Source organism: Pirellulaceae bacterium (assembly GCA_029243025.1).
In the GTDB taxonomy this organism is placed as follows: Bacteria; Planctomycetota; Planctomycetia; order Pirellulales; family Pirellulaceae.
Genome location: JAQWSU010000045.1, coordinates 57672 through 115342 on the forward strand (window position 1 = coordinate 57672; position 57671 = coordinate 115342).

Consider the following 57671-nt stretch of genomic DNA (forward strand, 5'->3'; position numbering starts at 1 on the left):
ATGCCTTCCTGACCATCCAGTCTCAGTTCTGCCTCACGGTGTTGCTCATCAGGCCCATGACACTGAAAGCAATTGTTGGACAATATGGGTCGCACATCACGGTTGAATTGGATCAGATCATTTCCGAGTGAAATCGAGCAGCCCAACGCTAACTTCAGGACAGCCAGAATGAACAGCGCTCGCATGCAGGGAAAGGTCTTCATCGTGCAGCTCGTAAGGGGGGGGGGGTAGGAACGGAGAGAGCTGAAACAAATAGTGCTTGCCAAAGTTTACTGCGAAATCATCACGAGGCGTGGCCTCGCGAAAGTCGGGGATCGGGTGGGTCCCGACAAACCATCACTGTCAGATTCTATCTCTAGCTGGACAAATCGCCAAATAATCTCTGGCCCCACTCAGAAATCCCCACCCGCCCCGATTGGTGGCAGGTTCAAATGATCAAACGCCATTGTCATCGCACACCGGCGTTTTTTCCTAATCAGGGGGAGTTCCGTGGTGCAACTATTTTTTTTCGAGCTTACCCAAGATATCAGCCCCCCCGGCTTCTACACGTCCGTTCAGGTGTGCGCCGAAAAACTGCTCCATCGCTCGGTACACTTCAAAGCGGTTTTCTTCATTGCGAAAACCATGACCTTCGTCGTCTTTGACCATGTAGGGCACCTCAATGCCACGTTCCCTGAGTGCAGCAACGATTTGATCCGCTTCCGATTTTTTGACTCGCGGATCATTCGCACCCTGTGCAATCATGAGTGGCGACTTGATTTTATCAGCATGAAAGACAGGCGAAAACTCGCGCATCATATCTTGATCCGTTTCGGGATTGCCCATCATTTCATACATCATTTCGCGCATCGGCTCCCAGTAGGGCGGAATTGTTTCCAGAATGGTGAAGAGGCTGGAGACACCGACGTAGTCGACTCCGCAGGCATATAAATCCGGCGTAAAGGCGAGCCCTGCGAGCACGACGTAGCCGCCATAAGAAGCGCCGAAAACACCAATCCGATCGGGATCAGCAATGCCCTGATCGATTAACCATTCGACGCCATCGGTGACGTCGTTCTGCATCGTCTGCCCCCACTGCTTGAAACTCATCTCCCAAAACTGTCGCCCAAAACCAGTGGAACCTCGAAAATTTATTTGCAGCACTGCATAGCCACGGTTTGCTAGGAATTGAACATCGGGTCGAAAGCCCCAGCTGTCGCGTGCCCAGGGACCGCCATGCGGAAGAATAACGGTCGGCAGGTTCTTGGCTTCGACACCAACGGGAAGCGTGAGATAGCCATAGATCATCAGTCCGTCACGTGATTGAAAAACAATCGGTCGCATCGGAGCCAACTGTTGCGGATTGAGCCAGGGACTGATATCGGCCAAATGCTTCAGCTCTTGTTTCGTTTGGTCGTAGAAATAGTAAGCTCCCCGCGAACGATCGCTGTAGGCCCTCACGAGATACTTGTCTTCGTCGAGATTAAAGCTAACAAGTGCAACTTCCTGATTGGGTAACTCCTTCTCTAGGAATTCCTGCATTTCTCGCCGAGTATCATCAAAGAATTGATATCCCCGCTTGGCAGCAGTGAAGGCAACTCCCGTAATTGTCTTTCGTTTGTCAGATCTCAGCAGAGTGTTTACATCAACCTGAGGATGCTCGTAGATCACTTCGAGTTCCTCGGCCTGCCGCGGGTCGAAGAGCACGATGGCCTCCTTATCCCGCCCGATGTTGGATGCTGCGTAGATATTTTTATTGTCGAAGGTGAAAAACAAAGGGCTGAGTGTTTCCCGAAAATTGGTGGTCAGAATCGTTTTGAACTCGTCCTCCTCCTGCTCCCGATATAACACGCTTGTATTGACTCCGTCAGTGCTGGTCGCCACGCGTAACTTGCCGTCATGATCGGCGAGGAATGAAACGAGATTGCCGGGATTTTTCACGAGCAACTCAGTCTCAGCTGTGTTGACGTTGACCCGAAAGACATCAAAAGTTCGCTTGTCTCGCTCGTTGTGTTTGATCAACATGTGATCCGGGTCGTCCCGCAAGTCGTCAATAACGCTGCCTCGAGTTTCCTTGAAAGGCGTAAGATCAAGCAAATTGGAGCCATCTCGATTGACCGCAAATACGTGGTAATTCTCATCCCCTCCTTCGTCGAGTGAATAAACAAGTCGATTGTCCGTGGCCCAAAAAAAGCCTGGAATGTCTCGTTCCGTGACGGACGTGACTCGCTGCGCCTCATCCTCGCCAATCTTTTGGACAAAGATGTTCATGCGAGATTTCCACGGTTTCAAAAACCCAATGAATTCACCATTGGGTGAGAGACTGTGGCCCGACTCAACCGGATTACGGAAAAAATCACGCAGTGGAATCAACTCAGCAAGTTCGGCAGCCGCATTGTGGGTCGTGATCGTCATGATTCCTAAGATCAGAATGATCCATGAAGCGAATAAGCGTTTCATCGAAGGTTGCTCCGTGACAGATGCGTCCGCAAGGACTCGGAGGATACGAACAGTAGAAGCCGACCAACTTGGAGAGCCGATCGACCGTCACAAACTACCGTAGCCGCTCTGTCTCGTCAACGAACCTTTACGACTCGTCCGCTGCTTCCTGAATCGCACGCACCTCTGCCAGACGACCGAATTGCATCGCGGTCACTGCGAAAGTGTCCACGCCCAGATACTCGCCTAGCTTGTGCGCTAGGTCGAGATCTTGCACTCCGTGGAACTGATTTGTTGGATTGTCTTCGAAATAGATGGTGTCCAATTCGGAATTGAAACCAGACTCAAAGCAGTCAGAGAATTGTTCGATCCAAGCCTCAGGAATCCCCTTCTCGCGACAGAGCTCAAGGGGCCAAATGTCTCGGCCCGTGCATTCGCTGAGCAACATGCGAGCTCTCAGTCGATCAAGCAAATTTGCACCTCTGTCGCTGCGTTGTTCCATCCGTTCAATTTTCAACCCTCTTGCTAAAGCGGTTATAGTCGCTCCGGTCGGAAGATCCAATCCGAACCCCCCAGCGTTCGATCCCACACCTCTCTTTCCCGCCATCGGCGCCGCGTCTGAAAGCGCCGACTGGACAGCACCTCTCCTAGGGGCTGCAGAGCCCGATCCCGACCTCAACTCTCAAAGCTGCCTGCGCCGGTCGCGGAACGGAGGGGCTGGAGCCTTATTTCCCGCGCCGAGCACCAGCCACAAAATGTCACCAAAATGTTTTGGGATCTGCACCGCCGGAAATGATGCATGCTCAACCGACTCCCAACCGACTCTTGGATCGCCCTTGGTGGCACACTGACCGTTCCGCCGGTCCGACCCCATCGAATCCGCAAAACGGTTCCGTCTATCCTGGCGCAAAACCATGAAAAAACGTTCCGGCTAAGGCCAAGAAAGTGACACCCCAATCGTTGGCGTCGCCCTGAAGGAAGCATCCGCGAATGGGGCGCGGAGAGAATCTTAACCACAAACGGTTGACTGTAAAATGGTTGATACATTCGCCGATCGGCAGTAAAGAGCCCCTCGCTTCGCTCTCTTCCCTCTGCCGCCGGCCACCTCGCAAGGAAAAAAACCTAAAATATCCAATTAAGCCCGTCTCTGGAAAATACAGCTCGTCAGCCGCTCCACTCTCACCTAAACTAGTGGTGCGAGTCACGTCGCCGAAAGGCTGCCTGGAAACGCTTCGCGGAGGAAAGCCGTCCCCTTCACGATGTAGAACGTCCGCCTGCGATCGCGTCAAGAATCCTACCTATCAACGCGTCTTGACCAGCTCCCGCCTCACGTCGATCGAATCGAAGAAAATCCTTACCTTGGCACGAATAACAGGCTGAGAAAATGAGTACGGTAACGGATCGTCCCCAGATCCCCCCCTCTTCCGAGTCGAATCACCCGACCCAAGCCAGTTCGTCTTTGAAAGAGCGGTTGGCAGACCGATCGGCGTCGAAGCGAGGCAACCTACGGCGATTGCGAGTCATCGTCGCAGGTATTGCGACTCTCTTGGCGGTGGCGACTCTGATCTCAATTGGTTGGTTTTTCCAACGCGCTTCGACCGATTCGGCCTTAGTTTTACACGCAGTGCAGGAGACCGATCTGGAAATCACCGTGACCGAGCGGGGCAACCTGGAGAGCCAGACTGATGTCCGTGTGTTGTGTGAAGTCGATGACATCGACGGTGACGGAATCCCAGGAACTCCCATTGTCTGGATTATTGAAAACGGTTCGTCGGTGGAAAAGGGAGAGCTGATCGTCGAGCTCAACTCCGCCATGCTGCGGAATCGACTCGATGAACAGGTACTCGACGTCGAAGAAGCGAAATCAGTTTATGTTCAGGCAAACGTTGCCTACGAAAATCAGATCACTCAGAACGCGACCACCTTGGCCGAGGCTCGTTTGAAAGTCGAGCTCGACAAGTTAGCGTTGAAGCAGTTTGAAGATGAAGAAGGCGGTACCTTCCAGATTGAACTGCAGAATGTGGAATTAATCATTCAGGAGGCAGAAGCAGGCGAACTCATCCAACAAACGAACTTGACTGGAGTTGAGCAACTTTACAAGTTGGGCTATCGGAGCAGTGGTGAATTGGCGCAAGCCCGTCTCGAGACATTGAAAGCCGAACGTGAGCTGGCCGCGGCTATTTCGAAGAAGAAAGAGCTTGTCGAGTATCAGTACAAGAGACAAAAGATGGAGCTGGCAGGTGCGTTGGCCTCGGCCGATCGTGCTTTGGAGCAGGTGGAGCGTGACAACATTGCGCAGCTGACTCAGGCCGAAGCGAAAAAGATCGCTGCCCAAGAGTCTCTAAAAAAGGAAAAGGAGCTGCTGGCTCGCTACGAAGACCAGATCAAAAAGTGTGAAATCAAGGCACCAATCGACGGCATGGTTGCTTACGCGACTGGGCGTAGCCGGTACTACCGCGAAGAGATTCGACCAGGCGCAGCGGTTCGTCCGCGTCAACCGATCCTGACGCTGCCAAACCTCCGGAGCATGCAGGTTCGCACAACCATTCACGAGTCTGTCCTTGATCAAATCACTAAGGGGCTCAAGGTATCGATCCGTGTGGACGCATTCCCGGACCGAAGCTATCAGGGGAGCGTTCAATCGGTCGCCGTGCTGCCCGATCAAGGAGGTTGGATGAGTTCGGACACAAAAGTCTACGCGACCATCATCACGATTGACGAAGAAGTCCAACAGCTAAAACCAGGCATGACTGCGGTTGTCGATATTCACGTGGATCACTTGCGGGACATCGTCGCTGTCCCCATTCAGGCGATTTTGCAGGTGAAGGATGAAACGTGGTGTTACGTTCACTCCCAGGGAGTTTCCGAACGACGCTTCGTCGATCTTGGACGCACCAACGACAAGTTCGTCGAAATCAAGTCTGGGCTGCGAGTCGGGGAACGTGTGGTGTTAAATCCGAACGCAATCACGGATCTCGACAGCTCGGGTGACGATGCGAATCAGGAAATCCAGACGAACAGTACCGAACTGGCTTCTTCCTGACCGCAAACGGTCAGTCAATTGATTTTGCAAGGCGGTCGACCGTGGCTGGACGGTTACCGGTTCGCTGAAACGGTATGGTGCTTGTCCCATGTGGCTCAGAACTCTGCAACTCGGCATTCGCAATCTCATGCTGCACAAGCTGCGCAGTTTACTTACGATGTTGGGCACAATCCTAGGCGTCGGTTCGGTCATCTCCATGCTGGCGATCGGCGAGGGATCAAAGCAACACGCGGTGGAACAAATCCGCAAATTAGGAGCAGCGAACGTCATTGTGCGGAGTGTCAAACCCGAAGAGACCGATGAGCCGATCGGTAATAGTTCTGGACAACGTGTCAGTCGAGTATTGGACTACGGGTTAAAACATCGCGACTTTGATCAATTGACGACTGCCATCCCGAACATCGTGGAAGCCGTTCCGATCTCGCTTGTTCGCAAGAATGCTCAGTTTAATCGTCACCGCATATCAAATGCCCGTTTGTTGGGAACGACACCCGCCTATTTACGAGTCAAGAATTTGGAGATTAAGCGAGGCCGTTTCCTTTCCGACTCAGACCTGAATACGACAGCAAACGTGGCGGTCTTGGGTGCTGGAGCTGCCAACAAGTTGTTTGGCTACGAGGATCCATTAGGCAAGTCACTCTTGTTGGGGCAAGGCGCATACCAAGTCGTGGGTGTATTGAGAACGCAGGACCCCGGTGGCGCGGCTCCTGCGGCAATTGGCTTACAAGACTTCAACAACGACATCTACATTCCACTGACTGCCGCTCAACGACGGTTTGGCGAATTGCAGATGATTGTTCGTTCCGGTAGCGAAGAGTTTGAACGGAATCAGTTGAGCGAAATCACCCTGACCTTGAGTCACGAGAAACTAGTAAGTGCCACTGCCAGCATGGTGCGTACTTTGTTGGAGAAATCTCACCGGGATAGCAATGATTTCGAAATCCAAGTTCCGCTCGAACTATTACAGCAAGCCGAACGAGAGAAGCAAATTTGGAATCTAGTGCTCGGTTCCATTGCCGGAATCTCGCTGCTGGTCGGCGGCATCGGAATCATGAATATCATGCTGGCCACGGTGACGGAGAGAACTCGTGAAATTGGTATCCGCCGTGCACTGGGAGCCAAACGCCGCGACATTATCTCCCAATTCCTAGTGGAGACCATGGTCCTGTCGACCTTCGGTGGATTGCTGGGCATCGCCCTGGGAATTGCGATTCCCACCGTCGTGTCGATTTCGTCCGAGATCCAAACCATGATCAGCTTTCGTGCGATCGGACTCGCTTTTGGGATCTCGGTTCTGATCGGCATTGTGTTTGGTGTTTACCCAGCACGTCGGGCCGCCATGCTTGACCCGATTGAGGCCTTGCGGCACGAGTAATTTTCGCATCACTCCGATGTGGGCGAGAGCTCCAACTTGGGGACTGGAGGCTCGGGCAGTTCCTGTTCAAAAGCAGGCTGATCGGAAAACGGCTCGACAACTTGCGTCTCAGGAAGGGTTTCCACCGCGTCCTCTTGAACCGGGACGCCGCGGATCATTACCGTCTCTTCTCCCGGCAGAGGATGCCGGTAGATTTGATAGATAAGCTTCGAAGGTTTGACCCATGGCGTAATTCCACCATACGTCGGGCCCGCATTCCGCGGATAAATAGTTCGCGGTTCGGGTTGATAATTTGGATCATTAATCTCGGGCCAAAACCCATTCGAGTCAAGCTGCATGAGTTCGAGATTCAAGACGAATTGAGCTCGATCCACTAAGTATTTAAGTCGATCGTTGGCGACGCTTTGCAGTGATTCTCGCGACGTCTGCAAGGCGAGCAGCAAGTCGGTTCCTCGAACGCCCTCGATTCCCAACGACAGCTGCAATTGCACACTGATCACTTGCTCGGCAGCGAGTGCCGCTCGAGTGACACTGATCGGATACTGAACTCGCAATCGCTCGAGTTGACGCAGATCATTGCGAATTTCGAATTTGATCGTATCCTCCAATTCCATCAGACTCCGTCGACCCTGTTGATAGTTAATTAAGGTTCGCCTGTAGGTATTACGTTGGAGTCGTCGATTCAGTGGCAAGTCAAGCGAGAGCCTCAAATCAGTGCTGCTGGAGTCAAAGTCAAAATCAAAAGGTTCATTTTTTTCATTGCGTAGTGTGTGAGTCGCATTGAAATTGAGGACAGACCTCAGGTCATCGGCGGCGTATTTGATTTGGCGCCAGTCATCGGCCAGGAAACCTCGTCGGTTCATCAAATCTAATCTCTGGATCAACGCTGTCAGCATCGCATCATTCTCGGTAATGTTGACGGCAGGCAAACCACCTTGTGACTCTTGTAACAGTTCCGTCGTCAACAGAAGCAGCCGGTCAGTAATCTCAAATGTTGCCCGTCTACGATCGGCTCTCGTGACATTCGGAGCCCAACCAGCCAACACTCGCAGCGCCTGATCCATGCGATTTACTTTGCCCCGTAAAGCCCGTGTGTCTTCAAGCAAGGCATCGAGTCGTGCTTGTTCTGGGTTCTCAAGAACATCCGCCACCCTTTCTTTGAGCAGGTTAAATGCGGAAATCGCCTGTTTGATTTGCAAACTCCAGTTCGCCAAGTCGGCACTGTGAATTGCGCTGATCGCACGCAAACGTTTGAGCTGGCGTTGGGCCAATTCCAATCTCGCCTGAATGACATCGGAAGTTCGCTGGTACAGCAAGATTGTCGGTTGAGGCACGCCAGGATCTTCAGATCTTGCCAATTCGAGTTCAGCCCGTTCAACTTCGACCAGTGCGATGTCGACATTGATATCGAACAACAATCGGGGCAATTCCGGCGGGACCCTACTGATCTCGTTGCCCTGTTTTCGCAAACCCATCCACTGGATCAGACGTTCCAGCAGAAAATAACTTGGATTCAACAAGTCACCCCGATTAAGAAGCGGCTGAGCTCTCTGAGCTTCAACTCGCCGCCGCCAACGACGGACTCGCTCGGCAGCAACTTCCATTTCATCCAACAAGGTCAAGCGATCAAGTTCCGCCAAATTGACGTTGATCTCAGCCTCTGTCGGTAGTCCGATTACCAGCTTCAAGGTATCGAGTTTCAATTCAAGCCCATTACAAGCATTGATCAGATCCCGACGTCCGCTGAGCATCTCTTGCTCGTACTGGTCAACAGCCACTTGGTTGGGCGCTTTCTGAACTTCGGCGCGAATTTCCGCTTGAGCCTGTTCGACCGTCCGAACTAGGGAAAAATAGTTCTGGGAAGCAATTTCGATTTCTCGATAGGTTCTCAAGATTTCATAGTACTGCCTTGCCAACTCAAGGAAGAATTGCTTACGGTAACGGGTAAAGTCCCGAGCTGCGTACACCAATTGGCGTTCCGACTGAATGAGGGGCTCCAGGAGCACATCCCGTTGCAAGATATCTTGGGTGAAGTCAAACAGGAGTTCGGATGCGATGTCTGAAGTAAACCCATCCGGTCCGTTAAACGTCAGCAACACATCATTCGCAAACCTCGCCAGAATGGTTCCGCCAGTGGCCAACATCCGATCGACCTGAAACACACTTGGAATCAATAAACGGCTGCGGTCATCACCATTCGTACGCGTGTGGCGATAGTTGACGTCAGAACCGTTTCCAGCTCGCGAAAATTTCAAGTAATAGTCGTAGCGATCAAGTGACACTCCCAACGCGGCAACGTACAACGTCTCTTTTTCAGTTTGATAGGCACGGCTATTCAGACGTCCCAGGTCGACGATTTCAGACAGATTTAACTTCGGTCCATGACTGGCTGATTCCGGGGAAGTGTTAAATTCCTGCCGGTACTCCGCGCGGACACTTTTAAACTCATTCATTCGCTGCAAGCAATTCGTCGGCAAGGCGTCCCAATACTCCGCAGGAATGGGTTGCACATCCGTCGTTTCTTGCTGTTGTTCAAGTTCAACTTCGTCGACCACCGTCAATGGCAGGGGCTCGGGCGGCTGCACCAGTTCCAGGGCGGATGCCAAACGCACCTCCCCAACAACCGGCTCAGGCCATGCCTCTGTCCTTGGCAATCGTCTCAGCGACGCGAGCGATTTCGTCGCTTGAATACTGCGACCAAGTAAGCGTGGGATATCACCTGGGCCAAGCGCGTCAGGCGAAATCGAGTCGTCCGCAGAAATCGGCCGACTTTGGTAGAGCACCGGCCCTGGCGGCGGCAACACCGGACGATCGGGATTCGTGGGATCAGCCAGTCGTGAACCGGGGCTCGGATAGACACTGTATGCGGCCGGAAGTTGCCAAGGAGTCCCCCCAGACTTTTCATCCAGCAACGTGGTCGCGTCGGCATCCGCGCGCAAGCGATACTGGCGGCGCGTGCAACCGCTCTCAGTCATTACCACTAGCAGTGAAATCACTATCAGCCAGCGAAGCTGCATTCTGACGATCTCTTGTGTGGAGCTTGAGTCTTGCGGACAGTGGTTAGTGTCGGCAGTTTCGACAAGCTTATGAGAAGAAATCCCACGGTTCGCAAAACACGTTCTCAATTAAAGAGATCACGCTGCCCCGACAGAACAGCGAAACCCCATGAACGACTGCTGCAAGGCAAGTCCGGGGGCTTTGGAGGACATGCAAGAGATACAGGCAAGTGGGGAAAAAAGGCCAGAAAGTGAAAGAGCGAATATCAGACTGATAGCGTTTCCAGCAGTTCGACGTATTCGACAGGGATCGCCTTGTGCCTCGCGTAAGTCTCTTGGAACGGTGTCAATTGACATTGGTTAGCGATGACACCTGCCATGACTCCATTGGCTCCATCCTGAATGGATCGGACCGCAAAGTCTCCCAAACGACTCGCCAAGATTCGATCTTCGGGTGTTGGTGAGCCACCACGCTGGAGATGCCCCAAGATTACACAGCGAGTTCCAAAGGGACAGTCGGCGTCAACAAGTCGCTGTTGCAGTTGCAAGGCACCACCGGTTTCGTCACCTTCTGCGACAATCATCAGCACGGATGTCTTACCACGACCTTTCAAGATCTTGATGTTCTTCACCAGTTGTTCGACATCCGTTGGAGTTTCCGGAATACAGACGCATTCGGCGGCACCTGCGAGTGCCGAATGGATGGCAATGTAACCGCTATGTCGCCCCATCACTTCGATCAAGAACATACGAACGTGGCTATCCGCCGTATCGCGGATTTTATCTACTGCATCCACGGCCGTTTGGACGGCGGTGGAAAAACCGATCGTATAGTCGGTACCAATCAAATCGTTGTCAATCGTGCCTGGACAGCCCACGATCTGCCCATCCCAATACTGGGCAAGTGCAACAGCACCTTGCAAGGTGCCATCACCACCAATCGGGATCAGTGCATCAATGTTGTTTTTGCGAAGAATTGCCGCTGCCTTCTGCTGCCCTGCTGGAGTGCGGAATTCATCGCTCCGACTGGAGTGAAGCATAGCACCACCCAACTTGCCAAGATCAGACACCGAACGCAGCGTCATGGTAGAGGATTCCGTATTGCTCCAGAAGTTTTCCTCCAATAAGCCTTCGTAACCCCGTCGAATACCGATCACCTCATGCTTTCGGGACAGTGCCGAGCGGACGACGGCTCGGATACAGGCATTCATGCCTGGCGCGTCGCCTCCGCTACAGAAAACTCCGATTCGCATCGCCATGTCCCCAACTGGAGCGGCTGTGGGTCGTTTCATTCCAAAACTCTGGAAGGACACACGCGTTAGAAGGGTGCCCTCAGACAGCCTAGCACGGCCGCGGCAGTCACGGCAATGGGACAGCGGGCGTTCAGCGGACTTCACCCGTTTGACGAAGTCTAAACCGCATGATAGCTTCCAACCTTTGCGAGGATGCGGATTTTTCGATCTGCCGCAATGTAGAGCCGTTTGAAAAACTGGTGCAAGTGATGATTAACTGTCGAGGGGTTCGTGGCGCGACAACCGCTGACGAAAATTCGCCGGATGCGATTTTGACAGCGACTCGCCAGTTATTGGCACTCATGATCCGCCAAAACGAGATCAAAGCCGAAGACGTTGCCAGCATTATCTTCACGACAACAGCGGGTCTGAATGCTGAATTCCCCGCTTTAGCCGCCAGGCAACTCGGCTGGCTTGATGTGCCGTTGTTGTGCACAACGGAAATCGATGTCCCCGGATCTCTTCGCGACTGCATTCGGATCCTGGTCCACTGGAACACGACAAAGTCACAAACTGAGATTTCGCACGTCTATGTCAAAGGGGCCGCACAGCTTCGCCCCGACCTTTCTGATTTGCCGCCTGTCGACATGGACGATTTGCAGGATTGGATCGAACAACATCTGGTGAGTCCTGATCGGGATTCCTAATCAATCGCCAAGCGATGGGTACGCTTTGCGGTCAACACTCGTTGCGAAATGTTTCTCACAACGGTGATTCTGCTCGGATCGCCTGGAATCGATTAAATCGTTGACCTAACCGATCCTCCCGACGATGATATACCGGAGAGTGGACTGATGAATTGCTCGCTAATACCAAAGGCTTCGAGGAGTATTGCGATGGTGTTTCCTATTTTGCGGCTGCTGGTCCTACTGGCGGCTTTTGTCATAGTAGATCTCCAACAAGTTCGAGCCGATGAACGTCCCAATATCATCATCATGATGGCAGATGACATGGGATTCTCCGACATTGGTTGCTACGGGGGAGAAATCGAGACGCCGCACCTGAATCAACTGGCGACAAACGGTCTTCGATTCACCCAGTTTTACAACACGGGTCGTTGTTGCCCGACACGCGCATCGCTGCTGTCAGGCTTATATCCACATCAGGCTGGCATCGGCCACATGATGGAAGACCGCGGACTGATTGGCTATCAGGGTGACCTGAACCGAAACTGTCGAACCATCGCCCAAGTGATGCAACCGGCTGGCTACGCGACTTACATGTCGGGCAAATGGCATGTAACAAAAAAGATTGGCCCACAGCTTGATCCGGGAGATCAGAAGAACTGGCCGCGTCAGCGCGGTTTCGACCGTTTTTTTGGCACCATTCATGGTGCAGGAAGTTTCTTCGACCCGAATTCGCTTACGCGCAATAACCGTCTGATTGTCCCGGCCAACGATGACTTTTATTACACCGACGCGATCAGTGATCACGCAGTCCAGTTCATCGCAGAGCATGACAGTCGATCACCTTTTTTCATGTATGTGGCTTATACCTCTCCCCACTGGCCGATGCACGCAAAACCGGCAGACATCGCCAAATACAAGGGGCGCTATTCCCAAGGCTGGGATAAAATGAGAAGGGCCAGACATCAGCGAATGATCGAGATGGGATTGGTCAATCCAGACTGGAAAATGACTCCACGCGACGCCCGAGCAAAAGCTTGGAAAGATGCAGAGATGAAAGCTTGGTCGCAAAGCCGCATGGAAGTTTACGCGGCGATGATCGACAGCATGGATCAAGGAATTGGCCGTATCATTCAACAGCTAAAGGCTTCCGATTATTTAGACAATACTCTAATTCTCTTTTTGGCTGACAACGGAGGTTGTGCCGAGGAATATGGGAGTAACCGGGCAGCCAAGCCCGAAGATCTTACCCCCCGCAAAGCTGACAGTGGCCCGATGCGTGCTGGTGAATTGCAAACGGCCATGATTCCCCGCAAGACCCGGGACGGATTCGTTGTACGCACGGGACGAGGAGTTAAACCGGGCAACGCGGACACCTACATCGCCTATGGCAAAGAGTGGGCGAATGCCTCCAATACTCCCTTTCGCCTCTACAAACACTGGGTCCATGAAGGTGGCATCAGCTCGCCTTTGATCGTTCATTGGCCCAAAACGATTGCCTCAGAAAACCGGAACTCCTTTGTCCATGATCCGGCACACTTGATCGATCTAATGGCAACCTGCGTGGACGTCGGACAAGCCAGCTATCCCACTCAAGTTGATGGTGAAACGATCACTCCGATGCAAGGCATCAGCCTACACCCAACAATGAAAGGCGAGCGACTCGAACGAAAGCAGCCGATTTTCTGGGAACATGAAGGAAATCGCGCTATCCGAGAGGGCCAGTGGAAACTGGTTGCCAAAGGATCGCGAGGAAAGTGGGAACTCTACGACCTGCAAGCAGACCGAACGGAACTCCATGACTTGAGTGAACAGCACCCCGAGCGAGCAAAGGCGATGGCAGAGCGATGGGAATCCTGGGCTGTTGACGCGAAGGCAAAACCCTGGCCTTGGAATCCCAAGAAAACTAAATCTTAAAGTCGGGAATGATTTCTTGTCCTCGAATCATTCCAACACCTTCGTCGCTCTCCCTGACAAACTACCTTCGGAGCTACTAAATTGATGTTCCGCTTTTTTCTCTTTGTGTCTCTCCTGCTTACTGTCCAAGCAAGCATCTGCTTCACCGCAGAACCCTGCGTCGCTGACAGGCGACCACCGAATATTCTATTCGCCATTTCCGACGATCAATCCTATCCCTACGCGTCAGCCTACGGCACTTCAGGTGTGACCACGCCCGCCTTTGATCGAATTGCCAGGGAAGGAGTTCTATTCACCAATGCGTTTGTTCCCTCACCGGGCTGCAGTCCGACCCGCGCCGCAATTTTGACAGGTCGTTATCCGTGGCAGAATCAGCATGCAGGCACCCATGCAAGCTCATTCTCCAATCAGCTGACCGTCTATCCGGCCCTGTTCGAACAGGCCGGATATCATGTCGGCTATACCGGCAAAGGTTGGGGGCCCGGCAATTATCGTGACGGCGGATTCACCCGCAATCCAGCCGGCCGAGAATACACCAAACGCCTCCAACAAGCACCGCCCGGCATCCGAGCCACCGATTATGCCGGAGCGTTCGAAGCCTTTCTACAAGATCGTCAGTCGGGTCAACCGTTTTGCTTTTGGTATGGCAGTTCTGAGCCTCATCGCACCTTTGGAGCAGGAATTGGCCTCGCTCACGGCAAGCAATTGGACAACGCAGAGGTGCCTTCGTTCTTACCTGACGTTCCAGAAGTCCGCCAAGATATTCTCGACTACTGCTTTGAAATTGAATGGTCTGACCAACACTTAGCTCGCATGATTGATTTACTCGAACAAGCCGGTGAATTGGAAAATACTCTGATTGTCGCGACCAGCGACAATGGAATGGCTTTTCCTCGCGCTAAGGCAAACGCCTTCGAATACGGAGTGCATGTCCCCTTGGCCATTCGCTGGGGAAATCGAGTGCCGAGCGGACGGGTGGTTGATGATCTTGTCAATCTGGTCGATATCATGCCCACTTTTCTGGCGGCCGCCGAATTGCAGCACCCGGGCGATCGTCCGATGTCTGGCAAGAGCTTGCTTCCAATCCTCGAATCCCAAGCGGAGGGAACGGTGGATCCTGAACGCTCGGTGACTTACGCCGGTCGAGAACGACATTCTTCTTCCCGTTGGCAGAATCTTTCCTATCCTCAGCGATGCATTCGCAGCGATAAGTTCCTCTACATTAGAAACTTTCGTCCGGAGCGCTGGCCCGCGGGAGCACCTCAAAAAATGGGGGTTGGGAATTACCCGCAGGACCGATCCAAAGTGGGGCCCATGCATGCGGCCTACCATGACATCGACGCTTCACCGACACTCGATTTCTTAATCGCCTCCGCCAACCATGCAGAGCTTGGCAAGTATCTCGGCTGGGCCGTTGATTTGCGGCCGGCCGACGAACTCTATCAGATCAAGCAGGATCCCGGCTGCCTGCATAACTTGGCGGATGACGAGCGATACCAGTCGATCAAACTGAAAATGTCGAAAAACCTTGAGCAGTTCCTCCGCCAAACCGATGATCCACGGATCGTGGATGGAGGCGATGTATTCGAGACCTATCGGCGTTACAGTCGCATTCGCGATTTTCCGCGACCTGCTTGGGTAAAGGAAGCATCCAAGTGAGAATACGACGCTCACTTTAGCGTCCCTGCAACCACCTTCGCCCAACCTGCTGGGCGGTAGATCGATTAGGAAAAGCTTTGATCTGAAACTGCTTGCCCTTCGCCTGCTGTCGTTTGTAGAGCTGAAGTTGTTGCGGGGATGACGTGATCATGAGTTGACGCTTTTTCCCAAAGATCAACAACGCGTAATGCGTTTGATTTGCAATCGGATCGACATAGGGCAGCGTGCGCAAGTGCTTGAACACCTCGTTTTCCAACTTCAGGTAATCCGAACCGAAAAATTCAGTAAACAGGCTCCCTGGCTGTGCTGTTTCGAGCGGACCGATCTTGCTGACTCGTCGCAGGTAGGCGTAAAAGTTGGCCCGCTCATGCTTTGCCAAGTAGTTGACCAACGCCCAAGAAGTGGCGTAGCCCAACGAATCCAGACTTGTGGCTTCTACCGTCTTTCGAATCAGCTGTCCCGAGGTAGGTTTTCCTCGGTTCGCCTTGAAGTGCTCGCTGAGCTCATGCAGACGTAAGTCATTGACTAAACCAACCCCTTTCCATCGCACTCGCTTCCTCAGATCGGTCGGTGCAAAGTATTCGGCCAAGCCTTCGCTAAACCAGAGCGGCCAGCGGGACAATCGCTGTTGCACGCCAATGTTGTGAAGAATCTGATGGACACCTTCGTGCGCAATCGTTGAGATAGATTGCTTGAATGCCAATTCGGGTGCAATTTCCGTCAGTCGTGATTGCTCGTACATCACAACGTGGTTGGACAATCCATTATAATAAGCGACTAACCCTGGAGGCATCGAACGGTACTTCTCGAACTCATCTTGTGTACGAAACATGACGACGACAAGCGGAAAACGCGGATCCTCGACAGGAATACGTTGGCGTCGAAAATAGTTAAAAAGCCCAGGATACATCGTTTCCATGATGCGACTCGTTGCAGTTGCAAACGCGTCACTGGTGTTGTAGACATAAATGTACCGCTTGGTCGTTCGTGTGCGAAAACCCTGGAAGCGCCCCGTCGTTAATTCGTGAGCGATTTCGGCTTTGGTTGCCGCCACAAAGGGGCGTTCGGTAGGCGTCACTTCATCGGACTTGGCAGAGATTAATTGGCCGTTGGGCAGCAGCACGACAAACCGATTACCAACCTCAACATGCACGATGCCAACCACTAGCGCGTCTTTGTGGTTGACAATCACACGACGCCCATCGCCGGGGCGAGCGGGTGCGGACGGCAACAACAGCCCTAATTCCTCTGGCGTTGCCTGAGGAAATTGCCGTTCTTCAGCCGGGACGCTGGAAATCGCAACCCCACCGAACAACAGCAAAAAGCTGCCAAACCGAAAGACCGTCAGAATGGATCGTCGGAAAATCATCAGTGATTATTGAAAATGGCCCGAAAAGAAACCCTAGCCAAGAAATGCTCCATTCCCCGATTCTGAACCGTTAAGAGGTTCAGGTCAACGCATCTGTCGGAAGAGTGTGGCAAACTCCCACTTTTCCTCGATTTCTCTCAAACTTATAATTCTTGCCAATCTACAAAAAAACAGAAACATTTCAGGGCGCCGGGTTCCAGTCCTCAAGATCGGGACAGGATCGGTTCCAACCCTCAAATTCCGGGACGACTGCTATGGGCTTCAGAAAATCAAATCATCGTGGATCGAGCCCCGTTCGCTGTCCAACCTGCGGCAGGATGATCGATCCGTTGATCACGGCCGTGATGCCGTTTTGCAGTGAACGCTGCCAGCAAATCGACTTGGGCCGTTGGTTTGATGAAGAGATTGGCCTGCCGGTTGAACCCGAGATCGAGTTCAATGAAGAACGAAGTTCCGAAGACTAACTCCCATTGTTGATGTGAAAGTATCGTGCCATGGCCAATAACGACGGATCAGTACGGTCAATTTCATGGCCAGCTGTTTGCCCCTGGACAATGCTGTTCGGCTTGTTTCGATTGTCTGTTTCCATGCAGGTGTTGCTGCTGGCACTTCTCGGGAGCTTTGCCTCGACGGCAGGTTGGAGAATCGCCGATCGGATCTTATTGAACGAAGTATCTGCTCAACAGCCGCAGGTACGCGTCTTTGTTGACCAAGTCACAACTTGGCCGGGAAGCACGCCTCAAACAAACACGATCACTCTTGACACTGCGCCCTCCGCCCTCACAGAACCTGCGTCAACCATTGACCCACGATTTGGTCGTCGACATCGTGGAACAACTGATCGGGGCTTCATTGATGGTCGCGCCCCGATGCTACAACTGCCCGACCTGTCCATCGTCGCAGCCGTTTTTCAACGTACGCCAGCCTACGTGCTTACAGAACCTTTCCGTCGCCTATTCGTGCAAGAGATTGGTTGGGATCAATGCCTCTTTTATTCAGTCGGGGGCTTTTGGACGCTATTGGTTTGGTGTTTATTCGGTGGAGCGATAACACGAATTACCGCTCTGAGATTAGGACGTCAAGAGCGAGTCGGACTTCGTGACGCATTGGCTTTTGCTCGACAAAAATGGTGCTCCTATTTCGCCGCACCCGTTTTACCGCTGTTGGCGATAATATTTCTCGGTTTACCACTCATGGCAATCGGCATCGTCATGCGACTCGACATCGGTGTGGCAATTGCTGGCTTGCTTTGGATAATTGTTGGCTTGACCGGACTGGGCATGGCAATCTTTGCGATCGGTTTACTTTTTGGCTGGCCTTTAATGTGGTCCACGGTCAGCACGGAAGGAACGGATGCATTCGATGCCATTAGTCGTTCCTATGCGTACACCTATCAGCGTCCGCTGCAGTATCTGTTGTATGTCGCCTTGGCGACGACGCTGGGCGTTGCCGGCTGGTTTTTAGTCGCCTTTTTCTGCGATACGATGATCGGATTGACGAGTTGGGCAATTGCCTGGGGTGCCGGCGCCTCGACGTTGGAATCGGTGAGAACGGTGCTCGCGGACAGCGATTCGCAATCCGGTCGATTTTTCTTACCGTTCGGCGCTAATCTGATCGGTTTGTTCACCAATTGCATTCGCAGTTTTGTGACTGCCTACAGTTATGGATTTTTCTGGGTAGCCGCCGCTGGCATCTATCTGTTGTTACGGCACGACACCGATCAAACTCCCATCGACGACGTTTACATGACGGAGGACGATGAATTATCGCTTGGCTTGCCCAACCTGGCGGTTGATGAGGCAGGAGTCCCCGGCGTGGCACCGGCAGACGAAGTCACTGCAGACGAAGCAAAGGCTGCTCGTCCTGAGCCTTAAAACCCAAGCTGCCTGGGCAAAAAAATTGAAGAGGAACGTCAGCTGCCCGCCCGAAACCAATCCTGCATTGTCGAGTGAAATTGCCCTTTAGTCAGCACTTCGTCACAACCAGATTCCCGAGCGTTCTTGATCTTCTCTGTGTGGACATGGGGTGCAATTGCAATCACTCTTACGGTAGAAACCGCCTCTCGGATGGATCTCACAATTGTCCCGACCTCGTTCGCAGACGAATTTAAATCCAGAATCACCTGCTGCACCTCCATCGACTGGCAGTCGGCGATCAGTTGCTCCGCATTCGAAACCACTTTGCAGACTGCGTTGGCTTGCTGAGCAACCTGGGTCACTTGCGAGCTGAGCATCAGATCACTCGATAGCAGGAGTGTGTTCATTGGATTGGGACGGTCGCTAAACCGCTTCTTTGCCTCGTACTGTTTCGCCAATGCGAATTACTTCCTCAACGGGTAATTGAAAAATCTTACCATCGCCGATATTTCCTTCCGCACCTGCTCGTCCGGTCTGCTCAATCACCTCCATCGTGCGATCTACGAAATCATCGTTGACGACGATTTCCAGCACGATTTTCCGAATGAGTGTCATACTATACTCCATCCCTCGGTAAGTCTCAGTGTGCCCTCTCTGTCGCCCATATCCATGAGCATCACAGACAGTGAGACGCTCGACACCAATGCCCTTGAGAGCTTCTCGTACGGCCTCCAATTTGGTCGGACGAATGATCGCATATAGAAGTTTCAACGGTAACGCTCCCAAGATGGCAAGGCGAGTAATTCGGGAGCGGAATCCCGAACGCGTAGCAACCCAAGTTTAATCGAGCAGCGATGACTCGAAAAGACGAACCGGCAGCGGAAATGACACCACTGCCGGTCGAGCCTCTGGGGGCGAACGTCGATTGTCAGATGAGGGGGGTACCGAATTACGGTGAATAGAGCGTCAACGAGGCATCCTTCGCTTTGAGCGCACGATCGGCGGCTGCCTGCAGGTGTGCTTTCGTGTAGCTATCTAACCCCTCTAGCTTCGCCGCCTCGTTCATCTTGGAGATCAGCTCACCAAGCTGAGCGTAGGCAATGGCTTGGCAATCTTGCGGTGCGTTTGTCTCTCCCATCGCAAGTGACGACAGCGATGCCAGATAGTTTCGTTGCAAATTGCGTCGCAAACTACTGATGGCCGGTTTGCGATTGGAGTACTCACCGGGCTTCAAATCCTTGAGCTCGGAAAAAATCACGTTGGTAAGTTCCTGAATCAATTCGGCCGCAGTGAATGCATCCTTGTCGTTCGCAATTTTCAGTTCCGCATCATGCAACCGTTCTAGCGTCAAGGACGAAAGTAGTTGCGACAGAATTCGGGCCTGCCACATCGAGATCACATCATGAACCGGGTAGTCGGCGCGTGACTTGTTGGGGGTACCCCAGTGGGACCAATTCAGCGGAGCCAGCAGGTTGTACTGTCCCGGATCGATTTGGTAAGGCTCATCACTCAACACGTACTCAGACAACAGCTTGAGAGCTTCTCGCTGTTGATTAGCTTCGATTACTTGGAAGGGAGGTGGAGCATCCTTGTCGCCCTTATGACTGCGGCTGACATCAAGACCACCAATGTATCGCGAGGCAAAAAACATCGATTGACCGTGGGTCGCGAGCAGCACATTGAAAGAGCGTCGGGCGTCGTTGTAATCATCCCCATCCTTCGTGATCCTATCGACGATACCGGGCATCAGACTTGCCACGAGCTTGGCCTGTTTCTGAGCGTAAACAAGCGGATCATCTCCCAGATCAAACCGATTTGAGAAGGGGTCGGGATCAATTCCTCGCGTGTCTTCGTCGGTGGCATACGCATGGCCCGGTTCGCCACTCCGCGCAGCAATCTTCTTGAGTTCAGCAACTTCGCCTTTGGTACCGCCCGACAATTGTTTGTAGCCGTATTCAATCGCCCAATAATCGTAAGGGCCGATCGTTGTGGAGTAAAAATCTCCCTGCTTGATTCCGTCCTGAACGATGTTAACGGGTATGTAATCCATCACTGACGCAGTGAGTCCCGTTTCTTTGGTCTTTTCAGGATCATTCAAATCCTGCAGCGACAAGAACGTACTGGACTTGAAGTTATGTCGTAATCCGAGTGTGTGACCGACTTCATGCATGGTGACTTCCTTCAACCCTTGCATGATCAGTTTTTCCTGCATCTTGGCCGATTGTTTCGGATCTGCCTGAGCCAACAAGGCCGTCCGTCCAAAGGCAAACTGCATCGCCATGCCTTGGCTTAACATGCACTCGCGTTGAGTTTGCGACATGCCCATCAGAGGCTTCTTCAGACTTTCCTGATAGGTTTCTAAATCGAGCGGACCGCCCGTCAGCGAAGCAACCGTCGCAGGCGTAAGTGTTTCAAATTTCGACCTCCAGGACTCCAGGAAATCCGAGTCGAAAATAATGTCCGCGTCGAGAATTTCACCCGTGTAGGGGTTCACGCGAGATGGTCCCATCGCGAATCCAGCGCTAGCCGTGATCCATCGGAAAGTGTTGTAGTTGATATCTTCCGGGTCCCACGTGGCGTTGTCGGGTTGCTGGCGAACTTCAATCGCATTGATAAAGCCCGCTTTCTCAAATGCCTTGTTCCACTCGCTAATACCATCGTAAATCGGCTTGCGATATTTAAAAGGAACAGTCTTTTCGATCCAAAAAATAATCGGTTCCTTGGGAACCGACTTCGCCGCGGACGAATCCGCCTTCTTCAAATTCCAGCGATTGATATAGCGGAGGAAGCGGTCATCCGTTTGCCGCGAGTAATCCTTCACCACCGTCACGAAATAACCCACACGGTCATCAGCCACGCGCGGCTGGTAACTCGTTTGCGGTACCTTACTAATAGAATAATGAACGTTGATCGTCACACCGCGCGTGTCCGCAACCGACTCAATCGTCGAACGACCACTCGATGCATAGGTCGCCGCCACTTGCAGCTCAATGTTGTCTTTAAAGCCCTTGACCGAAGCCCAAGATGACTTGGTTGGCGAAAATGAAAATCCAGGAAGCACTTGGGAAATCTGTGGAAGGTCACTCATGAAAATGGGAGTGAAATCAACCAAGTCGCCACCTCGTGGACCTTTGCTTAAAATCGGCAGGCTGAACAACACACTATCGGTGTACGCGTTCTTGACCGCCGTCGCCTCGGGGGTATTCTTCGCTGCTCGAAATCGCACATTCTTGCGGATTACATGAACCCGATCGTCCACCTTGCGAAACGACCAAACCCAGTTGTCATCACCAATGTTCCAAGACATGCCCCCATACAACGGCTCTCGCCCAATCCCTTTGGCAATCGAGATCAGCACGATGTACCGGTTGACGTAGTCGGCACTACTCAATTCGCAATACAGCCGGTTGCCTTTGCGATAAGTGCGCAGCAAACCATCGACGGGCTTGGCATCCTTCAGAATTATCGCATGCTTCGGTGGACTGGCTTTCGCAGCAGTCGCAGACGATCCGGTCGGACTGCTAGGTTTTCCAGCAGTGGAGGTGGCTGAGACCGTTTCAGGTTTGGCAGTCGCAGAAGAGTCCGTTTCTTGCGATCGGGCCGGCATCGCACACATCAAAACGGCGAGCGTCGCCGTGAAACACCGAAAGTACATACTCACCTCGCTCTGTTAAAAGCAGATTCAAATCAAAGGAGTGACGGGAACGTGCAGCCAAGGGTGTTTTGACGCGCGTGCGGGATTTCTGCTGCGGAGGTCAAATATACCCTATATCCTATGTGTTGCAGAACGATCGCATCTTGCACACATTCTCAAAAAACTTCAGGATTTTGGCCTTAGCAGGCGACTTCATCGAGAATTATAGGCAGCTTGTAGTGGTGACAATGAAAGAAAGCCGTTTCCCCAGCCTCGACCTCCCTTTCCCGGCCCAGATCGGGCGTGTTTGTCCGCCACGCAACGCTTCTCATCGTCACCAATCCGTCAATTTCTTCCGTAAAAGACGCTTTTTCAACGACTCCGTCGCTCCCTATTCGTCGACTGGCGGCCAATTTCGCACCGCCTGCTCCCGATGGAACGTCTGCTGAGCGACACTTCGGCACAGCCTGTGATCTCCTGCAGAGCCAACTGACCAACGCGCCCGAGCTACCGCGATAAAATCTGACTGCCGTCTGAGCACCGAGCTGAGTCGATTACTGCTGGCTGGACGCCACCTGGAAGACGAGTCTGCCGTCGGCTTGGTAGAATCCAGCTCGGAATCCCTCACACAGTGCCGAAACTCAATTTCCCATGCAATCCATCTCCGCATCAACTCAACGTGCGTTGTCTCATTTTGTCCCCCAAGATGGAATTACATCGATCGCCGCGTTGGGAAACGCTGGCGGCTTCAGCGGAGCGCAACTCTGGCGCTTGACAATCGGTGGAGAAGAGTGGTGCCTCAGACGCTGGCCGCAGGAACATCCTTCGGAGAAACAACTCGACTGGATTCACCGGGTGCTGTTTCACGCGGCGGAAAACGGAATCAGCTTCTTACCACTTCCCTACCGAATCGAAAATAAAAAATCCCACTGCAAAGTCGATGATTTTTTTTGGGAACTTTCTCCCTGGATGGTAGGTAAAGCCGACTTTTGGGATGACCCCTCTGAAGATCGACTGACCGCAGCCCTCAAGGCCTTGGCAACGTTCCATCAAGCTACGACCCGATTCACTCCGCAACAAGTGAAGCCAGCTCCCGGAATCATTGCCCGTGAAAAACAATTGCAACAGTGGAAGCGGCTTCTCCTGAACCCAAATCTTGCAAGCCAAGTCAGTCCTGATAGCCGCTTCGCCTCGCAGGCGTCTGAGATCATCTCGTTGATGCCATCAGTCGTGCCGAGATGCGAAAAATGGCTGTACGAAATCCCCAAATCGTCGAATCTACAACCCTGCTTACGCGATATTTGGCATGATCATGTGCTGTTTCATGATTCGCAAGTATCGGCCTTCGTTGATTTCGGTGCCCTGCGAATTGACTCGGTCGCCGTTGATCTCGCCAGATTGCTTGGAAGCTTGGTCGGTGACGCCCCCGATCGCTGGCAACTCGGGTTGCAAGCTTACCAAGAGGTGCACCCCATCGCCGAGGAAGATCAAGCCAAGCTAGCGGCAATTGACTTGGCGAATTCGGTACTTTCAGCAGCCAATTGGATCCGTTGGATCTACGTCGAGCATCGCCAATTTGAAAATGGGCAGGCTGTTCAAGCAAGATTGGACCAGATTCTGCGGAGGCTGCGATTCCAGTCGAAATCCCCCTTCGCGATCTAGGTGGCAAGCATTCTCGAAATCCAAGAAGTTCCCCCAATCAAATTGCGTCCGGTTTTAGCTGGCATTTTTGATGATTTGCGAGCATGAAGGAGCGCAAATCCGGCAAATTGATCCAGCGAATCGAAATCGGCGTTCCCCCAGAACACAACCTTCGTATCATACATACTGGCTACAGGCGGCTGGACCGAGCAGCCGCCTATCGAATTCGAAAAGTTACGACGGAGGCGGTCGGCGATCGTTGACCGCAGAATACGGCTATCGCTAAAATTCACAGCGAAAGCAGCCGTCCGACCCCGGTTAAAAATACTCCTATCGAGAATGACCCTAGGAATTGCCAAGATGCTATTTCGTTTGCTCGTCTGCGTGGCGGTCTTCCCAAGTGTTGCTGTCGCCCAAACGGCTCCATTGATTCCGGAGTTGAGTGGACTGCTTCCACCGTCTTCTGGCAAACAAGAGATCCACATTACATCGAGTTACAAGCTCACGGCCGACGGTCAGTTGGGGGAGCTTTCGGTAACGGCCGATTTAGAGCCTGGCTGGCATGTCTATTCTGTCACGCAAAAATCCGGCGGGCCGATGCGTACGCGAATCGTGCTCGATTCAAAAGGAATCGAACTGCTGGGACCTTTTCAGCCGGACCGGCAGCCTACGAGCAAGAAAACCGATTTCTTCAAAGTGCCTGTCGAGGAGCATGACGAACAGGTTGTCTGGACCGCACCCTTTCGCGTATTGGGGGCTAGCGCCGAAGGCCTGGTCATTCAAGGCGATGTGAAAGGTCAGGTCTGCAACGAACAGGGTGGATGCATCCCACTATCGACCATGGACACAAAGTTCACCGCGCAGCGGAGCGGTGAACTGGCCAAACCACCGGCGGTGACAACGGCCCCACGACGCACACCGCCTGTAAGCCCCACAAATCAAAATCCACCGGTGAACGATGCATTAGCATTCGCAAACTTCACCGTTCCATCGGGAAAAGGATTTCGAAAAGGAGCCGTTCATGCCTCGATTCAAGGATCCACTTCTGCGTCCGCCAAGCCAGGGGACACGATCGAAGTCAAGCTCACCATCAATCCGGATCCTGGTTGGCACGTCTACGCTTACGCACCGAAGGAAGATCGCAAAAGCATCTCAAAAGCGACACTGATTGCGATTATGCAGCCTACCGGATGGCAGGCGGCTAAACCCAAAACAACGGGCAAGATCATTGTTCATGAAACGGGTTTGAGCATCGAGCCGGTTCAACGTTATTACGAGTCGAGCGTGAGCTGGACGGTGCCGGTTACAGTGCCGCAAACGGCGAAATCCGGCAAGCATGAATTACGTGGCATGGTTGGCTATCAGACGTGTACCGAATCCCGGTGTGATCGACCAACAGCTGTTGCGTTTTCTGCGATCGTCCAAGTGGGAGATCAAACATCGAGCGCGACAGTCCCGTTGGGATTCCTAAAGGGAAACTACGGATCGGTTGCCAAATTCTTAGACACCCGCGAATTACCTGAGCTCATGTCGACTCCTTCGCCTCCTGCCACTTCGGGCACAGGGAGTGGTTTCGATCTATCGAAAATCGTGGTTGCTAAAGGCGAGGAAAGCTCAATCGGCTACGTTTTGGTCCTAGCTCTCGTGGGCGGATTCATCTTGAATTTCATGCCCTGTGTCTTGCCCGTAATCGGCTTGAAAGTCATGGCTTTTGTTCAACAGGCAGGAGAAAATCGCGGCCGCGTCTTCATGCTGAATGTCTGGTATTCGCTCGGTATGATTTCCATTTTCATGCTGCTCGCGACCTTGGCTTCCGCAGCTTCGCTGGGACTTAGTGACCGCGGTTTGGGATGGGGTGAACAGTTCAATTACGACGGATTTACGATTCCGCTACTCTCCGTTGTCTTTGTCATGGGATTAAGCTTCCTAGGGGTATGGGAAATCCCCATTCCAGGTTTCGTTGGCGGGAATGCTGCCAATCAGCTGGCCACCAAGGAAGGCGTTGCTGGCGCCTTCTTCAAGGGAGTCATCACAACCATCTTGGCCACACCCTGTAGTGGGCCGGGCATCGCCACGGCGTTGACTTGGTCTGCGACCAAACCCCCTGCTCTGGTTTATCTCGTCTTTGCGGCGATGGGGATTGGCATGGCCTTCCCCTACTTGTTGATTGGAGCATTTCCTAATTTGGTTCGATTTATCCCGAAGCCGGGTGCATGGATGGACACATTCAAGCAGCTGATGGGCTTCGTTCTCCTGGGCACCGTGGTTTATATGTTCACGCTGGTGACGCCGGCCAAAGTGGTGCCGACGATCGCCTTGATTTTCGCACTTTGGGCAGCTTGTTGGTGGATTGGTCGGACTCCGGTTGGATCAGGTTTTCTGATCCGATTGCGAGCCTGGTTTTTCGCTGGCGGTTTTGCAGCCATCATTGGCTGGTTTGCATTCGGTTATGAGAGCAATAATGAACACGAACTGCCGTGGCAACCCTACTCGCTGGCGACACTCGACGAAAACCTCAGAGCAAATCGCACCGTCATGATCGATTTCACCGCGGATTGGTGACCGACCTGCAAAGTCTTAGAACGGTCTGTTCTAAACACGCAAGCAGTTCGAAAAGTGGTAGACGACAATGAAATCGTGACTCTCATCGCGGACTGGTCGAATGAAGAGGAAGACGTCACCGCTTTGCTGGATGCGCTCGGAGATAAGCAGTTGCCGGTGATTGCAGTCTTTCCAGCTGGAGAGCCCTACCACCCCCGCAAACTAACCGGCATTTACACCAAGAATGAATTGATTCGTGAACTCAAGGATGCTGGCCCCTCAGCATCGTCCGAACAAGTCGCGGCGAGGCCTCAGCAATAGTTATAAGCTCCGACTTCGTGCAGCGCGCCTCCAAGGGAACGTCGGTTGGCCAATTAGCCGACGGCATCAACAACCTTTCCGCTGCCAGCACCGACTTTTCCAATCTCGTGGCATTCAAAGTCGGCGGATTCCACAATCTGTTGAATCCGTTTGGCGTAGAAAGGACTGACCACCAAGACGAGCCCAATTCCCATGTTAAACACTCGCTGCATCTCAGCCGGCTCAATTTCACCCAAGCTCTGCAGCCAACGAAAAACAGCCGGGACGGGCCAACTCTTCATATCGATCTGTATGTCCACGTGCTTCGGCGTGATTCGCTCAAGATTTTCCTGGAGGCCGCCTCCCGTGATATGGGAAATGCCATGCACCACATTCTTCACCTTGTAGTGATTCAGAATCTCCTTCACTGCCGGGGCATAAATCCGAGTTGGTTCGAGTAGGGCATCCTGAACCGTCTGACCAAGTTCGCTCACATGATCCGTCGCTTGGAGAGCTGCCACCTCGAAGACAATTTTACGAACGAGGCTAAATCCGTTGGAATGCAGTCCGTTGGACGAGAGCCCCAACACAATGTCACCCGAGTCGATTGTCTCCCCCGTGATCAGATGCTTGCGTTCTACGACGGCAACGCAAAACCCGGCTAAGTCATATTCGCCCGGAGCATACAAATCGGGCATAATCGCCGTTTCACCACCGAGCAAGGCACAGTCGGATGTCATACACCCTTCGCTAATCCCCTCTACGATTTGCTCAAGCAAGTCGGGACTGTCGTGAGACATTGCGACGTAATCGAGAAAGAACAGCGGTTCGGCCCCACAACAAATCGCGTCGTTGACGCTCATCGCGACTAAATCGATTCCAACGGTGTTGTGTACCTGGGCCAGCGTGGCAACTTTGAGTTTGGTGCCAACCCCGTCAGCACAGGAAACGAGCACAGGATCTTCATAAGTTCTACGAAATAAGGGGCTCTGGAAATCCAGCTGAAACAGGCCCGCAAACCCGCCGTCCAGCTTCATGACTCGCGGTGAGAAGGTGCGATGCATCAATCGCGGCAGCTTTGCCATCGATTGCTGGTAGACGTCCAGGTCTACGCCGGCACTTTTGTAGGTCGCCTTGGACATTCGCTCCACATTTCTTCAAATCTTCAAACTTCAAAGATGCAAACCGGAATTTTACGGAGCATTATCATAAACTGTCAACGCTGGGGGCAGGAGGCGTCGTCTGTGAAATAGTCGCCAGCGGCCGTGGACTATCGGATGCACCGGTTATCGGGGGCATAGCGGCAAATGCAAGGATTTCGCCCTCTCCGACGTCGCCGATCCCTGACTCCCCCCCTCTCCTTATCGGCGGAAGACGCGACCCACCCCTGCTGTATGGCTCGAGACCGTCCTTCTTCACCCCGTTGTGGGCTTCGCAAAGCATCCGATCCGCCTATCATGCCGGTCGGGCTATTTAGCGGTTGTTCTCACCATGAAAAAGATTTGGTGAGTTAGCCCGTTCCCGAGGTTCTAACCAAAGTAGCACCTACAACGAAAAGTAAGGGGTAATGAGCAGAGGCTGATTGCTTCCCACCGTTGACGATTATTAGCGAAGGAGGAATCAAGCAAGATCGTCGGACGTTGATTTATCTCCACGCGCCACAGATCTTTGAAGCGGAAAATCTTCACCCGATGAAATTCTTTACCCAGGGCGTGCAACGTGGTTTGTGTTCGTGGTTTTTCGAGCAAAAACATTCGAGGAATGATCGTCCGGTTAACTACTAGTGGTATCCTTCCTCTGTTGTTTAGTACGACTTCGAACCACCTGTGAATATTGATGGATCTTGCAAGATGCTGATGGCTCACCCTCACCCGGAACTACAATTCACGCACCTTCTACCGTACGGAGCGCTCATACACGATCGTGGCGTTCAGTTCGTCGTATTCAGTCGCTCGGCGACTGCGATGCGATTGTTGTTTTATGACAACGTCTCCGATACGGAACCAAGCGAAATCATCAAATTCGATCCTGACACCGATCGCTGGGGAGACATTTGGAGCGTTTTTGTTCCAGAGGTCGGCGCGGGGCAGCTTTATCATTTTCAGGCAGAGGGGCCATTTGATCCGGCCAATGGCCACCGATTTAACGGCCACGCTCGACTAATCGACCCCTACGCCAAGGCGCTCGCGGGTGAATTCCAGCCGTCGGCTGACGGTATCATTCGTCCCCCAAAGTGCGTGGTCATGGACGATTACTTCGACTGGGAAGGCGACCGCCATCTTCGTCGTGATCTGTCGGAAAGTGTCATCTACGAGATGCATGTCCGTGGATTCACGATGGACGAAACGAGTAAAGTCGAACACCCTGGTTCGTACTTAGGTGTCATCGAAAAAATCCCTTATCTGAAATCACTCGGTGTCACTGCCGTCGAGTTAATGCCGGTCCATGAGTTCCCGATTCAAGGCACTGATGGCCAAAAGTTAGACCGGCCGAACTATTGGGGATACGATCCACTCGCCTTTTTCGCCCCGCACCGCGGTTATGCGGCCGGATCCACGCCAGGCAGCCAAGTGATCGAATTTAAACAGATGGTGAAGGCGTTACACCAAGCTGGAATCGAAGTGATCTTGGACGTGGTTTTTAACCACACTTGTGAAGGAAACGAACTAGGGCCGACTCTCAGCTTTAAAGGACTTGAAAATAACGTCTATTACATGCTCGAAAGCGGTTCTTATTACAAGAACTTCTCGGGATGCGGAAACACCATCAATGGAAATCACCCAATCGTTCGTGAAATGATTTTCCATTGCTTACGGCATTGGGTTCACAACTATCACATTGACGGGTTTCGTTTTGACCTCGCTTCGATTCTTAGTCGAGATCGCCAGGGGCATTTGGTGCCCAACCCGCCACTCGTCGAAGCGATTGCTGAGGATCCGCTGCTGGCCGACACCAAGATCATTGCGGAAGCATGGGATGCGGCAGGCGCTTATCAAGTGGGCTCATTCGGAAATCTTCGATGGGCTGAGTGGAACGGACGATACCGAGATGACATGCGCAGATTCTGGCGTGGCGACTCGGGAATGCTGGGCCACTTGGCGACTCGCCTGGCCGGGTCGAGCGATCTCTACGAACCGGGAGGTCGAAGACCGTACCACAGTATCAATTTCGTCACATCGCACGACGGTTTTCCGCTCAACGACTTGGTGACTTACAACGACAAACACAACGAAGTCAACAGCGAAGGCAATCGTGATGGTGACAACAACAACTTGAGTTACAATTACGGTATCGAGGGACCAACTCGTCATCAGGGCATCGAACGCATCCGTGAGAGACAGCTAAAAAACATGTTAGCGACGCTCTTGCTGAGCCAGGGTGTGCCGATGATTCTGTCGGGTGATGAATGTCGACGAACGCAACACGGCAATAACAACGCATATTGCCAAGACAATGAAATCAGCTGGTTCAATTGGAATCACATCCAGCAGAACCAAGAGCTGGTACGGTTCGTTCGATCGGTGATCGCTTTCCGAAGACGTCAGCCGACCGTTCGTCGCAAGTACTTTCTCAGCGGACAACCCACTCGCTCCGGGCTGTCAGATGTGAATTGGTACAGCTCGCTTGGAACCGCGATTGACTGGACCAAGGATGACCGATGCCTAATCTGCTTGCTGGCCTCTCCAGGATTAGCGGAAGACCCCGAGCAGCAGGGACGTGATGTTCTGATCATGATCAACAATGCTCATGATCCACAACAATTCATCCTACCGCCGATTGCAAAGGGAGCCCGCTGGCGCACCGTGCTCGACACGGCTGCGCCTTCGCCGCGAGATGTCTTCCCGGATTCTAATGGTCCGTCATTGCCAAGAACCGGATGCCTTACACTCGAGGAACACTCGTTACGGTGCTACGTCGCCGTCAACGAGGAGTCTTAACGATATTGAGAACGTGCCCCGCCAACGGGCATGGCTCGCGTCGCTGACACGGTCAAAGCAAACTGAGACCGTGCGGCACGGTAACGAGACGTCCATCTGCGTTGACGGAGAAGATTCATGCTTCACTGCTCTTTCCGCGGCCGTTCAATCATCAAAGAACTCAAAGGGAATACAACGAAACATCTCTTCGGTTGTCGTTGAACCGACTGCGATTTCAAGCAAAGCCGATCGTCGCAGCTCGAGCATTCCATTTCTGACAGCCGCCTCGTGCAGGCTCTTCATCGATTCTCCCTGCACCATCATCTTACGAATTTCATCGTTCATCCCTAGCACTTCGCAAACACCAAGCAATCCGTCATAGCCTTGCTCGTAACATTGCTCGCATTTACCGGGAGCATACATGGTCTTACCCGTATCAGGCGGCAACAAAGACCGCACATCTTGAAACAGTGTGGGATGATCCGAGACATCAATAGGAACTTTGCAGTTCGCACAGAGGCGGCGCAGCAAGCGTTGGGAAATAATGCCCAACAAACTGCTGGCGAGAAAGTGAGGGTTCACGCCATAGGACAGCAAGTTGTAAGCCGCTGAAGCGGCGACAGGCGCATGAAGGGTGGCCAACACGAGATGTCCGCTATTCGCCGCTCGGACGGCTATTTTCGCCGTTTTTGCATCTCGAATTTCGCCAATCATGATTACGTCCGGAGCTTGCCGCAAACAGGCCGCTAACAGCTCGGGAAAATCAACGCCAACCCTGATGTTTACTTGAGATTGACGGATGCCGTCCAAGACATACTCGATCGGATCCTCCAAGGTATTAATCTTGCGTTCACCATTATTCAATTCCTGCAGGCAACTGTAGAGCGTTGTTGTCTTTCCACTTCCAGTGGGGCCGCTGACCAAAATCAAACCACTCGGGTTTTTCATCAACGACATCAATTCGTGATAAGCTTGCTGGCTCACGCTCAGCTCGTCTAATCGAATCAGTCCCCGTTGGCGATCCAGAATCCGGCAGGTGATATCTTCCCCATGGAGAGTTGGCATACAATTCAAACGCAAATCAACGGCACCTTCCTCACGATTGAAAACCCAACGGCCTTCGAGAGGACGGAAGCGTTCGGTGATGTCGATGTTCGACATCGCCTTGAAATGAGACATCAGCTTTCGACCATATTCTAGCGAGTAGCTGCGGACAGTACGCATGATCCCCATCTGTCGTAATCGCACCTCGACCTGATCTTGATTCGTCAAAAAGAACAGATCGCTAGCCTTCATCTGAATCGCTAACTGTATCAGGGCAGCTGCGGTACGATCGACGGGTTCGTTTTCAGCATCAATCCGATTATCAGGCTCGATCTGGTTACTCATCAATTCGTACTCGTTACGTGGTTCCGTGCTTCGTCGAGTCCCTCGACAACTGGGATGACTTCTCCGAGACGCATCATGGTAAAAACCCGGTGGATCAGCGGAGGTACCGAATGGACCACAACGCCGAATCCCTGTTCTTTTGCCGCTCGGTTGATGCTCAACAACCAGCCGATTCCGCTGGAGTCCAGGAAGGTGGCGTCATTCAAGTCGAGCAGAATGTGTTTATCCAGCCCTTGCTCTGGCAAATTGAGCAAACTCAGCGGCGTCTTGTTGGCGCCCGACACGGCATCGCCGGAGATATCGCCGACCAGTTGAAACTGGGTCCAGTCGTTCTCTGAATTCACCAACCGGACATCCATAATGCAATCTCCTCAATTTGCTTGAATTCAATCCTGCCCGCAGCCAATCTCACCTAATCTGCCCGATGGATACGGCCTCCCGAGCTCGCCAATCAACCGCCAGAACGGCGCGCTCCCCCTGCGTTTCTCTGTACTCGACAAAGAATCCTCGACAAAGAATCCTCGACCGCAGTGAATGGCAGAAACCCCGAGAGCTGCTTTCCGTCCAGCGTGCGAAGCCCTGATTGTAGCCGTTGGCGGGGGTTCTGCCGAGGCAACCCCAACAGGTCGTCGGCAAAAACGATTCGAGCCAGCAGGCGTGTTTTTCGTGAACGGACCCACCGGAAATGAGCGAATCTGGCCCGCCGGAAGCGCCGGTTAATCGATTTGGTGCAGGGGGCCCCTTTCCTTGCCGTTTCGAGTTCCGATGGCACGCCAAATCTCTAAGTCAATTGTGTCATCGATCGAAGCAACGTGACCGTCTCCAAAACTCACGTTGACCGTCCTCCGATGGTGACTTCGTGCACTGATAATGGCGTGTTCACCCGGCGTATCCGGAATTGCGCTCCAATTTCCGCAATCCTGCCCTGTCCAGTTGGGAGGCGCGACATGGTTGTACATCGTGCCCGCGTAGCCCGCAAATGGCCAGCCATTCGAATAGTTCGAGCCTGACAGCCAACGGCCGGCGGACGTAAAGTTATATCTTGATGGCCGGGGTCGGTAGTTCTTGCAACGACGAAAAATGATCTCGCGCCGAATTGGGCGATCTTCTCGGCCAGGCATCGTCACGATGTCACTCGCTGTCGGTAACTTGATTGCCGCATTGATTCCGCTGCCCTTGGTACGTTCTGAAAAGAAGGCTGTTTTCGATAGTCCATCCAGGATTTTCCCAGAAGTCATCCCCCGCTTGCCAGCTGAAAAAGCACCATTTCCCAGCACCGACTGACCGCCCACCGTCGCGTCGTGAGTGGCTTGCCGCGACGTCGAGTACGCGCCGCCGTAAGGCGTAGAACCGCCGAAGTTGTATCGATAGTTGTTCTCTGAAATAATCCGAACAGTATTCGGATCACTAGGACAAATAAACATGTCCTCTGCTGTCGCGTAAGCATCGTAATTGATGTTGTAAGGTTGACCAGCTTGACTCATACGCCGTGCCGACGGTCGTTTGAGGTCGATCATTTGATACACCGAATCGCTTTCCAGGTGGGGCAAGATCCAGATGTGAACCGATCGAAATCCCGTGGATTCCCCCTGGCCTGCCCGTTGGTTAACTCGGTTGTAATTCGTGTAGGCTCGTTGAACACGCCCCCCATGAACCCAATCTGGCAGCAAGCGTCCAGGAGGAAATCTGGCATGGGTCGATTCATAATTGGCAACTGCCATACCAATCTGGCGAAGACGATTCATGCAACGTGTCCTGCGCGCGGCTTCACGAGCAGAATTGATTGCCGGCAATAACAAGACGATCAAGATTCCCATCAGACTGATCACGACCAGTAGTTCGATGAACGTAAACGCGGGCGATGGTTTGTTGCGGCAATCGAAGGTCATGGATCCAGTCAACGATCAGTTTCAGTGCCCATGAGCCATCCGTTTCAGTGCCCATGAGATGGGGAACGCTGATCACTTTAAGAACGTTTCTCGACCATTGAAAATTTGCACGAGTGGATGAAAAGTACTCCCTTCACAGATCGCAGGTAAAAACGGCCAAAACGAACTCGATCCGCCCTCATGGTGAAGAATCACGAAGTTCAAAGTCGCAAACAAACGACGCCTTATTGCCCAGGTCGTTCACCTCAGAGCAAAATCAGGAAGCCAGTCGAATCGGAAGGGGCAACGGTTTTGACACCGGAAAACGAAGCTGGCGGATCATCCCAATCAAGCCGATTCTTTTTCGCTCCGATCGCGATCAAGGCTCAATCTTTTTTTCGCAGGCGAATGTGCAATCTATCCGACGAGTCGGTTCCAAACCAACGAGCGATCGCTGCTCAAGCGAAAAACGAAAAAAATCATTGGCCGGTCGCAAGAGCATCGGATCCGCTCTTTGCTCAAGCAAGTTTTTTATTTTTTTGGTGAAGCTAAAGAATCGTTTGACTGTAAAGAATACGTTACGGAAAATCCCTTCGTCACCGTTGCCGCAGCGAGATGAAGGAAGCGCGATTTCGGAGGCCAAAGTGGAAGTTCGAAGTTAAGCAAGCTGATCAATTGGTTTGAATCATTAAGCTGCTGCCATTTCCGGATGCACAGAACGGGAAGATTTCGTTTCATTCCTTGAACATTGCCAAGCGTTCTCAACACGGGAAGCTTGGCGGTTTCCCACAACTCCAACTATTTTTGTCGAGCGGCCGTACGGGAGAAGAAACGAATCGTTTCGGATCAATCGTTTCGCGTTGAGATTTTCCGAGCCGAGATTTTGATTTCGTAACCGCTCCCAAAAAGATTAGCGCGCAAAATCATTAAAAACAGACTACAATGAGCGACGAAACGGCAATCGCCGTCGATGCATTTCGCAATGAGGTAGTGGCGTTACGTGTATTTGACACCGAAAAGGTGCTACATCTGCGTCGCAACGAGATAGTGGTACGAACTGATCCAGAGAACTCCAAATCGCTCAGGGCTCGCTTTGTCAAATAAGCGGTTATTTCTGTATCAGGCGTTACCCGTTCAGACGAGGAAGACGATTTCCGAAACGAAGTTCGTGGCTGAGGTGTGAGATCAACAAAGTGTCGTAAGGACAAATGATCTTTGAGGGGAACTGGTGATTCAGTCCAGCTGGGGTTCTCGACAAGCGTTTATTTTTAATCACATTCATTCCAGGTCTTTGGTATCGACCGAGACTTGCGCGTTCATTGGTTAACATGAAGGTTGTTAGGAGTTATTTGATATGGGTCGTAAGAAAAGCCGATCGGTCTCCCGTCGTTTGCTGAAGCAATCCGAAGCCATTGATAAGCGACGTGTGTCTGCAGTGGAACCGCTTGAACCTCGAGCAATGTTGGCCGCCGACCCTGTCCTATCTGAATTCCAAGCATCGAATGTTAATACCATCCTTGATGGCAATGGCCGATCTTCTGACTGGATTGAGATCCGCAATCCGGACGTCGAAGCAATTAATGTTGGTGGTTGGTATTTGTCGAATGACGAGCTGGATCTGAAGCAATGGCAATTCCCCGGAAATACGACGCTTGAACCGGGCGAGATCATCGTTGTGTTCGCGTCGGGTGACAATGAGGCCGACCCGGCCGGCAACTTACACACGAACTTTAAACTTGACCGTGACGGCGAGTTCTTGGCGTTGGTCAAGCCGGATGGAACGACGGTCACTCAATCGTTCAATCCCTATCCTGCACAACTCGAGGACCAATCTTTCGGGTTGGCTGTCAGTCGAGATGTCAAAGAATTGATTCCCGACGATGCGGCGATTAATGTCCACGTCCCAGCCAACAATGATCTCGGAACCGGTTGGACAGCAACGGAATTTGACGATTCCAGCTGGACCTCTGGCACAACGGGCGTTGGTTTCGAAGATCTTTACTCGGCCTTCACAGAAGCGGACGAGTTCGACGCACCGTTAGGCCCGGAATGGACCACCGATATCCCCGACGGCGGTACATCAACGGTGGAGATCACCGGTGGCAACTTGGTCATGAACGTTCCCGAGGGACAAGACACACGACACAGCAGTCGTGGTCTCGCGCCGATTGTTTACCGTGAAATCCCGGGGGATGGCCCGATTGACTGGGAATTCACCACGCACGTCACGCAGGGCGAGGACGACGAGGGTCGAGCTGGAATCGGCATCTACGACGCCAATAATGGCAAGCTGGCGATCAGTCTTGAATACTCCATCGATGACGACAAGATCATTTTCACATCTGGCGGTGTGGAAGTTGACACGGACCGCGAGCGAAACAAAGAGAACTATGCCCTCAAAATAGTCCGCGACAACATCGCAAAGACTTGGAGCGCATTCTTCAAGACCAATCTCGCTGGGGATTGGAAAGCTGTTGGCGTCGCAACTGACGGCATCGACAGCTCGCCTTACATCAGCCAGCCACGAGCGGCGTTGTTTGCTCGCACCCCCACCAGCACGATCACGGCCACCTTTGATCGCGTTGAATTCTCGATTGCCGATCAACGTCCGATTTATCCAATTAGCCTGGACGTCAAAGATTCGATGATGAATCAGAATTCATCGATTTACATGCGAATCCCCTTCGAACTCAACGAAAGCCCCACTCGTTTTGACGAGTTAGATTTAACGACCATGTCAGACGATGGCTATCGAGCGTTTTTGAACGGTGTCGAAATCACGGCACAAAATGTACCAATCGATAGCACTTGGAATTCCGAAGCTTCGTCGACCCGAGGTGCGGTGAACGGCGTGATCCCGGTCGACAGCGTTTTCGCAGCCGCGTCGCTGGGCGCTTTGCGTGAAGGCACGAACGTGTTAGCCGTTCAAGGAATGAACGTCAACGCAAGCGATCCCGACTTCTTCTTCCACGCGACGCTTTCAACTGCGGAGATTCTATCAGAATCATTGCAACCGTTTATTCAACCCACTCCGGGTGAATTGAATCTGCTCCCGGCTGCTCCAACGCCCGTAATCACAGGTGACTCGGGGCTATTCTTTGGCAGTCAAACGATCGAATTGGGTATCGACAATCCAAACCCCAACCTCGAGATTCGTTACACGCTGGACGGTTCCAATCCAACCGCCAGATCCAGTCTGTACGGCGGACCGATCGTGCTCAACGAAAGTGCCCGACTCGAAGCAAAAACGTTCGACAACTCGGCGAACCCCAACTTTGTTGCGAGCAACGCCGCAAGTGGTACCTTCTTCGCCCTGGCGGACGATCTTCGGGAAACGGATTCAAATCTGCCAATCATCATTCTCGATACGCTCGGAAAGGGCGTTCCCAGCACAGGCTCTACCAGCCTGGTTGGCATGAACGTCGCAGTATTGGAAGTGAGCAAAGCGACGGGACGAGCGTCCATTGATGGTGCAATCGTCGACTACCTAGGAAGAGGCGGTGCACGTTCTCGTGGATCGAGTACGGGCGGCCAACCTAAACACAACATGTCCTTCGAAACCTGGGGCACCAGCGGCACCACGGCAGATGACGACACCAATGTCGCCTTGTTGGGAATGTCAGCTGAGAGTGATTGGGTATTGCACGCTCCCTATGATTTCGACCGTGCCTTAATCCGCAACCAATTGGCATTCGATGTGAGTAATCAAATGGGACAATGGGCTCCCGACTACCGACCCGCAGAAGTCTACCTCAACAAAGGTGACGGAGTGGTCTCGGCGGACGATTACTTTGGTGTGTATGCCGTCTTGGAAAAAATCAAGCAAGGTGGCGATCGGGTTGATATCGCAGCGATTGATCCATCCGTGACAAAAGCTCCCGATGATCCAAACTTAGAAGAAGGCGAGCCGAATATTTCCGGTGGCTACATGTTCAAGGTTGACCGAGCCGATCCGGATGCACCGGCCTTTTCCGCTGGTCGGCAATCGCTGAACTGGGTGACCCCCAAGAGCCCCGGCAGTCGAACTGCAAGACCGGATCAGAAGGCTACTTCGACTCAGCAACAATGGATCACCGATTACCTGAATGAGTTTGCTGATACACTTAGGAATCCGGACATCAATGATCCCGAAGGATATTCCAAGTACATTAACCCGATCTCTTGGGTTGACACTCATCTGGTCAATGTTTGGATGATGAATGTCGATGCCTTGCGTCTCAGTGCTTACATGCACAAGGACCGTGATGCTCCAATGGATTACGGTCCGATCTGGGATTTTGATCGATCGGCGGAATCGACGGATGGTCGTGATGATGACCCTTACGTTTGGCGTTCCGAAGTACCCGACTTTGGTACCGATTTCTTCGGGAACGGAACACAGCGTTGGTGGGGCGATTTATTCAGCGATCCTGGATTCTGGCAGTTATATGTTGACCGTTGGCAAATGTACCGCAACACGATGCTCAGCGATGACGGAATTAATGAAACGATCAATCGGCTCGCCGATCCTTTGACGGAAGCTCAGGCTCGCAATTTCACCAAATGGCGTGGCACTAGGCCTCGTAACAACAGTAATTTCGGCTCCGGTAAATTGAATGGAACCTGGCAAGGCGAAGTAGAAAACATGCGTCAGTGGCTCCTTGAGCGCGCTGGATTCATGGACGCTAACTTCGTTGGCCAACCTCTCTTCGATATCGGTGGCGAACAGTTGTCAGCCAATGCGGACGGGGATTTATTGAGCCCGGGCACCGAAGTCAATGTGTCTGCCGCACCGTTAACTTTCTACAACGACACGGTCGTCCTGTCGGGTGACGTGGGCGCGTCAACTGCCAGCTACCTCATCCCCACGGACAACTCGCTGGGCGCCGATTGGGCAGCACCCAATTTCGACGACGGGCAATGGACATCCGGACCATTGGGACTCGGATTTGACAGTGGCGATGATTTCCTCGACCTGATCGGTACCGTCATTCCCAAGCCCGATGACGTGAAAGATGGTGGAACCACCGTACTGGCTCGAATGGAATTCAACCTGGCTGATGCATCCTCCGCCAAATCCGAGGATCTCATCCTGCGAATGAAGTATGACGACGGCTTCGTTGCCTATCTAAACGGCACAGAAGTCTGGCGACAAAACATTCGCGACAACGATCTTGCTTGGGACTCGCGTGGCACTTCGCACCGTGATTCCGAAGCCGTCGTTTTTGAAGACTTTGACATCTCAGAGTTCAGCAATCTGCTCGTGGACGGCCGCAACGTGCTGGCCATTCGAGGTGTCAACTCAACCTCTGGCAGTAACGACATGCTCATGCTGCCCGAACTGGTATCTCGAGAAGTCAATTTCGGCGTGAATCCAAACGCCAAGGTCTACTACACCACCGATGGAACCGATCCTCGTGGACTTGATGGCACGCCAACGGCATCCTCTCAGCTCATGCCACAAGGCGGAGCTCTGACCATCAATGAAGATGTTCGAATTGTGGCTCGAGCGTTTGACGACGCCACCGACCGCGGTCCGGAAGCGAGAATCGTTAAGACCGACTGGAGTGGCCCGCTGCAATACGACTTCTTTGTTGCGGACTCTCCGCTCGTAATCAGTGAGCTCAACTACAACCCAGCTGGCGACGACGCGGACAACTCACCCTACAACAATGACGATTTCGAGTTCATTGAAATCCACAATCCCAGTGCAGCGGCTGCGAGCTTGCTCGGCGTCAAACTGGCAGATGGCGTTGAATTCGATTTCTTCGACGCCAGCACGAGCTCAATTGCTCCGGGTGGTTATGCGATTGTCGCCAGTAACACGGCAGCATTCGCAGCACGCTATGGTAACAGCGATGCCGTCATCGGCGTCTTCGACGGCTCTCTGGACAACACGGGTGAGGACGTTGACCTGGTCGATGGAACGGGAGCAACAATCTTCTCGTTGAATTACAACGACAGCGATCCCTGGACAATTCGGGCTGACGGTTTTGGTGCGACCCTCGAATTGATCGATCCCAACAACACACCCGCCGAACGCCAGAACAAGTGGTACAGCTGGCGTGGCAGCAGTGAAAACGGTGGCTCGCCCGGAACCGCCGGAGTCGGCGCTGCCGGAGTCGTCGTCAACGAGGTGCTTGCTGGAACGCGAGATCCAGTGAATCTGTCCGATTCGATCGAACTACACAACGTGACGGATGCCGCAATCGACATCAGTGGATGGCGACTCAGTGATGCCGCGGGTTCTCTGGATAAATTCACCATTCCGAACGGAACCTTACTTCCCGCCGGTGGCTATGTCGTCTTCGATGAAAGTGATTTCAACGCGGACACCCCGGTGAATGGCAATGACGGATTCGCACTCAATGGTGTCGAAGGTGACAATGTCTGGCTTACCAAACCCGATGGCAGCTTTGTGGATGATGTCCACTTCCGTGAAACGATTAATGGCGAGTCCCTCGGACGAGTGCCTAATGGTTCGGGTCGCTTAGCCCCCTTATCGGTGCTCAGCCTAGGCGCAGAGAACCTCTCCCCGCGGGTTGGACCAATCGTAATCAGCTCGGTACAGTACAACCCACGTGCCTCATCGTTGGCACTTGAACAAGATCCGAGCCTGGAAACGAGTGACCTTGAATATGTTCAAATTCACAACCCCACAGGGGCCGACGTTTCGTTGAACGATTGGCGACTTCGTGGCGGCGTGGAATTCAGCTTTGAGGACGGTACGACAATCGCCGCGGGCGAAACGATTACCATTCTGAAATTTGATCCAACCGATCCTGAAAATATCAATCAAGTCAACGCCTTTAAGCTCCATTATGCAGTAGGCGACGGCGACCGACTGCTGGGTGGCTATGCGGGACAACTCAGTAACAGCGACGATCGAGTCACTCTGTTACGTCCGATTGCTCCCCCCGCCAACCAGCCCAACGAAAGCCCTCGTGTGCTCGAAGATGAAGTCCTCTACGACGACCTGGCGCCGTGGCCTTCGCAAGCGGATGGAACCGGACGTGCCTTGGTTCGCATCACGATGAATGCGTTTGGCAACGCGGCGAGCAGTTGGGTTGCGGGTGACTTGCCTGCATCCCTCGCGGGTGAACTGCCTGGTGATTTCGATGGCAATGGAGTCGTCAATCAAGACGATATCAATCTGCTGTTTGTCGAAATTCGCTCGCTGAACAACAGTGCTGAGTTCGATTTGACAGCTGACGGACTCGTCAACAATGCGGATCGTGATGAAATGGTGAACACGGTTCTCGGCACCGATTTCGGCGACTCGAACCTTGATGGCCTGTTCAATTCGAGTGACTTGGTAATCGTCTTTCAGGCCGGTGAATACGACGACGCCACTTCCGGTAACTCACTTTGGGAAACGGGCGATTGGGACGGCGACGGCGATTTCGGCTCCGGCGACCTGGTCCTTGCCTTCCAAAGCGGAGCTTACACAACAGGCGCCGTCGATCCGACAAGCGTCAACCTCCAGTTGGTTGGTGCGGCAATCACGCAAACCACTGCAAGCGACGACACGAAAGTTCAAACGCTGGCCAATACCCAAACGGTCAACCCGGGTGCCAACCCGTTGGGGAACGTTCGTGTGGTTGACGCATCGGTCGAGTCCTTGTTTGACGCCCGTAGTCGTGACGAAAGCAAAAACAGCATCATCGAAGACGCGGCCGAAGCGTTGGTCGATGATGGACTGAGTTTCTAATCGAATCCGACTCTCGCTTGCCCCAACAGACCTCATCGGTCGCTAACAGACAGCGACCGATGAGCAGGCTGTTCGGTGCCTAGGTTGCTCACCTGCTGCTCTTCAGCCGTGCCTTCGCCCTGTCGGCCAATCATGGCTTGTTGAGTCAACTGAACTTGCCAATGGAAATCGGCGAAACTATCCGGGAAAAGCTGGGAGTTTCGAGATTCTTCTTTTATAATCCGCATCTGCCCGATTGATGGCTGAATGGCTGGCTTCTTGGCGACACTTGGCAGGAAATCAGCTCTCGGATCGACTCACGACTTGGTGTTTAGCTCGCTGCAAGACCGTGCCGTTTCGTTCCATGCAACCGCAGCCAAGTCCAAAGAGGGATAAGCCTTGATCGTTTGTGCACTAATCCGGATCCGAATTTAATTTACCATTCAAGCCAGCCAGAGTTGGCATGATGGGCTTTGCAGCTGTGAGGAGTTTTCAATGAATCGTCAGAGATGGAATTTCGGTGGCTTAACGAATCGGAGCCGTGGCCAACGTGCTGTTCACCATGCATTGCGAAACAGCATCGTCGAGCAGCTAGAAGCACGACACCTGCTAGCCGGCGATCTTTCGATTTCTGAATTTCAGGCGATTAATTCGACAACAGTGGCAGACGAAGACGGTGACTTCGAAGACTGGATTGAAATCCGGAATGCCGGTGTCGAATCAGCAAACCTTGACGGTTGGTACTTGACGGATGACGATACGGAACTCGACAAGTGGGAGTTTCCCGCCGTATCGGTTGACGCGAGTGCACAAATTATTGTGTTCGCATCCAACAAAGATCGCACTGACCCTAACAGCCAGTTGCATACCAACTTTAAGTTGGCTGGTAACGGTGAGTACTTGGCCCTCGTCAAACCGGATGGTACCGTCGCCCAAGACTTTGGTGAACAATACCGACCCCAATTCGAAGATCAGTCATTCGGCTTGGCGATCGGTAGTGAAACGGTCGAGTTGCTTGACGGCTCCGAAGCAGTTCGCGCCACGGTGCCGCTTGACAATGGACTTGGCGACGAATGGATTCAACCCGCCTTCAACGATGAAGGCTGGTTCCAAGGCAATCAAGGAATCGGCTACGAAATCGCCCGACCTGGCTTCGAACTGCAAGACGACTTCGATGGAGTTCTTGATCCGGCTTGGAACGCTAACATTCCGGCTGAGGGCACCAGCACGGTGGAGTTGGTGGATGGAAAGTTACGCCTCGATGTCCCCGCCTCCCAAGACACCAGCTGGGAAGCTCGAGACTTGGCGCCCTTGGTCACACGCGAATTGCCCGGAGACAGCCCGGGAGACTGGGAAGTCGTCACCCGTGTGTCCCAACGCGCCTCGGATCGTGGTGTTGCGGGTATCGGTGTGGTCGACGCAACCACCGGGAAACTGCAGATTCAATTCGAATACTCATCTCGCTTGAGCTTTCGGCTGATCGCTGGAGGAGACTCGCAAGGTTCTCGGGTAAGCGTCAATCGCACAGACTACTATTTACGATTGGTACGCGACGGCAAGACCCAAACTTGGTCCGCGTTTTACAAGTTGGATGCGGCCGACGATTGGAATCTTGTCGCAACAGCAATGGACGGGGTGGATAACACGCCAGTGGTTGACCAACCTCTATTCGCATTTTACGGCCGAACACCTCGCAGCGCGATTCGAGCGGACTTTGACTATGCTCAATTCATTGTGCCAGACCAACAGCCTGTGTACGGCCCAGAAATTGGCTTGAATCTCGGCAATGAGATGTTCAACAACAACGCGTCTGCCTATCTGCGAATTCCCTTTGAAGTCGAAGGTGACCCGTCGCGATTTGATGAACTGGCTCTGACGGCTCGATACGACGACGGCTTTCGTGCATTTCTCAATGGTGTTTTAATCACCGAACAAAATGTCCCGATCGAATCCACCTGGAACTCGTCCGCAACCAGCGTCTTTGGTGCCGTGAATGGTCGAATCCCCTCCGTTCAGATCAATGTGAGCGCCTTTATCGATGCACTGAAACCCTCGGAGAACCTGTTGGCCGTGCAGGCGATGAATGTCAACTCACTCGACAGAGACTTTTTCTTTGATGCACTGTTATCAGGTGCCGAAGTTCTCGAAGAAACACCCCAGTTCTTTATCGTTCCCACGCCAGGCGAGCCCAACGATTTGGCAGCCGCGCCCTCGCCCGTGTTGATCGCTGAACAGGGTGTCTTTTTTGGGAGTCAGACAATCGAATTGCAACTCGAGGAACCCAATCCTGCTCTGGAAATCTTCTACACCCTGAATGGTACCGATCCAACGACAAACTCCACCCGCTACGTCGGGCCGATCGTTCTGACCGAAAGCGCGATGCTTCAGGCGAAAAGCTTCGACACATCCGCTAATCGGTCCTACGATCCAAGTAATCCAGTTTCCGGAACCTTCTTTGCTGCCTCCGAGTCGCTCCGAGGCCGTGATTCAGATATTCCACTCGTCATTCTTGATTCACTCGGTCAGGGACTGCCTGGATCGGGATCAACCTCTTTGCGTCCCGTGAATGTCATCTTTTACGATGTGAGCAAAGCCTCAGGCCGATCTGAGCTTGATGGCCTGGTGGAATACTTGGGCCGTGGTGGAGTTCGCGATCGTGGCTCAAGTACAGCCGGTCAGCCGAAACCCAACATGACGTTTGAGGTTTGGGGAGCAGACGGGACCACCGAAGATGACGACACAGATGTGTCGCTCGCCGGCATGCCCGCCGAGAGCGACTGGGTCCTGCACGCCCCTTACAATTTCGATCGAGCCCTGATTCGAAATCCGTTCTTCATGGGCTTGAGCCACGAAATTGACGTCTGGGCCTCCCATACGCGTTTCGTCGAAGTCTACTTCAATCGCAACAATGGGGTCGTTGAAGAACGAGATTATGCAGGCACCTACGTTTTGATGGAAAAAGTCACTCGTGGGCCCGACCGAGTAGATATCACGGCCATTTCCCCAGCGGATAACGATCCCAACAGCGAAGAGATATCGGGAGGCTACATTTGGAAAGTCGATCGAGCCGATCCGGGTGAGCCAACCTTCTCCGCCGGCGGCCAGGGAATCAATTGGGTGGAACCCAAAAGCCCCCGAGGGCGAGCTGATGAAGATCAAAAGGCGACTGCCGAACAAGAAGATTGGGTGCAGGACTACATCAACGCTTTTCGGGATACGCTACGTAACCCGAACATTAATGATCCAGATGGGTATTCAAAATATATCAACGTTGATTCCTGGATTGATCAACACCTAATCAATGTCCTGACCTTCAATGTGGATGCCTTTCGTCTAAGCGCCTACTTCCACAAAGATCGTGGCAAGCCAATGGAATACGGCCCGCTTTGGGACTGCGACCGTTGTATGGAATCCACCGACAATCGCGACGATGATCCAACCGTCTGGACCAATTCCAGCGGCACCAATTTCTTCAGCTACACCTGGTTCCGAGAACTGTTTCAAGATCCCGGCTTTTGGCAGGCCTACATCGACCGATGGCAACAACTGCGAAAGGATGAATACAGCAATGACAATATCGATACCATGATCGATCGTCTTGCCGATGACGTTCGTGAATCTGCCGCGCGAAACATCGAGCGTTGGTCGAGCGCGAGTCGCTATCGATCAAACAGTGCCTATCCCTCAGGCAAACTCGACCGAACATTCCAGGGCGAAATCGAGCATCTACGTGCCTGGTTACACGCACGAGCTGAATTCATGGACCACAATTTCGTGCAACCGGTGAGTGTCCGGGTAGATGGCGAGGAACTTGGTCAGGAAAAAGGAGTGATCATTGAGGCTGGCAGCGAAGTCCAACTTATCGGTCCCTCGGTCGTCTCCTTTGACAATCCGGCCTTGATTCTTGGTGAGCCGGGTGAAGCGGTATCCACCTATTTTGTACCCGTCAACGACGAATTGGGGACAAATTGGTCCGCAAGCGATTTCGACGACAGCCAATGGCAGTCCGGTCCTCTGGGCATCGGATTTGACACCGGGGATGACTTCCTCGAATTGATTCGCACAACCGTCAGACCCTCGGAAACCCACCCGGATGCGACGACGATCCTGAATCGATTGGAATTCAACATTGATGACGTCGACGCCTTGGCCGACAACGGCTTGGCATTGCGAATGAAGTACGATGACGGTTTCGTCGCTTACTTGAATGGCGAGGAAATCGTGCGTATTAATCTTCGCGATAGCGACTTGGCTTGGGATTCACGCGCCCGTTCTCATCGAGATAGCGAAGCGGTCCTTTTTGAAAACTTCGACATTAGTGAATTCAAACACCTGCTAGTGAATGGCACGAACGTCCTCGGACTCCGTATCATTAATTCGAGCAAGACAAGCGGCGATATGTTGATGTTGCCCGAATTACGATCCACCTCTTTTGGTGAAAACCCCAATGCGGCTCTCTATTACACGACCGATGGAACCGACCCTCGTGGGGCCGACGGTAATCCAAGCGAATCGGCCATCAAATTGCCCATCGGTCAGACGGTAACGATCAATGCAAACACGCGAATCTTGACCAGAAACTTCGATGACATCTCTGATCGAGGGGAAGAATCGAGAATCGTGCGTACCGCTTGGAGTGGTCCCAAACAATACGACTTTGTCGTGACTTCATCGGAACTCGTAATATCGGAATTGAACTACAATCCGAGTGCCGCTTCGGATGATGAACAACAGGCTGGATTTGGCCGAGATGATTTTGAGTTCGTCGAAATCCTGAATGTGGGCTCGCAACCAGCCGATCTCACAGGTGTTGAATTGACCGATGGCGTGGAATTCGATTTCCTCAACAGCGCCATTAAAACGCTTGCCAGTGGCGAACGACTCCTGGTCGTCAGCAATCCGGCAGCCTTCGCAATGCGATACGGGAATGAGTTGCCGATTGCGGGTGCCTTCTCGGGGTCTCTCGATAATAACGGGGAAGACATCGACATCGTCGAAGGAACGGGTGACGTCATCTTCTCCGTGAATTATGCCGACAGCGATCCCTGGCCCGTGCGGTCCGATGGCTTTGGTGCAACTTTGGAATTGATCAGTCCCGAGAGCGTTAGCTCGGAAAAACAAAGTAAATGGTACCAGTGGCGTGGAAGTACCGACGTCGACGGGTCACCCGGTCGTGCCGGCTCCGGATCACTCGGTGTCGTCATCAATGAAGTGCTCGCTCGCACTGAAAACCCGGTCAACTTGCCCGATTCAATCGAATTGCACAACACGACTGGAACCCCCTTGGATATCAGCGGATGGGGTCTGAGCGATTCCGCCGATAACTTCTTAAAATTCAATTTCCCCGCAGGAACCACCATTCCGGCGCGAGGCTATTACGTGCTGGATGAATCGGCCTTCAATCCAGACAATCCACCGCAAGGCTCCGAAGACTTTGGCTTGAATGGACGGACGGGCGACAGTGTCTGGTTGGTAACCGGCAAGGGAGATTTTGTCGACGACGTCCATTTCCGTGGAACCCTCAACGGTGAATCTCTGGGACGCTTCCCCAACGGTTCCGGCAGACTTTCACCCCTCAAGCGAACGTCGTTAGGACTTCCGAACACCGATCCTCGCGTCGGTCCTATTGTGGTGACAGAACTTCAATACAACCCAATACTTTCCGATGCGGCCCTGGCGATGGATCCAAATCTTGATGCAAGTGATTTGGAATTCATTGAAATTCACAACCCGACCGCAGCTGTCGTCGACTTAACGGAATGGCGAGTGCGAGGCGGCGTCGATTTTGATTTCCCCGAGGCCGACACTCTGGCCGCTGGCGAAACAGTCGTGCTACTTAAGTTCGATCCCGCCGACCCAGAAAACATCAATCAAGTCAATGCCTTCCGTGCTCACTATGGCATTGATGACAATGTGCGACTGTTGGGTGGGTATCGAGGTCTGCTCAGCAACGCTGACGACCGAGTCTTGCTCTTGCGGCCAGATGGGACTGACCCTGATGATCCAACCGAAATCCTTCGCGTCCAAGAGGATGAAGTCCTCTACGACGATTTGGCACCTTGGCCTAAGAGCGCTGATGGAACTGGACATTCGTTACAACGCAAGTCCGTTGACGCCTTTGGGAATTTGGGGCCGTCTTGGAATGCCACCATTCCGTCGCCCGGATCTCCCGATTCAACGATCGTCGGTGATTTCAACCTCGACGGTCTCGTGAATGAACTCGATATCAATTTGCTCTTCGAGCAAATGCGATCCACCAACCCAAATCCCAGCTACGACCTGACCGGCGATGGTCTCGTCAACGCAAATGATCGCCAGGAAATGATCGAGAATATTCTGTCATCAAATTACGGAGACGCCAATCTCGATCGCGTATTTAATTCCAGCGATCTCGTGATCGTCTTCCAGGCGGGAGAATATGACGATCCCCTCCCGCTGAATTCTCAGTGGGAAACAGGCGACTGGAATGGCGATGGTGATTTCGATTCAAGTGACCTCGTGCTCGCCTTCCAGTCAGGTGCCTATCAGACCGCCGCGATCAAAGTGAGTCACTTGCAGCGAATCCGTGCGGCCTTTGCGGAAGATCATGCGGAACAGGATGATCGATCGGCTGGGACCGAACTCCTCGGTCTTGCCGACCATCCGCTAGATCGGGCTGTCGAAATCGACCTCATCGAAGAAAGTTTGCAATCATTATTTGAAGACAAAGAACGGGAAGATGAAAAGAGGATTGAACAAATCACCGATTCACTGCTTGAGCAACCGCTGGAGTAGTCAAAGGAAATCCCCGTCTTTTGCCAGAAATCACTCGATTTGAAACTTTCGCGGCGCCCCGTCCGGGCGGCGAGGAGCCGCATGAACCGGTGGCAAAAACAGGCTGTTTTTTTCTCTTTACGATATAATGCTCTCTGTAGAGCGCGACACGCAACCTTGTCACATTGCGACCAGGCGATGAGGATGAACCGCGGTTAAAACACCCGATGCAGCCCAATGAAATCCTCATTGATTCATGCTGTCATCAACTTTTCAAAAACAGGTTTGCTGGGATTCGCCTTCAGGCAATCTGGCCAGGGAGACTTCAAGAATGGCGTATCTAACGGGTCGTCCATCGCGGCGTCAACGACGTGCTGCATTCGTAGAAACGATGGAAGCGCGTGTCTTGCTCGCCGGTGACTTGGTGGGTCATTGGATTGCCGATGACCTCAACGCAGAGCTGGACGATCAGGCAACCGTCAGCCGTTGGGCGGATTCGGTGAGCGGAATTGAAGGTTCTGCGATCGGACAACCAATACTCGCCAAAGGACAAATCGGCGGTCGTTCGGCAATTCGCTTTGAAACTTCGGATGGAGTCGATGCGATCAAGGTGGCCGGATCAGTCAGCCCGTTGCGAACAGCGGAAGACTTCTCGGTTTTCGCCACCTTCCAGACAGACTCGTCGGAACTGCAGGGTGGTCGGGACGTTTGGTTTTCCAATTCGGGTCTCGTCGACGCCAACAGTCGAAACTTTGGCCGCGACTGGGGTTTGTCGATCAATCCAGAGGGAGCTATTTCAGCAGGGATTGGCACCTCGTTTGGCGCGTCGGCTAACGTCTATTCTGACGTATCGGGTTTGAACGATGGACAAATGCACGTTGCCACATTAACACGTAGCGGCGATACGCTGACGCTTTACGTGGATGGTAATGTTGCGGGCTCCACCGCAGATGGTGTTGCAGGCCCTCTCTCACCGATCGACACCATGTTTGGCAACACATCCTCGTCGGGCGACGTCGGTTTCGATGGTGATATTGCCGAGATCCGCATGTACAACGGTGCGTTGACGTCTACCGAAGTCAGCAACGTGATTGCCGAAGTCAACTCCTATTACGCAAATGCTAAACCCCAAGCCACGCCGGATGCATATACGGTGGCGGAAGACAGCGATTTCTTCTTGAACTTCTTCCCAGCGGATCAGGGAGTGCTCGCGAACGATACCGATGCGGACGGCGATCCGCTCACTGCCACCGTGATCGAAACAACACAACACGGCACACTTACATTTCAAGCCGACGGATCGTTTTTCTATCTCCCCGACTCGAACTTTTTCGGCACTGACACGTTCACCTATGTGGCAGAAGATTTCCGAGCATCCGAACCAACGACGGTGACTATGAATGTGTCACCCGTCTACGATCCTGCCCTTCCCGTATCGGATCGTTACAAGATGTTATCCGGAACGCTGCTCACGGTTGGGACAGAGACGGGACTCCTTGCGAACGACCTAAACATTGACGAAGCCGACCTCAAGGTCGTGCTTGAACGAACCGTTAGCCGTGGTTCATTGTCGTTGTTGGATGATGGATCTTTTGATTATGACCCACAAGGGGCGTTCGGGATTGAAACGTTTGCGTACCGAATCGATGATGGCACGAACATCTCGAATTCTGTCGAGGTCACCATTCTGATCAACAGTCCGCCGATTGCAAATGATGATCAGTTCATGATCTCAGAAGACGTTGCCTTAAACACAGGCATCGATGCGGGTGTGACGCAAAATGATATCGATGCCGAATCGGATCCTTTCACCGTCACGTTGTTGTCGGAACCGGAGTTCGGCACATTGTCGCTCAGCGAAAATGGGGCCGTCTCCTACACCCCCAATGCCAATTACTACGGAGATGATTCTTTTACTTACCAACTGAGTGACGGCGAAGACCTTTCCAATGTGGCTACGGCAACCATCACGGTCCAAGCTGTAAATGACGCCCCTAGCCCGGAAAAAGACGTTTACTTTGGCCTATCCGGTCAGACGATTGAGATCGCTGCAGGGTCGGGAGTCCTTGCCAATGACATCGACGTTGAAGGCGGCACCTTGACCGCCACGCTGGTCTCCGGTCCGACCCAGGGAAGTGTCGAATTCAATAGCGATGGCTCCTTCGCCTATCAGGCACCCGCTGGCTTCACCGGATTAGCAACGTTCACCTACTCGGTCTCAGACGGCCAAACGAATTCCCAGCCCACCGAGGTTGAGATCGCCATCAATTCGCTGGTACAGCAGCAACAGATCCTGATTAACGAAATCCATATCGATCCCCCGGTGAAGACAGAGATCGTTGAATTCGTTGAATTGTACAACCAAGGTGATGTCCCTGTAGACGTTTCCGACTGGACCATTCGAGATGGCATCGGCTTCCGATTCCCAGCCGGTTCTTCGGTCGAACCGGGGGGATACTTGGTGGTTGCGATGGACCCGCAGATGTTCCAATCAAAGTTCAAAAAGCCGGCGATTGGCCCTTGGGAGGGCAAGCTCAATAACTCAGGGGAAACCATCGAATTGTGGAGTGCGGGCGGCGATCGCATCGATCGAGTTGATTACAACGTTGGATTTCCCTGGCCGTCAGTCGGTGAGGAACCCGGACCATCAATTCAGTTAATTCACCCTGCTCTCGAAAATGACATCGGTGGTAGCTGGCGTTCCGCGGCACCAACACCTGGTGCTAAGAACTCCGTCTTTGCGGAGAATGCTGCACCACAGATGAGGCAAATCAACCACTCGCCTGAACAGCCGACAGCAGAAGATGCCGTGACGATTACGACTTACGTCACCGACCCGTCCGGCATCCAAAACGTAACGCTGGAGTATCAGCTCGTTGATCCAGGTAATTATTTCAGCCTGAGCGATGCACGCTACAAGACCAGTTGGACCAGTGTTGCGATGTTGGATGACGGCCAAAATGGTGACGCAACAGCCGCCGACAACATCTACACCGCTGTCTTACCGGCCGAACTCCAAACTCATCGAAGACTGGTGCGTTATCGCATCACTTCAACCGACACTGCAGGAGCATCGATCACCGCACCGTATGCTGACGATCTGCAACCCAATTTCGCCTACTTCGTCTACAACGGCATTCCTGATTGGACAGCGGCCGATCGCCCCGGCCGTACACCCGATGTGACCTACGATAGCGAATTGCTCAACAGCGTACCCGTCTATCAATTGATTACCACGAAAGACTCCCACCTCGATTCACAATACATTCCCGACTCGTCCCGTCGCGGTGGATACAGCGGCAGCGATTACCTCTGGGAAGGCACGATGGTCTATGACGGCGTCGTCTATGACCACATCCATTATCGTGCCCGCGGTGGAGTGTGGCGCTACGCGATGGGTAAAAACATGTGGAAGTTCGATTTCAATCGCGGACATCGCTTCCAAGCTCGAGATGATTACGGGAGCAAGTACGATACAAAATGGGACAAGCTGAATTTCTCATCGGTGGTTCAACAGGGTGATTTCCAACATCGGGGCGAGCAGGGGCTGTTCGAATCCGTCGGATTCAAACTGTTCAACCTTGCCGGCACAGAAAGCCCCAACACCAATTATGTTCATTTCCGAATCATTGAAAGCGCCAACGAGCAGGGCGCCGACCAATACAGTACTGACTTCCAAGGTATGTACCTGGCGATTGAACAGCCAGACGGCCAGTTCTTAGATGAGCACGATCTGCCCGACGGAAACTTTTACAAGATCGAGGGCAACAATCCTGAGTCAACGACGAACCAAGGCCCCTATCAAGTGGATGATCGCTCGGATGGAAAATCTTTCATCCGCGAATTCCGTGGTGGCAAACGCCCTACGGTCGAATGGTGGAAAGACAATCTCAACCTGGAAAAATACTACACCTACCAAACGATCTCGCATGCCATCCATCATTACGATACGGCCTTTGGCAAAAATTTCTTCTACTACAACAACCCGGAAACGGGACTGTGGGAGATCCACCCTTGGGATCTCGATCTAACCTGGGCCGACAACATGTACGGCAATGAAAACCACGAGTTCAATGTGAAGGTCGCAAAGAACAACGATTTCAATGACTACACACTCCAGGCCAACATCGATCTCAAAAACCGACTCAACCGGGACTACCAAAACAGCGCTCGTGAGATCCTTGATTTGCTTTTCAACCAAGAGCAAACGGGAATGCTGATTGATGAAATGGCAAGTTTCGTTTATCAGCCAGGAGAACAATCTTTCGTCGACGCCGACCGTGCCATGTGGGATTACAACCCTGTCAACGCGCAGAACTCCAAATACAGCAACAGCAGCAAAAATGCATCGCGTTGGAAGTATTACCAAAAGGCAAGCAGTAAAGACTACCCTGGAATGATCAAGATCCTAAAGGATTACGTTGACAAACGAAACAAATTCATCACCGATCGCATCCTGACCAACGAAGAGAATATTCCGACCACGCCCACCATCAGCTACGCCGGGGAGGCTGGATTCCCCGTCAGCGATTTGACTTTCCAAACCTCGACGTTTGCCAGTCCAGTTAACGCTGAATTCGCCGCAATGGAGTGGCGAATTTCAGAGATCACCGACCCGTCAGTTCCTGGGTTCGATCGCTACAACCGAACTGCACCTCGAAAATATGAAATCGAATCGACCTGGGAAAGTGGTGAGCTGGATGCCTTCGCCGATACGATCAGCATTCCCTCGCAGCATGTAGAAGCGGGCAAACAGTATCGCGTTCGAGTACGAATGATGGACAACGATCAACACTGGAGTCATTGGTCGGATCCCGCTCAGTTCGTAACCTCGGCAGACGTTGCTCCCGAGCTGGCGAATTCACTGCGAATCAGTGAGATCAACTACAATCCGTATGCGGCTACCGCTGCCGAGAAAGCGGCGGGGCATACGAGCAACGAAGATTTTGAATTCATCGAACTGATCAACATTGGCGATCAATCGATTGATCTTACACCCGCATCGCTGGAACAAATTGAAACGGACACAGGAGACCAGGGCGTTAATTTCACCTTTGCCGAGGGCAACGTGACGTCGCTCGCTCCGGGCGAACGCGTCCTGGTAGTAGAAGATGTGAATGCGTTCAAGTCTCGCTACGGCAGCGATTTACCAATCGCCGGCAGTTGGGGGGGACGACTCAGCAACGATTCGGAACAGATTACCTTGTCTGCTTTTGGAACAACCATTCAACAATTCAGCTACCAAGACGAATGGTATCCGTCGACCGATGGCGACGGATACACGCTTGAAATCGTCGATGCCAATCAATCGGATCTCAATCAATGGTCGGCGAACACAGGCTGGAAGGCCAGTTCAGTCCAGGGAGGCACACCCGGCAAGGGTGCTGACGAACGCCTTCCCGGTGATGTAAACGGCGACGGTTTGTTCAATTCATCTGACCTGGTGGCCGTCTTCCAGCTCGGTCAATACGAAGATGGGATCGCCGGCAATTCGGGCTTCGGTCAAGGTGATTGGAACGGTGACGGCGAATTCGACTCAACTGATTTCGTCTACGTATTTCAACTGGGCGTCTATTCGGCCGGCGCCTCTCCCGTTAGTTCGCTTGAAAATCAAGATCTGGCCGCAGCCCTGCAGGGGAATCGTGAATCTTCACGCGGCGAGAACTCGACTGGCGAACTTCGGGCACCAACTCTGACGACAAATCGCCGACCCGTCGCGATTGATTCGGTCTCCGCGCTTGATCAGATATTCGACGATTTGGACTTTGAACGGGAATCAGTAAAGACGACGGACCTGCTGACAGACGATGAAGACTTTGGGCTCGTTTTTTAGTGAACGTCGCCTTCCCCCCAGTCTGTCGCTCCTCGAGAGGGATACGGGGCGAATGAAACTTTCCATGTGGCTGTGGTATTTCCAACGCTACTGCCTGGTCACGTTCGTTGTCAATCTGGCCAGCACCCCAATTGCTGCTGCCCCCAAGAAGAATGTGCTGTTGATCATCTCCGATGATCTCTCGGCAGAAGCGTTGTCCTGCTATGGCAACCAACAATGCCAAACGCCGGCGATCGACCGTCTGGCGACCCAAGGTTTGCGTTTTGAGCGCGCTTATTGCCAATTCCCGGTCTGCGGACCATCACGGGCCGCTTTAATGTCGGGCATGTATCCGCAAACGATCGGCGTAAGGGGCAACGGGTCTTCTTCACGATTTACGGAAAATCTTGGGGAACGTCCTTCGTTCGCCCAACACTTCCGGAATCATGATTACTTCACGGCGCGAGTCAGCAAAATCTATCATATGCGTGTCCCCGGTGACATTACAAACGGTGTGGATGGGCCCGATCACATCGCTTCCTGGTCTCAACGTTTTAATTGCCAGGCACCGGAGTGGATGACGCGTGGCCAACATTTCCATTTGAGTAACGAGCGTCTCAAGCGAGACCCTAACCAACATTATGGTCTTGGATTTGGTTCGGCATTTTATGTCGTGAAAGGGGAGACAAATGGAGCCGAACAACCTGATGTGATGGCCGCCGACAAAGCGATTGAACTGCTAAATAACATCGGAGATGCGCCATTCTTCCTAGCGGTCGGATTCGTTCGGCCTCATGTGCCGCTGGTCGCACCCGCGAGTTTCCATGAGCCGTATCCGACAGCCAAAATGCGATTACCACAACGTAAGCTGGACGACTGGGATGACATTCCAAAAGCAGGCAGATCTCGCAACTCAACTGGGATGGGTTTAGCTGAAAGCGAAGAGAAACAGCGGCAGGTCATCTCAGCCTACTATGCATCGGTGACATTCATGGATCGACAAGTCGGACGCATCATCTCAGCCTTGGACCAGGCTGGATTACGGGATGATACGATCGTCGTTTTCACCTCCGACCACGGTTATCACCTGGGAGAGCATGACTTCTGGCAGAAGATGAGTCTCCATGAAGAATCGGTTCGCATTCCAGTCATCATCTCAGCGCCAGAGAAAACCGTGGCGACCACGGCAAGCCTGTTTGAACAAATCGACTTATTCCCGACGTTAGCAGAACTTTGCAACCTCCCAGTGCCTGAGCATTGCCAAGGACGAAGTGCGGCCTCGCTATTCGATCACCCGAAACAACCGTTAAGAACTCAGGTTTACTGCCTGAAGGGGAAGGCGCATCTATTGCGCACCGATCGTTGGGCTTACATCGAGTATCCAGACAAATCCTGCGAACTGTACGACATGCACGCGGATCCTCAGCAGTTCTCCAATCTCGCATCGGTGGAGCGACATGCCGAGTCGCTGACAAAGATGCAACGCCGATTACGAAACAAACTACGCTCGATTCAATCCCACTCTTACTAAGCGGCTCTCCACGGCGACGGGGAAGAATCAGAACCCAAGGCTTTCGCCAAACCTCTGTCGCATTGTATCCGCTAATCTGCCAATTCCATTCAGAAAACGATTCACCGAACCGTTGCTCTCCTGGCAAAACGACCTGCGGCAAATCAAACCGAACCCAACAATTCGAGTTCAAGCGGTGCGTTTGAAACGGTCGTGCTCGCGACTTGCCTTAATGGCGAATTTTTTTCGTCATCTTCAACGACCAATTCCAGGGCCGCTGCCATCTCATCGCGTTGAAATACGCGGTCGACGGACTGAGCAGCCAATGTTGGAACGTGGCCGCTATCAGCTAGAGAGCCATTATCCAGTTGCAAATCAACAGGTGATGCGTCCAAGGCGTTTTCACCCTCACCCTCGTCAACATTTGTTTTGTTCAGTTCGTTCAACACCAACAAAGCATCAAGCGGTTCCACGAATCGATTGTCATTCGTATCGAAATAAACCGTTACCTCACCGCTGGGCGTCCCCAATTCGCGAGCCCCTGCGTTGTTCAACTCATTGATGACGAGCAGTGCATCCAGTGGTGATATAAACGAGTCCGCATTGACATCCAAAGGGTTGTCAGCGTTGTGCCAAGGGTTCGCTTGCGATTCACTCGCTGCGTCCACAAACAACTGTCGCAGCTCGGCATAATTCTCCGAATCGCTCAGATTGTTGCTCGTTAGATTGTAGGTGGTGACAACTTCGTTGTTCTCATCGATGATCACAACATCACGAAATTCGTAATCCCAACTGTTCAAGTAAACATCCGATCTTCCGTCTTCGTCATCATCCAGATCTTGAACCCAAGAAATGTCACGGCCATCGGTAATGCTTGAGTTGCCTAGTTCATGCCCTCGCTCGTTAACGCCGATAATGTCGATCTCAAGATCACTGTAATCGAGATCAAGTTCTTTCTGGATCTGATCAAGGTAGCCAAACTGGCTACTGCAGTAGCCTCACGTTGCATGCCCAAAATACCACCCCGAGACCTGCCCAAGATAGTCACGAGGTGAAATCGATTGATTGAATCGACTGGAGGTGGCATTCACGTCAAGTAACGAAAAGTCGGGGACCAACTCCCCTTCACCTTCCGCGACTAATTGCACTTCGGCAACATCGCCTCCATGTAACATCTCGCGAGCCTCCAGGCTCTCAACGGCGAGGACTGAACTCCTTGATCCGGCCAATTTTGGTTTACATTGGGTCCACGGCAGGCGCACGATAGGTCAACTCCAACAAAGAAATGTTTCACAATCGGGTGAATTGAAATTCACCTTCCAGAAGAGTCACGTCTTTTCAGTATAAGCAAGTTGCAAAAATCGCACACCGATATCCACCACTTGTAAGAATTCACTCTGTTTTTTGCTGCCGATATTCTTAAACAATCCGTATCTGTGGCCAATTCGGCGCATTTATTAAAGAGACGGCATTACTCAAAGGGGACCGGATCAAGGATTTTCCGCCCCGAACAGCGACTTTCCGGTTCCGCCGATACGGGCAAAACGGGAAAGTCGCGAGAGAAGGTTGACGTCGCTATACTTGAACTGAAATCAATCTCGAATACGTGGGAGATACCTAGATGGATCGTCGTAATTTTTTGCAGCTCGGTGCTGCCGGTCTCGCGATGACTGCGGCTCAAAATCAAGCTGCCGAAGTCGCTGCAGAGAGCAAACCACGAGTCGGCTTGATCGGCTGTGGTTGGTATGGCAAATGTGATCTATTCCGTCTGCTCCAGGTAGCGCCGGTCGAAGTGGTATCGCTGTGCGATGTGGACCGCGAGATGTTATCCCATGCCGCCGACATGGTGGCTTCGCGTCAACGGTCAAAGAAACGACCACGGACCTACGGCGATTATCGAAAGATGCTCGCAGAAAAAGACTTGGATATCGTTCTGATCGGAACGCCTGATCATTGGCACGCGCTTCCTATGATCGAAGCAGTCAAAGCAGGTGCTGACGTGTTCGTGCAAAAACCGATCGGAGTTGATGTGGTCGAAGGTCAGGCGATGGTGGCAGCCGCTCGCAAGTATGACAAGGTGGTTCAA

33 protein-coding genes (2 of these 33 cut by a window edge) are annotated in these 57671 nt (G+C 52.7%); 17 read left to right on the forward strand and 16 right to left on the reverse strand.

Translation table 11 applies throughout. The features are described from left to right. The 3 genes from P8N76_19320 to P8N76_19330 form a co-directional block, all read right to left on the reverse strand. Window positions 1-203 carry the 5' portion of a DUF1553 domain-containing protein gene (locus tag P8N76_19320; protein ID MDG2383832.1) on the reverse strand. It extends 2953 nt beyond the left edge of the window, so 203 of the gene's 3156 nt are visible here — the first part of the coding sequence; it begins with the start codon at window positions 201-203; its stop codon lies beyond the left edge, outside the window. 295 nt (window positions 204-498) lie between these two features. Further along, a complete protein-coding gene (locus tag P8N76_19325) occupies window positions 499-2439 on the reverse strand; it encodes a S9 family peptidase (protein MDG2383833.1) in 1941 nt (646 codons plus the stop codon). Between the two features lie 127 nt (window positions 2440-2566). Beyond that, window positions 2567-2920 carry a hypothetical protein gene (locus P8N76_19330; GenBank protein ID MDG2383834.1) on the reverse strand — a complete coding sequence of 118 codons (354 nt, stop codon included), beginning with the start codon at window positions 2918-2920 and terminating at the stop codon, window positions 2567-2569. Between the two features lie 882 nt (window positions 2921-3802). On the opposite strand from P8N76_19330, the gene P8N76_19335 reads away from it, so the two are divergent. Next, the gene (locus tag P8N76_19335) at window positions 3803-5461 is read left to right on the forward strand and encodes an efflux RND transporter periplasmic adaptor subunit (GenBank protein MDG2383835.1); all 1659 of its coding nucleotides are present in this window, start codon (window positions 3803-3805) and stop codon (window positions 5459-5461) included. 88 nt (window positions 5462-5549) lie between these two features. Next, complete coding sequence (locus P8N76_19340) at window positions 5550-6836, forward strand: ABC transporter permease (protein ID MDG2383836.1); 1287 nt, start codon at window positions 5550-5552, stop codon at window positions 6834-6836. Between the two features lie 8 nt (window positions 6837-6844). Here the strand turns inward: P8N76_19340 and P8N76_19345 are convergent, their stop codons facing one another. Then, a complete protein-coding gene (locus P8N76_19345) occupies window positions 6845-9853 on the reverse strand; it encodes a hypothetical protein (protein MDG2383837.1) in 3009 nt (1002 codons plus the stop codon). Between the two features lie 245 nt (window positions 9854-10098). Further along, window positions 10099-11124: an ATP-dependent 6-phosphofructokinase gene (locus tag P8N76_19350; GenBank protein MDG2383838.1), complete on the reverse strand. Its 1026-nt coding sequence runs from the start codon at window positions 11122-11124 to the stop codon at window positions 10099-10101. A 209-nt stretch (window positions 11125-11333) separates the two neighbouring features. Between P8N76_19350 and aroH the strand changes: the two genes are divergently transcribed. The 3 genes from aroH (at window position 11334) to P8N76_19365 (ending at window position 15326) form a co-directional block, all read left to right on the forward strand. Further along, the gene (aroH, locus tag P8N76_19355) at window positions 11334-11771 is read left to right on the forward strand and encodes a chorismate mutase (GenBank protein MDG2383839.1); all 438 of its coding nucleotides are present in this window, start codon (window positions 11334-11336) and stop codon (window positions 11769-11771) included. 189 nt (window positions 11772-11960) lie between these two features. Beyond that, window positions 11961-13667: an arylsulfatase gene (locus P8N76_19360; protein ID MDG2383840.1), complete on the forward strand. Its 1707-nt coding sequence runs from the start codon at window positions 11961-11963 to the stop codon at window positions 13665-13667. A gap of 84 nt (window positions 13668-13751) precedes the next feature. After that, window positions 13752-15326: a sulfatase gene (locus tag P8N76_19365; protein ID MDG2383841.1), complete on the forward strand. Its 1575-nt coding sequence runs from the start codon at window positions 13752-13754 to the stop codon at window positions 15324-15326. A gap of 16 nt (window positions 15327-15342) precedes the next feature. Here the strand turns inward: P8N76_19365 and P8N76_19370 are convergent, their stop codons facing one another. Next, on the reverse strand, window positions 15343-16695 hold the full coding sequence (locus P8N76_19370) for a DUF1570 domain-containing protein (protein ID MDG2383842.1): 1353 nt from the start codon (window positions 16693-16695) through the stop codon (window positions 15343-15345). A 254-nt stretch (window positions 16696-16949) separates the two neighbouring features. On the opposite strand from P8N76_19370, the gene yacG reads away from it, so the two are divergent. Both yacG and P8N76_19380 read left to right on the forward strand, forming a co-directional pair. After that, a complete protein-coding gene (gene yacG / locus P8N76_19375; GenBank protein MDG2383843.1) occupies window positions 16950-17159 on the forward strand; it encodes a DNA gyrase inhibitor YacG in 210 nt (69 codons plus the stop codon). Between the two features lie 30 nt (window positions 17160-17189). Next, the gene (locus tag P8N76_19380; GenBank protein MDG2383844.1) at window positions 17190-18569 is read left to right on the forward strand and encodes a hypothetical protein; all 1380 of its coding nucleotides are present in this window, start codon (window positions 17190-17192) and stop codon (window positions 18567-18569) included. Window positions 18570-18607: 38 nt separating this feature from the next. On the opposite strand, the gene P8N76_19385 is transcribed toward P8N76_19380, so the two are convergent. The 3 genes from P8N76_19385 to P8N76_19395 form a co-directional block, all read right to left on the reverse strand. Beyond that, a complete protein-coding gene (locus P8N76_19385) occupies window positions 18608-19009 on the reverse strand; it encodes a hypothetical protein (GenBank protein MDG2383845.1) in 402 nt (133 codons plus the stop codon). Further along, window positions 18975-19322, reverse strand: a complete 348-nt coding sequence (locus P8N76_19390) for a P-II family nitrogen regulator (protein MDG2383846.1) — start codon at window positions 19320-19322, stop codon at window positions 18975-18977. Before P8N76_19390 ends, P8N76_19385 begins: the two co-directional genes overlap by 35 nt. Before the next feature lie 178 nt (window positions 19323-19500). Next, window positions 19501-22206: a zinc-dependent metalloprotease gene (locus tag P8N76_19395; protein MDG2383847.1), complete on the reverse strand. Its 2706-nt coding sequence runs from the start codon at window positions 22204-22206 to the stop codon at window positions 19501-19503. 630 nt (window positions 22207-22836) lie between these two features. On the opposite strand from P8N76_19395, the gene P8N76_19400 reads away from it, so the two are divergent. The 3 genes from P8N76_19400 to P8N76_19410 all read left to right on the forward strand — a co-directional run bounded on the left by P8N76_19400 (window position 22837) and on the right by P8N76_19410 (window position 26688). Beyond that, window positions 22837-23847, forward strand: coding sequence for an aminoglycoside phosphotransferase family protein (locus tag P8N76_19400; protein MDG2383848.1), 1011 nt, complete (start codon window positions 22837-22839; stop codon window positions 23845-23847). Window positions 23848-24186: 339 nt separating this feature from the next. Further along, window positions 24187-26388, forward strand: a complete 2202-nt coding sequence (locus P8N76_19405) for a protein-disulfide reductase DsbD family protein (GenBank protein MDG2383849.1) — start codon at window positions 24187-24189, stop codon at window positions 26386-26388. Between the two features lie 54 nt (window positions 26389-26442). Beyond that, window positions 26443-26688: a hypothetical protein gene (locus P8N76_19410; GenBank protein ID MDG2383850.1), complete on the forward strand. Its 246-nt coding sequence runs from the start codon at window positions 26443-26445 to the stop codon at window positions 26686-26688. A 53-nt stretch (window positions 26689-26741) separates the two neighbouring features. On the opposite strand, the gene purM is transcribed toward P8N76_19410, so the two are convergent. Beyond that, entirely contained in the window at window positions 26742-27809 is a 1068-nt protein-coding gene (gene purM / locus P8N76_19415) for a phosphoribosylformylglycinamidine cyclo-ligase (GenBank protein MDG2383851.1), read from the reverse strand. A gap of 708 nt (window positions 27810-28517) precedes the next feature. On the opposite strand from purM, the gene glgX reads away from it, so the two are divergent. Further along, complete coding sequence (gene glgX / locus P8N76_19420; protein ID MDG2383852.1) at window positions 28518-30605, forward strand: glycogen debranching protein GlgX; 2088 nt, start codon at window positions 28518-28520, stop codon at window positions 30603-30605. A gap of 144 nt (window positions 30606-30749) precedes the next feature. Here glgX and P8N76_19425 read toward each other — a convergent pair whose 3' ends face one another. The 3 genes from P8N76_19425 to P8N76_19435 form a co-directional block, all read right to left on the reverse strand. Beyond that, window positions 30750-31973: a GspE/PulE family protein gene (locus P8N76_19425; protein MDG2383853.1), complete on the reverse strand. Its 1224-nt coding sequence runs from the start codon at window positions 31971-31973 to the stop codon at window positions 30750-30752. Continuing rightward, on the reverse strand, window positions 31973-32332 hold the full coding sequence (locus P8N76_19430) for an STAS domain-containing protein (protein MDG2383854.1): 360 nt from the start codon (window positions 32330-32332) through the stop codon (window positions 31973-31975). The genes P8N76_19425 and P8N76_19430 overlap by 1 nt, the downstream gene beginning before the upstream one ends. A 357-nt stretch (window positions 32333-32689) precedes the next feature. Then, window positions 32690-33718, reverse strand: coding sequence for a DUF1559 domain-containing protein (locus P8N76_19435; GenBank protein ID MDG2383855.1), 1029 nt, complete (start codon window positions 33716-33718; stop codon window positions 32690-32692). Here P8N76_19435 and P8N76_19440 point away from each other — a divergent pair. Together P8N76_19440 and P8N76_19445 are read left to right on the forward strand one after the other, a co-directional pair. Then, window positions 33717-33896 carry a hypothetical protein gene (locus P8N76_19440; GenBank protein ID MDG2383856.1) on the forward strand — a complete coding sequence of 60 codons (180 nt, stop codon included), beginning with the start codon at window positions 33717-33719 and terminating at the stop codon, window positions 33894-33896. The genes P8N76_19435 and P8N76_19440 overlap by 2 nt on opposite strands. Before the next feature lie 1299 nt (window positions 33897-35195). Next, window positions 35196-41531, forward strand: coding sequence for a lamin tail domain-containing protein (locus P8N76_19445; protein ID MDG2383857.1), 6336 nt, complete (start codon window positions 35196-35198; stop codon window positions 41529-41531). Window positions 41532-41563: 32 nt separating this feature from the next. On the opposite strand, the gene P8N76_19450 is transcribed toward P8N76_19445, so the two are convergent. Next, window positions 41564-41758 (reverse strand): hypothetical protein, encoded by a 195-nt coding sequence (locus tag P8N76_19450; protein MDG2383858.1) that lies wholly within the window; start codon window positions 41756-41758, stop codon window positions 41564-41566. Between the two features lie 247 nt (window positions 41759-42005). On the opposite strand from P8N76_19450, the gene P8N76_19455 reads away from it, so the two are divergent. The 3 genes from P8N76_19455 to P8N76_19465 all read left to right on the forward strand — a co-directional run bounded on the left by P8N76_19455 (window position 42006) and on the right by P8N76_19465 (window position 55606). Continuing rightward, window positions 42006-48284 carry a lamin tail domain-containing protein gene (locus tag P8N76_19455; GenBank protein ID MDG2383859.1) on the forward strand — a complete coding sequence of 2093 codons (6279 nt, stop codon included), beginning with the start codon at window positions 42006-42008 and terminating at the stop codon, window positions 48282-48284. Between the two features lie 310 nt (window positions 48285-48594). Next, complete coding sequence (locus P8N76_19460) at window positions 48595-54096, forward strand: Ig-like domain-containing protein (protein MDG2383860.1); 5502 nt, start codon at window positions 48595-48597, stop codon at window positions 54094-54096. A 52-nt stretch (window positions 54097-54148) separates the two neighbouring features. Next, entirely contained in the window at window positions 54149-55606 is a 1458-nt protein-coding gene (locus P8N76_19465; protein MDG2383861.1) for a sulfatase, read from the forward strand. Between the two features lie 143 nt (window positions 55607-55749). Here P8N76_19465 and P8N76_19470 read toward each other — a convergent pair whose 3' ends face one another. After that, on the reverse strand, window positions 55750-56385 hold the full coding sequence (locus P8N76_19470; GenBank protein MDG2383862.1) for a dockerin type I domain-containing protein: 636 nt from the start codon (window positions 56383-56385) through the stop codon (window positions 55750-55752). 198 nt (window positions 56386-56583) lie between these two features. After that, window positions 56584-56760, reverse strand: coding sequence for a hypothetical protein (locus P8N76_19475; GenBank protein ID MDG2383863.1), 177 nt, complete (start codon window positions 56758-56760; stop codon window positions 56584-56586). 446 nt (window positions 56761-57206) lie between these two features. On the opposite strand from P8N76_19475, the gene P8N76_19480 reads away from it, so the two are divergent. Further along, on the forward strand, window positions 57207-57671 hold the beginning of the coding sequence (locus P8N76_19480) for a Gfo/Idh/MocA family oxidoreductase (GenBank protein ID MDG2383864.1). It continues 882 nt past the right edge of the window; only the first 465 of its 1347 coding nucleotides appear in the window; its start codon is at window positions 57207-57209; its stop codon lies beyond the right edge, outside the window.

Bases quoted from the DNA above. Each gene is read 5' to 3' on its own strand.
- P8N76_19325 (MDG2383833.1), bottom strand. From the start codon at position 2,439: ATGAAACGCTTATTCGCTTCATGGATCATTCTGATCTTAGGAATCATG.
- P8N76_19330 (MDG2383834.1), bottom strand. From the start codon at position 2,920: ATGGAACAACGCAGCGACAGAGGTGCAAATTTGCTTGATCGACTGAGA.
- P8N76_19335 (MDG2383835.1), top strand. From the start codon at position 3,803: ATGAGTACGGTAACGGATCGTCCCCAGATCCCCCCCTCTTCCGAGTCG.
- P8N76_19340 (MDG2383836.1), top strand. From the start codon at position 5,550: ATGTGGCTCAGAACTCTGCAACTCGGCATTCGCAATCTCATGCTGCAC.
- P8N76_19345 (MDG2383837.1), bottom strand. From the start codon at position 9,853: ATGCAGCTTCGCTGGCTGATAGTGATTTCACTGCTAGTGGTAATGACT.
- P8N76_19350 (MDG2383838.1), bottom strand. From the start codon at position 11,124: ATGAAACGACCCACAGCCGCTCCAGTTGGGGACATGGCGATGCGAATC.
- aroH (MDG2383839.1), top strand. From the start codon at position 11,334: ATGATTAACTGTCGAGGGGTTCGTGGCGCGACAACCGCTGACGAAAAT.
- P8N76_19360 (MDG2383840.1), top strand. From the start codon at position 11,961: ATGGTGTTTCCTATTTTGCGGCTGCTGGTCCTACTGGCGGCTTTTGTC.
- P8N76_19365 (MDG2383841.1), top strand. From the start codon at position 13,752: ATGTTCCGCTTTTTTCTCTTTGTGTCTCTCCTGCTTACTGTCCAAGCA.
- P8N76_19370 (MDG2383842.1), bottom strand. From the start codon at position 16,695: ATGATTTTCCGACGATCCATTCTGACGGTCTTTCGGTTTGGCAGCTTT.
- yacG (MDG2383843.1), top strand. From the start codon at position 16,950: ATGGGCTTCAGAAAATCAAATCATCGTGGATCGAGCCCCGTTCGCTGT.
- P8N76_19380 (MDG2383844.1), top strand. From the start codon at position 17,190: ATGGCCAATAACGACGGATCAGTACGGTCAATTTCATGGCCAGCTGTT.
- P8N76_19395 (MDG2383847.1), bottom strand. From the start codon at position 22,206: ATGTACTTTCGGTGTTTCACGGCGACGCTCGCCGTTTTGATGTGTGCG.
- P8N76_19400 (MDG2383848.1), top strand. From the start codon at position 22,837: ATGCAATCCATCTCCGCATCAACTCAACGTGCGTTGTCTCATTTTGTC.
- P8N76_19405 (MDG2383849.1), top strand. From the start codon at position 24,187: ATGCTATTTCGTTTGCTCGTCTGCGTGGCGGTCTTCCCAAGTGTTGCT.
- purM (MDG2383851.1), bottom strand. From the start codon at position 27,809: ATGTCCAAGGCGACCTACAAAAGTGCCGGCGTAGACCTGGACGTCTAC.
- glgX (MDG2383852.1), top strand. From the start codon at position 28,518: ATGCTGATGGCTCACCCTCACCCGGAACTACAATTCACGCACCTTCTA.
- P8N76_19425 (MDG2383853.1), bottom strand. From the start codon at position 31,973: ATGAGTAACCAGATCGAGCCTGATAATCGGATTGATGCTGAAAACGAA.
- P8N76_19430 (MDG2383854.1), bottom strand. From the start codon at position 32,332: ATGGATGTCCGGTTGGTGAATTCAGAGAACGACTGGACCCAGTTTCAA.
- P8N76_19440 (MDG2383856.1), top strand. From the start codon at position 33,717: ATGCAACGTGTCCTGCGCGCGGCTTCACGAGCAGAATTGATTGCCGGC.
- P8N76_19435 (MDG2383855.1), bottom strand. From the start codon at position 33,718: ATGAATCGTCTTCGCCAGATTGGTATGGCAGTTGCCAATTATGAATCG.
- P8N76_19445 (MDG2383857.1), top strand. From the start codon at position 35,196: ATGGGTCGTAAGAAAAGCCGATCGGTCTCCCGTCGTTTGCTGAAGCAA.
- P8N76_19450 (MDG2383858.1), bottom strand. From the start codon at position 41,758: ATGCGGATTATAAAAGAAGAATCTCGAAACTCCCAGCTTTTCCCGGAT.
- P8N76_19455 (MDG2383859.1), top strand. From the start codon at position 42,006: ATGAATCGTCAGAGATGGAATTTCGGTGGCTTAACGAATCGGAGCCGT.
- P8N76_19460 (MDG2383860.1), top strand. From the start codon at position 48,595: ATGGCGTATCTAACGGGTCGTCCATCGCGGCGTCAACGACGTGCTGCA.
- P8N76_19465 (MDG2383861.1), top strand. From the start codon at position 54,149: ATGAAACTTTCCATGTGGCTGTGGTATTTCCAACGCTACTGCCTGGTC.
- P8N76_19475 (MDG2383863.1), bottom strand. From the start codon at position 56,760: ATGTTACATGGAGGCGATGTTGCCGAAGTGCAATTAGTCGCGGAAGGT.